Genomic DNA, 56,575 nt, shown 5'->3' with positions numbered 1-56,575 from the left:
CGATCACCCTGGTCGACGAGCGGTTCGTGCCGGCTGACAATCCGCGCTCGAACCACCTGCTCGTCCAGGAAAACCTGCTGAAGGACAAGGCGGCCGCCGCCAGGTTCCTTCCGCTCTATCAGGCCGCGGCTTCCGTCGAGGAGGCCGCTGCCATCGCCACGGAAAAGACCAAGGCTGTTGGCCATCCCTTCGATGTCGCCATCCTCGGCATGGGCAATGACGGCCACACGGCTTCCTTCTTTCCGGGCGGCAGCAATCTCCAGACCGCACTTGATCCGAACACCCCGCGCGGCATCATCACGATGGAAGCGGAAGGTGCCGGCGAGCCGCGACTGACATTCACCTTCTCCAGTCTTCAGGATGCCCGATTGCTGGTGCTCCATATCGAGGGAGAAGGCAAGAAGGATGTCCTCGCCAAGGCCGAAGCGGCCGGCGAGGAGACCGAGATGCCGATCCGCGCCGTGCTGCGCCGGGCCGCTTCTCCGGTCGAGATTTATTGGGCTCCGTGACACGGCCGGCAGGCCTCGTCATCGAACCCTGAAAGACACAGCAACATGTGCTGCGCCATGCGCCCTCACGGGCGCAACGGCATCGCATTGACGTTTTAACCCCGCGCCGGGTCCCCGACCAAGCCAGATCGAAGCCGATCTTCCGGGACATCGCGCAAAACAGACGGAGGCAGATCGACCATGGCCGCTGACGCCCGCATTTCCGCGATTACCGCACGCATCGTCGAGCGCTCGAAGCCGACGCGCGAACGCTACCTGGACCGCCTGCGCAACGCCGCGACAAAGGGAGCCCAACGCTCCGTACTCGGCTGCGCCAACCTTGCGCACGGCTTCGCCATCTGTTCCCCCTCCGAGAAAGAGGCGCTGGCGGGAGACCGCGTGCCCAATCTCGGAATCATCACGTCCTATAACGACATGCTCTCGGCGCACCAGCCCTTCGAGACCTATCCTGCGATCATTCGCGAAGCGGCGGCGCAGGCCGGCGGCATCGCCCAGGTCGCCGGCGGCGTTCCGGCCATGTGCGATGGCGTCACGCAGGGTCAGGCGGGCATGGAGCTCTCGCTCTTCTCGCGCGATCTGATCGCCATGTCGGCGGCCGTGGGCCTGTCGCACAACATGTTCGATGCCGCCGTCTTCCTCGGCGTCTGCGACAAGATCGTCCCCGGCCTCGTCATCGCCGCCCTCTCCTTCGGCCATCTGCCAGCCGTCTTCATTCCGGCCGGGCCGATGACGTCGGGCCTGCCGAACGATGAGAAGTCACGCGTGCGCCAGCTCTATGCCGAGGGCAAGGTCGGCCGCGCAGAACTTCTCGAGGCGGAATCGAAATCCTACCACGGCCCCGGCACCTGCACTTTCTACGGCACGGCCAATTCGAACCAGATGCTGATGGAAATCATGGGCTTCCATATGCCCGGCGCCTCCTTCGTCAATCCCGGCACGCCGCTGCGCGAAGCCCTGACCCGCGAGGCCACGAAGCGGGCGCTCGCCATCACCGCCATGGGCAACGAGTTCACGCCGGCCGGCGAGATGATCGACGAGCGTTCGATCGTCAACGGCGTCGTCGGCCTGCATGCTACAGGCGGCTCGACGAACCACACGATGCACATCGTCGCCATGGCGCGCGCCGCCGGCATCGTTCTCACCTGGCAGGATATTTCCGAACTGTCCGACATCATCCCGCTGCTTGCCCGCGTCTATCCGAACGGGCTTGCCGACGTGAACCATTTCCACGCGGCCGGCGGCATGGGCTTCCTCATCAAGGAACTTTTGAAGAAGGGGCTGCTGCACGACGACGTGCGCACCGTCTATGGCCAGGGTCTCGACCGCTATTGCGTCGACATCAAGCTTGGCGCCGACGGCAACGTCGTGCGCGAGCCGGCGCCGGACAAGAGCCATGACCCGAAGGTGCTCGCGGGTGTCGACAAGCCGTTCCAGGCCAATGGCGGCCTGAAGATGCTGCGCGGCAATATCGGCAAGGCAGTCATCAAGATTTCCGCGGTCAAGGCAGAGCGCCATATCGTCGAGGCGCCGGCCGTGATCTTCCACGACCAGTTGGAGATGCAGCAGGCCTTCAAGGACGGGAAGCTGAACCGCGACTTCGTCGCCGTCGTCCGCTTCCAGGGGCCGAAGGCCAACGGTATGCCCGAGCTGCACAAGCTGACGCCGGCGCTCGGCGTGCTGCAGGATCGCGGCTTCCGCGTGGCGCTTCTGACCGACGGGCGCATGTCCGGCGCGTCAGGCAAGGTTCCCGCCGCCATCCATGTGACGCCGGAAGCCGTCGACGGCGGCCCGATCGCCCGCATCAAGGAGGGTGACATCATCCGCATCGATGCGATCGCCGGCACGCTGGAAGTGCTTGTCGATGCTGCCGACATGGCAGAACGCGAGCCTGTCGTCGCCGATCTCTCGGACAACGAGTTCGGCATGGGCCGCGAGCTCTTCGCCCCCTTCCGCCACGCCGCCGGACCCGCCGACCAAGGCGCAAGCGTTCTGTTCCGCCATTAAGACGAGATCGGACAAACGAAAAGGCCCGCGCGGTTTCGATCGCGCGGGCCTTTTCGTTCTTGTTTGATCAGGCGCGGATGTCGAGCACGCGGTTTCTATGGGCCGGGTGCGTGCTGTAGACGAAGATCTTGTTCATTTCCTTCTCCGTGAGGAGGCGCAGGAAACGAACTTCCACCGTGTTGTTGGGATATACCTTCATGAGCACGCAGCCGACCTTGCTGATGCGGGCATCCGGGATATCCAGATAGAATTGCTTGGGCAGATTGTACTGGGTGAGGATTGCGAGAACCGCGCTGCTCTGCGAGATGCGGATAATGTCGCAGCGGCGCGACGCCAGGTTCATGACACCCTTTTCGGTGTATTCGAGGCGTGCCGCGTTCATCGTGTCTTCCATGCGGAACCGCACTTCGCGGTCATACATGAAGGATTCTTCTTTGTTAAGGAAATGCTGACCTGAATTAGCCCTGCCGAACGCAGCCATCTTAGTAGACCCCTGGGGTATATTACGAAGATGAGACTAGCATCGGGTCTTTAACAGAAGGTTTGAGCGCGCCGGCTCAAGATGAATTTTGTTCTTCGTTCTTGTTTGAGCCGGCGTCGCCCGCAAGCGGTATTATATTACTACTTGCGATAGGAATGGCCGCTGGCGTCGAAGAGATGCAGCTTCTGCCGGTCGGCAGCAAAGCGCATCTTCTGACCGCGTTGGATGTCGGTAATGCCGGGGATCTTGACGATGATCGGCTCGCCATCGACCAGACCCTCGATATAGAGCTGCGTCACCTCGCCCAGCGCTTCGACGATGGAAACTTCCCCTTCGAAAAGATAGTCGTCGCTCGTCGCAATACGCAGATCTTCCGGACGCACGCCGAAGCTTGCCGTCTTGCCTTTCTCCGAGGCCTCGGTCGGCACGTCGATCGTCACGGACTTGCCGCCCGTCAGCGTCACGGTCGTCGTCGCGCCCGTCTCCGTCACCGTTGCCGGGATGATATTCATGGCCGGCGAGCCGATGAACTTTGCCACGAACAGGTTCGCCGGCCGTTCATAGAGTTCGAGCGGTGCGCCGACCTGCTCGACGCGACCGGCCGACAGCACGACGATGCGGTCGGCAAGCGTCATGGCTTCCACCTGGTCGTGGGTGACGTAGATCATCGTCGTTTCCGGCATGGAGTCGCTGAGCTTGGCGATCTCGATGCGGGTCGCGACGCGCAGGGCGGCGTCGAGGTTCGAAAGCGGCTCGTCGAACAGGAAGACCTTCGGATTGCGGCAGATGGCGCGGCCGATGGCGACGCGCTGGCGCTGACCGCCCGAAAGCGCCTTCGGCAGGCGCTCGAGATACTGGGTGAGCTGCAGGCTGGCGGCGGCGGCGCGGACGCGACGGTCGATCTCCTGCTTGTTCTCCCCGGCAATGCGCATGCCGAAAGCCATGTTGTCATAGACGGTCATATGCGGATAAAGCGCGTAGGACTGGAAGACCATGGCGATGCCGCGCCTGGAGGGCGGCACCTCGTTCACCTTCTGCCCGGCAATCATCATGTCGCCCGACGTGATGCTCTCCAGCCCGGCAATCATGCGCAGCAAGGTGGACTTGCCGCAACCGGATGGGCCGACGAAGACGATGAATTCGCCCTCGTTGATCTGCAGATCGATGCCGTGCAACACATGCACGCTGCCATAGGATTTCTTGATATCCTTCAGAACAAGTCCCGTCATTTTGCTCCCTCCTCCCAAAGGTTCAGGCAAGACGCGCGAAATAAGCGCCCCAGGCCGGAATATCGATCTTGTTGCCGTAGTTGTTGCTGGTAAAGCCATGACCCGTCAATGCCTGCCAGTTGCCCTCAGGCAGGGCGGCCAGCGTTTCGACGGGGCTCATGTTGAAGACGCAGAGAATGGTCTCGCCGGCGTAGCTGCGGGTGTAGACGAGCACATCGCCCTGCGGCTCCGAAAACGCGATCTCGCCCTTGGCGAACGCCGGATGCTGCTTGCGGAAGGCGAGGAAGCGGCGGTACTGCTCCAGCACCGAATTCTCATCGCCCTGCTGGACATTGACGGCGCGCAGGATGTGCTCGACAGGCACCGGCAGCCAGGGCTTCACGGTGGAAAAGCCGCCCTGGGCAACCTGGCTGTCCCAGACCATGGGCGTGCGGCAGCCGTCACGGCCCTTAAACTCCGGCCAGAACTGGATGCCGTAGGGGTCCTGCAGATCCTGATAGGCGAGATCGGCTTCCGTCAACGCCAGTTCCTCGCCCTGATACATGCAGACGGAACCGCGCAAGGTTAGCAGCAGCGCCGCATAGAGCTTGGCGAAGGCATCGCGATCGGCGACCAGATTGCCCCAGCGGCTGACATGGCGCACGACGTCGTGGTTGGAGAAGGCCCAGCAGGCCCAGCCCTCGGGGGCGGCGGCGGCGAAATCCTTCATGACTTCCTCGACGCGATCCGGCGACAAGGCATCGGGCGCCAGGAATTCGAAAGCGTAGCACATGTGCATCTTGTCGCCGCCGGAGGTGTACTCGCCGACGATTTCGAGGCCGCGCTGGCTGTCTCCCACTTCGCCGACGGCGGCAATGGCCGGATATTCGTCGAGCACGGCGCGGAAGCGCTTCAGGAATTCCAGGTTCTCGGGGCGGTTCTTGTCGTAGATGTGCTCCTGGAAATTATAGGGATTGACCGCCGGCGCGGTGGACGCGTTGCGACGGGCCGGCTCCAGCGCCGGATTGTCGCGCAGTTCCTTGTCGTGGAAATAGAAGTTGATGGTATCGAGGCGGAAGCCGTCGACGCCACGGTCGAGCCAGAAGCGCACGACATCCAGCAGCCGGTCCTGCACTTCCGGATTGTGCAGGTTCAGATCCGGCTGCGACGTCAGGAAGTTGTGCATGTAATATTGCATGCGGGTCGGATCCCAGGCCCAGGCCGAACCGCCGAAGATCGACAGCCAGTTGTTGGGCGGCGTGCCGTCCGGCTTGGCATCGGCCCAGACATACCAGTCGGCCTTCGGATTGTTCTTGCTCGAGCGGCTTTCGACGAACCAGGGATGGCGGTCCGAGCTGTGCGACATCACCAGGTCGATCATCACCTTGATGCCGAGGCGATGGGCTTCGGTCATCATCGCATCGAAATCGGCCAACGTGCCGAAGATCGGATCGACGTCCTCGTAGTTGGAGACGTCGTAGCCGAAATCGCGCATCGGCGACGTGAAGAAGGGCGAAATCCAGATGGCATCGACGCCGAGTGCGGCGACATGCGGCAGGCGAACGGCGATGCCCTTGAGATCGCCGATGCCGTCGCCGTTGGAGTCCTGATAGGAGCGCGGATAGATCTGATAGATCACGGCGCCGCGCCACCAGTCCTTATCAACTGCCGAAGTTGCTTGAGGAGCGATGCTCATCTGAATAGGTCCTGTCTCGATGGAATAATCTTGGATCAGCCCCCCTTCACCGACCCGGCGAGCAGACCGCGCACGAGATAGCGCTGCAGACCGAAGAAGACGAGGAGCGGAATAATGATGGTGACGAAGGCCGAGGCCGTCAGGATCTCCCAGTTGCCGCCACGAGAGCCCAACAGCGCGTTCAGGGCGGCCGTCAGAACCAGGTGATCTTTGTCCGTACCGAGGAACACCATCGCGATCAAGAGGTCGTTCCACACCCAGAGGAACTGGAAGATCGCGAAGGAGGCCAGCGCCGGGAAGGACAGCGGCAGGATGATCTTGACGAAGATATCGAAATCGCTGGCGCCATCGACGCGGGCGGACTCGATGATCTCCCTGGGGAGGCCGGCAATGTAATTGCGCAGCAGATAGATGGCGAGCGGCAGGCCGAAAGCCGTATGCGCCATCCAGATGCCAGGATAGGTCTTCGACGGCACGCCGAAGAGCTGACCGATCTCGTTATAGATACGCAGAAGCGGGATCAGCGACATCTGCAGCGGCACGACGATCAGCCCGACGACGAGCGCGATCAGGATCGCGCGGCCGGGAAATTCCATCCAGGCCAGCGCATAGGCGGCAAAGGCGGCGATCAGGATCGGAATGACGGTCGCGGGGATCGTCACCGTCAGCGAATTGATGAAGGACTGGCCGATGCCCTCGCCGCCCAGCACGCTGCGATAATTGTCGAAGGTGAATTGCGGCGGCGTGGCGATCGTCAGGTAGACGCGCTTGCTGCGCGCATCCGCTTCGAAGGGACCGGTCTTCTGATAGCGATAGCTGCCGTCCGCATTGACGGTAAGGGTTTCGCCATTGCCGAGATCGGCGGATGAACCGACCTTGTAGGCTGCCGGCTCCTGCACGCGCAGGCCGAAGGACTGGATCCTGCCGGCGCCGCTGTTGCCTTCTCCGGCAACCGTACCGGCGATGACGTAATTGGGGCCATCCTGCTTTGCCTTGTCGGGGCCGTCGAGACGGACGGCTGCCGTTTGCGATGAGCCGGCAAACGCCGTCCACCAGCCCGAGGCGACGATCTGATCCTTGTCGCGCAGCGCGGTGACGAAGATGCCAAGCGTCGGCAGCAGCCAGAGGAGAACGATGAGCAGCACCGCGGCATGAACGAAGATGCGGGCGGGACCGATGCGACCGAGATTTCCAATCATGTCAGCGCCCCTTCGTTTCAGCGTTTGCACGGCGGATGTTCCAGATCATGATCGGCGTGACCGCGACCATGATGATGAGCGCGATAACAGCGCTTCGGCCGGAATCGCCGCCCCCGCGGAACATCCAGTTGAACATCAGGTTGGCAAGCACCATCGTGTTCCACTGGCCGTTGGTCATGGTCAGCACGATGTCGAACACCTTGAGGACGAGGATGGTGATGGTGGTCCAGACCGTGGCGATCGTGCCCCAGACCTGCGGCACCATGATCTTCCAGAAGATCTGCCAGCCGTTGGCGCCATCGATGACGGCGGCCTCGATGGTTTCCTCCGGAATGCCGCGCAGCGCCGCCGAGAGGATGACCATGGCAAAACCGGTCTGGATCCAGATCAGCATGACCATGAGGAAGAAGTTGTTCCAGAAGGGAATGGTTATCCAGACTTCCGGCGTGCCGCCGAAGAGCTGGACGATCGCGTTGAGCAGGCCGATCTGCGCGTCGGTGCCGCCGCGATATTCGTAGATGAACTTCCAGATGACCGAGGCGCCGACGAAGGAGATGGCCATCGGCATGAAGATGACGGCCTTGGCGATGTTACCCCACCAGATGCGGTCGGTCATGACGGCGATGACGAGGCCGAAGAAGGTGCAGGCGGCCGGCACCACGGCGAGCCAGAGGATGTTGTTGAAGATGGACTGGCGGAATTCGGTGTCGTTGACGGCCCAGATATAGTTGGCGCCGCCGACGAACTTGCTGCCGTCCGGCCCGTAGAAGGACAGGATGAAGGTCGCCACGACGGGATAGACCAGATAAACGACGAGCAGGATCAGCGCCGGCCCCAGGAACAGCCAGGGGCGGATGAGGCCGCGGCGCCGGAGGTTGACGGCGGCCTGATGAACGTCGTCCCCCTCCCGGGCCGGAAAAATCAAATCCAAGAACTTGTTGGAGAACCAGAAATAGGCGGCGCAAACGGCAACGCCGAATATCATGGCGCCAATCGCCGATACGATCTGCGAAAACATTCATCCCTCCCCGAATTTGCCTGATTTAGGCCACCCGTCCGACATCGGCTGCGCATGAAGGCGCGCCGTTGAATGCTGATGACGCCGCCGGTTTTTTACCGGCGGCGCTTGGGTCACGATGTCTTACTTGATGGCATCCCAGGACTTCTGGATCCCGTCGGCAACATCCTGTGCGGACTTGCCGCCGACGAAATCCACCATGCCCGTCCAGAACGAGCCTGCGCCGATCTTGCCGGGCATCAGGTCGGAACCGTCGAAGCGGAAGGTGGTGGCCGAGGTCAGGATCTCGCCTTCCTTGCGGAGGGTGTCGTTGGCATAAGCGGCGGTATTCACACCCTTGTACGGCGTCAGGAAGCCAGACTGAGCCATCCAGATTTCCTGGGCGATCGGAGTCTGCAGGAACTGGATGAAGGCGCGGGCGGCCTTGGAATCCTTGGTGATGGCTGCCAGCGTGCCGGCACCTTCGACCGGCTTGCCAAGCTCGGGATGCGCGGCGTAGGGCGGGAAGTAGAAGAAGTCCGCGTCCTGGCCGAGCTTCGTGCCATCCGGGAAGAAGGACGGAATGAAGGATGCCTGCTTGTGCAGGTAGCACTTCGGCGGAACGGTGAAGAGACCCTTCGGGCTGTCGCGGAAGTCGGTCGAGGCCACGGCCGCGACGCCACCGGCGACATATTTCGGGTTCTTCGCAAACTTGCCGAATTCCTCGATCGCGGCGACGACCTTCGGGTCGTTGAACTTCAGCGAGTTATCGACCCAGTGATCGTAGTCCTGCGGCGCGTTCAGGCGCAGCATCAGGTCTTCGACCCAGTCGGTTGCCGGCCAGCCGGTCGCGCCGCCCGAACCGAGGCCGATGCACCAGGGCGTGCCGCCGTCCTTGACGATCTGGTCCGAAAGCTTGAGCAGATCCTCCATCGTGGTCGGGACCTTGTAGCCGGCTTCTTCGAAGTTTTCCGGAACGTACCAGACCAGCGACTTCAGGTCGGCCTTGTAGGGGAAGGCATAGAAGGCACTCTTGCCGTCCTTGCCCTGGTAGGTGCCGTAGCCGACCCAGCTGTCGCCGGCGCCGTAGTTGGTCTTGACCCAGCCAGCCAGATCATCGCCGAGCGGCGTCAGATAGCCCTTGCTGGCGAGATTGGCGAAAAGGCCCGGCTGCGGCAGGATGGCGACGTTCGGCGGCGAGCCGGCCTGCGTGTCGATGACAATCTGCTGCTCGTAGTTTTCAGAGGACGAATATTTGGCGTCCACGCCGGTCGCTTCGGTGAAATAATTCAGGACGCTGGTAAAGAGCGCCTCGTCCTCGCCGCGCCAGGGGCCGAAGATGGTGAGCGTTTCGCCCTTGAGGTCGGCATGGCCGGCCTTGAAATCGTCGTAGCTCTTCCAGTTGAATTTGGAGTCCTGGCCAGGCTGGAACTTCAGATCGGCCGCCATCGCCGAACCGGCCATCAGAGCGGCGGCGGCGACGGTCATCAAAAACATTTTTTTCATGCGGTTGTCCTCCCAAATAACAAGACCCATGAGCCCAAACACTGTTTTGTGCTGCGCGCTCCATTCCTCAAAGCGCTTTGGCTACCTCTGTCATCCATTGCGCGAGGGATAAAGTCAAGCGATTTTCAGATTTCGGCTATTAATCACACTATTCCACCGCGCCGCAGCATAAAATAGGAGCGAATATTTCGCTATTCGTCTTGTCTCGCGGGCACCTCTTGCTACATACTTGAAAGCGCTTTGAAAGCCTGAGACTTTTCGGGAGGCAGGTCTCGGCTCTGAGCGGCAGGCAGTTGGAGGAGCCGAAATACCGTGAATCTGAAACAGCTATCGCAAATGCTCGGGCTGTCGCAGACGACAGTCAGCCGAGCTTTGAACGGATATCCCGAAGTCAATCACGAGACTCGCGAACGCGTTCTCAAAGCGGTTCGAGAAACCGGCTATCGCCCCAACAAAGCGGCGCAGAGGCTTGCGACCGGCAAGGCCGGCTCGATCGGCCTGGTGATGCCGACGTCGCCCGGCAACTCCTCCGACGCGCATTTCAGCGAATTCCTGACGGGGCTCGGCGAAGAGGCCTTGCGCCACGATTTTCATTTCGTGCTGACCCCTGCCGATCCGAACGACGAAGTCGGCGCTCTGAAACGGCTGGCGGCCAGCGGCAATGTCGATGCCCTGTTCGTCAACTATATGCGCGGACACGATCCGCGGCTGGAAATGCTGAAAACGCTGTCCACTCCCTTCCTCGTGCATGGACGGTCGATCGGTTCCGAGCCCGACTACCCCTTCCTCGACCTCGACAACGAAGCCGCCTTCTATGATGCCACGAAGCTGCTTCTGCAGCTCGGGCATCGGCGCTTTGCCCTGATCAATGGCCCGATCTTTCTCGATTTTGCCATTCGCCGAATGAACGGCATGGAAGCCGCTCTCGCGGAACGAGGCCTGACGCTGGACGAGGCCTGCGTCAGCCACACGCCGATGACCGACGAACAGGGTTTGCTTGCGATGGAGCGCATCCTGCAACTGGAGAAACGCCCGACAGCCGTGCTCTGCTCCAGTACCGTGCTGGCGCTCGGCGCCGTTCGCGCCATCAACCAGGCGAAGCTCAGGCTGGGCGAAGACATTTCGATGATCGCCCACGACGACGTATTGACCTTGCTCAAGCCGGAAAACTTCACCGTGCCGCTGACGACCACCCGCTCGTCGCTGCGGGCCGCAGGCGTGCGCATCGCCGAGCGGCTGATCGGCGAAATCAAGCACACGGAGACGTTCCCCGCGCAGGAGCTATGGAAAGCGGAATTGATCGTTCGCGCCTCGACCGGCGTCGCGCCGCCCGATTGACGACGGCTTAAAACTTCGGCGGCGTCTTACCCGCGACGCGATGGGCCGCGATGACGGTATTGGCCATCAGCATGGCGATCGTCATCGGCCCGACACCACCCGGAACCGGCGTGATGGCTGCAGCGACTTCGGATGCTTCGGCATAGGCGACATCGCCGACCAGACGGCTCTTGCCCTCGCCACGCTCCGGCGCATCGATACGGTTGATGCCGACATCGATGACTGTCGCGCCCGGCTTCACCCAGTCCGCCTTCACCATCTCCGGCCGGCCGACGGCCGCCACCAGAATATCGGCACCCCGCGCCACGGACGCCAGGTCCTTCGTGCGCGAATGCGCCGTCGTCACCGTCGCGTTGGCGTTGAGCAGCAATTGCGCCATCGGCTTGCCGAACAGGTTGGAGCGGCCGATCACGACGGCATTCAAACCGGACAGGTCCTCGCCATGAATGGAGCGCACCAGCAGCATGGCGCCGGCCGGCGTGCATGAGATCAGGCCGGTTGCCAGATCGCCGGTCGCAAGCTTGCCGGCATTGACGACATGCAGGCCGTCGACATCCTTCTCCGGCCGGATCGACTGGATGATCGCATCCGAATCCAGATGCTTCGGCAGCGGCAGCTGCACCAGAATGCCGTGGATGGAGGGATCTTCGTTCAGCGACTGCACCAGGTTCGCGACCTCGCCTTGCGTCGTTTCGGCGGGCAGCGTGTGCTGGATGGAATTGAAGCCGCATTCCTTGGCCATCCGGCCCTTGGCGCCGACATAGGTATGGCTGGCCGGATCGTCACCGACGATGACGACCGCAAGCCCCGTCTTCACACCGGCTTCCTTCTCAAGCCCTGCCGCCGCAGCCTTTACAGCCTCGATCACCGAAGCAGCCGCTTTCTTCCCGTCGATCACTGTCGTCACGCTCGTCTCCCGATCATGAATTCGGAGGCAATCTACAAGCCATCGGCCCGGCGGATTTGCCCGCTAACGCCCTATGGTGTCTGAAAGCGGTAATTGCAAGGGAAAACAATGAGGCAATCAGCCGCGTTCCTGATGCCTGCGTGCGGCATAGGTTTCGACCTTGGCGCGCAGGAACGCGAGCTCCTGCTGGATACGGACCCACTCATCCGCGACATCGGGCCGGTTTTCAGTCTCCGGAGCGAGGAGGAGCGATGGTTCGGACGCGGTGTCGGAAAATGGCGAAAGTTCCACGCCCTGGTCGTGATGCAAAGCAGGAGACGGCGGCATGAGGTTTTCATCGGCCGCATGGTCCGGCGCGGGCTCGGCGCCGGCAAAGGCCTTGCGCAGGAACACGGCGCAAAGCGCCAGGCCGAGACCTGCAAGGAAACCGATTGCCTGATTGCTGGCGAGATGATCGTCCAGCGGCGCGGCGGATGCGACCGCTTGAGACAGGACCGTCAGTGGCGGCCTGACGTCGGGCGCCGTCAGGACTGCACTCTGCTGGTCGGCCTCATAGCGGCCCTGCGCGGCGGCAACCGCATCCTGCAGCTGCGCAAGGCGGCCAAGATCGATATCGCCGCTTTTCTGAACGGCGGCGGTCATTTGCGCCGAGAGAGCCGCCTGCTTTTCCAGCGCCGCCTTCACATCGGCTTCGCTGCTGACGGCGAGCCGCTGCAACTGGCTGCGGATATTGGCGGCAAGATCATCGACGGTTGCCTGCTGCGCAAGCAGACGCGGATGGCGCGGACCGAGCTGCACCGAAAGCTGGGAAAGCTGCGCCCTGGCGGCACTGTAACGGCTCCGCAGATCGTCAAGTCCAGCGGAGGAGAGATCGCTCGACAGAGCGCCGCTTAGCACGGATGCCGGCGTGGCCGATTTCGCCGCCATGAGGCGGGCTCTGGCGGAGCGCACGGCCAGATCGGCCGCCTTGATATCGCCATCCAATTGCTGGCGCTGCTGCTGCAGTGCGAGTGCGGCGGCAATCTTGTCCTCACCGTAGCGCGCCTTGAATTCGGCAAGGGCGGCCGAGGCGCTGTCGAATTCCTTGCGGCTGCGGTCGACCGCCGTTTCGACGCCGAGCGAGGTGCCGGCGGCCTTCAAGACAGCGGCGTCGTTGAGAGTGGCGGCAGCCAGCCGATTGGCGATATCGGCCGACCCGGCAGGATCGCCGCTGGTGACGATCAATCGCATGAGGCCGGTCTGGCCATCCGTGCCGACGGCAATAGCTTTGCGCAGAGCCGCCTGCGCGCGGGAGGGCGCATCGGACGCGCCGCCGCTGCCGGACAGGAGCTCGGCAGCAACCCCGAGAGCGCCGGCGCGTGCGCCGGTGAACTCCGGATCGCGATCGAGCTTCATCCTGGCGACGACGTCGGACAGAACGGACGGAGCGACGGCGCGCTTCGCCGCGACGGCAAGCAATGCCTGGCGCGCGGCTCCCTCGCCTTCCGCATGCAGAACGGCCTGCGAGACATAGAGCGGCGGCGAGGCGAGCAGAGTGGGGATGGCAGCTCCCGCCAATGCGGTTACGGCGACGAAGCCGAGCGCGCGGATGCTGAGAGACCAATGCCCAGCGCGGGATACTTGTTCGGCGGCGACGGGGATGGCGGCTGCCTGTTGCGGGGGCTCTGTCACGCCTTCGAGCAGATCGGGCACGAACTCAAGCAGGTCCGGCACGGGCTCGGATAGCTGTTCACCCGCCTGTTCGTATTCCGCGAAGCGGGAGGGCCGAATGTCATCGATGTGTTCGGCGCCGGGCTGCGCCTGCTTTGGCCCGGTCGCTACCCGCACTCTCCGGCCCGACACTGGATAGGGATCGCCATCCAGCATTCTGCGCAGGATTGCACGCAGCTCCGCATCGCGCGGATCGTCCGAATTGGCAGCATGCAGACCGGCAGGACCATCGAAACCATCATCGTCGCGCCCGGAGGCAAGCGCACGCCGATCCGATCGGCGCGAAACCTCGAAGCTTTCGGCATCGTCTGGGTAGAATCCGGTTCTGGCTTTGCTTTCAAACATGGCGGGTCATCTCGCGCACATGGTCCGGGACCAATGCAAATGGTTAACCCACTCTAAAGTTTCATGCCGAATAAAGGGTTAACGCGGCACCCGCAAATACTAACTCGCTAATTTATCTCGAGAGGTGATGCGCCGCTGCGGCAGCTGCTGCGGCTCTGCGCGAAGGACGCGCTCCTTGCGGCCGAACTGATGCCGCGCAACCTGGTAGAGGAAGAGCGGCACGCCCAGCATGTAACGCCGCCATAGCCTGCTCGGCTCAAGCACCAGACGGAACAGCCACTCGCTGCGCAAGGCGCGCACGAGCGCCGGAGCCCTCGGCACCGTTCCGGAAACGAAATCGAACAAAGCGCCGACGGTCAATACCAGCCGGGCATGTTGCGGTCCGATATGTTCGGCAACCCATTTTTCCTGCAGCGGCGTTCCCATGCCGACAATCAGTACGTCGATCTTCTGGCGGGCGATTTCCGCCGCAACGGCATTGCTTCTCGCGGGATTGAAGAAGCCATCGGAAACGACGACGAACTGGTGCCACGGCGCATGCTGGCGAAATTTCTCCGCCGCCTTTTCGACCACGGAGCGTTTGCCGCCGATGAGGCCGATCCGCTTCGGCCGCTCCATGAAGGTCAGCAGCGCGGGCACGAAATCCGTGCCGTTCAGATTGGCGGGAAAGGGTTCGCCGTGAGCGAAGCGCGAGGCGATATCCAGACCGACGCCATCCGGGAGCACCAGATTGCGTTCAAGGACGTTGCGATAGCTTTCGTCGCGCAGCATCACCAGCATGTTGTGGGCATTGACGAAGGAGATCGAGGTCTGCCCGACCGGCAGGGATGCAAGCTCGCTGACGAAGGTCAGCGCATTGTCCCAATCGAGATCGCAGACCGGCAGATCAAAGATCATGCGGCGGGATGCGACGACGGCAAAATCGGCAACCTGGTTCAATCCAACAACCTCCAGCCCGACATCGCTGATGCGCCTGACATCGGTGGCAATGGGGCCATACCCCATCCACCGTTCATCGGCAAGACGACAGCGAGACATCGCTAGGAGGTGTTTATAGCAAGACAAATCCAACTTTCCGTTAGGAAGGAAGATCGGATTTGCTGACGGCTGGTAAGGATTTGTTAATCGCGGCGCTGCTTGTGAGCCATGGCCGGCCATGTTTTGGTCGCAGGGACGATGGCGTTGCCGGGGCGATACTACTCGGCCGGCACCTTATCCTTTGCCGCATCCTGCACGATCTTTACCGGCTTGACCGTTCTCTTGCCGATGCTTTCCCCGCCATGGGTCTCTTCCTTGGAGAGGTAGTCGAGCTGTTCGATCAGCACGTCGGCGACATAGTCGCCCCCGAGCCGTTCGTTCATCCGCTTCTTCAGATCGGTGCGAAAGGCGGCGACGTCGAAATTCTGCGCGTTGGCGATGTCGATCGTCTTGTTGCCGACCAGCAGCGAGAAGAGTTCGTCCGTCGTCAGCTCCGGCAGGGGTATCTGAAGCGCAGCCGCCTTGCCCTTCTCCATCATGAAGGAAATGCGCGTCAGGAAGTAGCCGGTCACCTGGCCGTTGGCTATGACGGGAACGTTGATCGATTCGCCCTTGACAAGCACCTGCTGCGCCTTCTTGGCGTCGTCAGGGCTGATCGCGGGCGCCGTCGCCACCTGCACCGAAAAATAGACCGAGGCCAATGTTACGGCGCAGACCCACAGGCCGGTGAGAACGAGCTTGATCATCCGGCCTCACGGACGCGGAATTGCTCCTGCGAATAGGTGCCGTCCGCATCGGCGTTCTGCACGGCATTCTTGAGGATATCGGCGACGGCGCGCACGGCCTCGAGATGAGCTTCGACACGGCGGGCGTTCAAAACCAGCTTCTTCTTCAGATCGTGCAGCTGCTCGATATGGGCGGAAGCGAGATCGGCCGGATCCGTATCGCGGAACAGCATCGACAATTCGTAGAGGCAACGGCTCTTGTGGGCGTTCGATACCTTGAGATCGAATTCCGGGTCGGTGCCGATCCGGTTGTTCTCATTGTCGATAATCATCTCAAGGCGGCCAAGCACAGACTTGATCCGATAGTCCTGCGACATCATTTCCATGTTTGCTACCTCGCTCATACTTTCTGGGACGTCAACGGATTCTGATTGGTGATGCTGGTGTTGCCGTCGTTGTCGGCATCACTGGCGGCCAGCGTCTTGCGCTGAAAATCGGTGATCGCGCTGAGCGCCATCTTCTTGTCGTTCTCATCGGTCGCGGTGTGGATGGCGCCGGTATTGCGCATCTTGTCGACCTGTTCCTTGTACATCTTCTCGGCGATGCCCACGCCGCCGTTCTTGGCAAGCGTGTTGCCCATCTGCTCGGCCATCATGCCTTTCCAGATCTCGCCGGCCGAACCCTTGCCGTAGAGGGTCTCGCTGCTCGGCAGCATGTTCTTCACGAAATTCTGCAGCACCATGGCTTCGAACTTGCGGTAGACCTGCGGCACCTTTCCGCCCGCTGCATGCGTGTTGGCGTTGGCGAGGCCGGCCTGGGTGGCGGCGCTGTTCATCGCATCCACGGCCGCGCCGAAGCCGTTGCCGTTTTCGGCGAGGCTGGTGGCCGCAAAGGCGGCCCGGTTGGCGGCAAGCTTGGCCTGCGCAGCCTCGACATCGGCGGGATTTGCCGCCTTGACGACATCGAGGACCAAATCACTCGGAGGCGAAATAGCCACGTCACGTCTCCTTCTGCTATCGCACGCCCTGAAACGGGCGCCACGGCGCTCACTTCAGGACGTATCGAATCAAAATGTCAGAGCAGGCCGGCAACCCAACGATGCGCATCCTGCCCCATGATCGCGGCGATTATGGTTTTTGAACCTTGCTGGAGGCTGGCGTCTCGCCGGCGAAGCGCTGATCGATGATGTCGTAGACCGCATTGTCGTCAGCTTCCCGCGTTTCGAGCTCGCGGGCGTCCTTCATGTGCTCTTCCAGCCGGTCTGCCTTGGTGCGCTCCTGCTGGACTTTCATCTGGATCAGCGTCTGGATGCTTTCGAGCTGCTGGTCCCGGATCATCAGGCGGCCATAGCGTTCGGCATAATGGATCGAGAAAGCCATGTGCACGGGATCGACCGAGCCGATGGCGACCATGACACGCTCCATCGACTCCGTAACCTCCAGGCGCTGGCGCGTCGTATCGGCAAGCTCGTTTTCCGCGATCCGCTCCAGATGGCGCTGCACCGCGACCAGCCGCTTCAGTTTTTCAGAACGGTTTTTTTCCGCCATCGCCTATCTACCTGCCGGCTGCGCCCGAATCGGGCTTCGCCCTCTTTCCGCTCGCGGGCTAATGCCCGTTGAAGACGGTAAGGAACGAATTGGAAAACTGACTGACCAACGCCGCGATGCTGAGATAGAGCATGAACAGCCCTCCCATCAGGAGATACGGCGTGGAGATGAAATAGATCGGGATCTGCGGCGCGAGCTTGTTGATGAAGCCGATCGAAATCTGGAACATCAGGCCATAGAGAAGGAAGGGGCTCGCCAGCCGCAGCATGATGAAAAAGGTGGTCTCCAGCGTATCCGTGATGGAGATCAGCGCGGCGCGCGGCTCGATGTGGCCGCCCAGGGGAATGATCGAATAGGAATCGACCAGCGCCTGCAGGACATAGTGATGGAAATCGAGGATGAAGAGGATCATGAGCCCGCAAAAGCTGATGAGGCTCGTGAGCGACGTCTCGCTCGAATCTTCGATGATATCGGCGCCGGCCGGCGCGTTGAAGCCGATCAGCATCGATATGATCGTGCCGGCGAACTGCAGGCCCAGCGTGTAGATCCGGGCCATGATCCCGTACATCAATCCGATGACGGCTTCGGTGAAGATGAGACCGATAAAGTTCGCGTCGCCCTTCGATACCTCGGGGTAGATCGTATTCCAGAGCAGCGGCAAGATCGCCAGCGACAGCGCCACCGAAAGCAGCAGCCTGATCTGCGCCGGGACGCGGCCCGAAGAAAACCCCGGCAGGACCATCATGCAGCCGCCGATGCGGCAGAAGGCGACGAACAGCGCCAGAACGGTCCCCTGGGGGTCGGTTATCATGAAATCGAACCTAGAATCTTGATCTCGATCCCCTTGGCCAATTCCACATGCGACAAGACCGGAAGGGTCGCGAACAGGCGTTCGATGATCATGCGCACATAGGAGCGTGTTTCCGGCGACGTGACAAGAACGAAGGGCATGCCGCGATCCATATATTCACGGATAACTTTGCCCGCCTGCTCGCTGAACTCCTCAAGACTGCGCGGATCGATGTCGAATTCGACGATTTCGCCCTTCTGGTCGCGCTTCAGCGCCTGGTGGAAGATCAGATCCCATTTGCTGCCGAGTCGCAGCACGCGCAGCACGCCATTGTCGGCCAGATCGCCGCAGAGCTGCTGCGCCATGCGCACGCGGACGTGCTCGACGATCTGCTCGGTCTTGCGGACATGCGGCGCCAGCTCGGCGACGGCTTCGAGGATGAGATGCAGGTTGCGGATCGAGACACGCTCGGCGAGCAGCAGCTTGAGCACGGCCTGCAGGCCCGAATAGGACATGTGCGACGAGCAGATTTCGTCAGCAAGCTTCTTGTATTCGGGGTCGAGACGCTCGATCAGGATCTTCACGTCCTTATAGGAGAGAAGCGCCGGCAGGTTGTTGCGAATGACTTCGCTCATATGGGTGAGGACGACGGACACGTTGTCGATCGGCTGGAAGCCTTCGCGCTTCAGATCCTCGGTGAAAGCTTCGAGAACGGAGACGGCAGGCATGCCAAAAGCGGGTTCGCGGATCTCGTCGCCCGGAACGGTCGGCTTGCGGCCGGAGCCGGTGACGACGAGCACTTCGCCGACGCGCAGCATGTTGGAGGCGATCGTCGTGCCATGGATGCGGATCTGATACGACTTGTCGGCGATGGCCATGTCGTCGATCACCTTGATCTCCGGCACGACGAAGCCGTACTGCGTTGCGAACTTCTTGCGCATCTTGCCGACGCGGAACGCCAGTTCCTGATGGGCGCCGAGCAGGCGGGTGGAGACGATCTTGCCGAGGGCGAGCTCGATCTCGGCGGTCTTCAGAACCGACTTGACCGAATCCTTTTCCATCTCCTTCGTCTGCATCACCTTCTGCTCTTCGGCATCGCGGCGCAGCTTGTTCTCGGCTTCGATCTGGCGCGGGATGAACCAGGCGCCGGCCGCCATCAGGCCGCCGAGGAAGACGAAGGGCAGGAAAGGCATGCCGGGCATGACGGCCAGGATGCCCATCAGCACCGCCGAGACGGCAAGCGCACGCGGATAGCCGCTCAACTGGTTGAGGACGGCCTGGTCGGTGGAGCCGGAGGTGCCGCCGCGCGAAACGAGAAGGCCGGCGGCGAGGGAGACGATAAGCGCCGGCATCTGCGACACCAGACCGTCGCCGACGGAGAGCTTCACGAAGACGTCGGCGGCCTGGCCGATCTGCATACCATGACGGAAATAGCCGATGATGATGCCGCCGAAAACGTTGATGCAGGTGATCAACAGGCCGGCAACCGCGTCACCGCGCACGAACTTCGAGGCACCGTCCATCGCGCCGAAGAAGGAGCTCTCTTCCTCGAGCTCGCGGCGGCGGCGCTGCGCCTCCTTTTCATCGATCAGGCCGGCAGAAAGGTCGGCGTCGATCGCCATCTGCTTGCCCGGAATGGCATCCAGGGTGAAACGGGCGCCGACTTCGGCGATACGCGTCGCACCCTTGGTAATGACGATGAAGTTGATGGTGATGAGGATCAGGAAGACGATCAGACCGATGACGAAGTCGCCCGACATCACAAGGCTGGAAAAGCCCGCGATGACGCCGCCCGCCGCATCATGCCCTTCATAACCGTGCGAAAGGATGACGCGCGTCGTGGCGATGTTCAGCGCCAGACGCGTCATGGTGGCGATGAGCAGAATCGTCGGAAAGGACGAGAATTCCAGCGGCTTCTTGATCCAGAGCGCCACCATGAGGATCAACACGGAAAATGCGATCGAGAAGGCCAGCCCAAGGTCGATCAGAAACGGCGGAATCGGCAGAAACAGCACGCACAGGATGACCATGATGCCGAGTGCGAACCCGATATCACGTACACTGGGATTGGCTTTGGGAAGTGCTATTGCGGGTGGTTGTGCCATCGACCGGTTCCGTCTCTTCATGAGAGGAGGCAAACGGCTGACCCGCCTGCCCTATTGGAACCGACCTTTAAAAGTCGAAGCTTGCGCGAGCATGGCCTGCGGCCTTCGATGCGCCCGATCCGAAAGCCGGACCGGCCTTCGGATTGACGCTAGAAGCCCGACTGGATTCGCGAGAAGACGAGATTGGTAAAGATCGAAATCTGCGCGCCGACGAACGGAGCCGAAATGCCGATGGTGACCATGACCGCCACGATTTTCGGCACGAAGGTCAAAGTCGCCTCCTGCACCTGGGTCAGCGCCTGGATCAAGGCGATCACCAGACCGACGACCATGGCGGCAGCGACAGCCGGCCCGGAAGCCACAAGCACGGTCCAGATCGCCGCCTGGAAGATATCCAATGCATCGGCTTCATTCATGACATTTTCACTCCCGGTTCAGCGGCTCCTCATGAGCCGCTGGTCGGATCCGTGCCCGACGAATCACTGCCGCTACTATCGCTTGACGCCGGCGGAGTATCAATGGTCGTGCCGGCCGGGGCAATCGTCACGCCGGCCTGGATCAGGATCTTGTCACCGGCATCGGTCTGGGCGATGATGCCGTCCGTATAGACTGTGACTTCCTTGATCGTGCCCGTGGTCTTGCCGTCGGCACTCATGATCTGCTTGCCGATATAGTCCGACGCCTGCGAGATCCACTGGTTCTGCAGCACGGTTTCCAGATGCGAGTTCGTCTGGATCTGCTGCTCGACCTGGGAGAAGCTCGCCAGCTGCGAAATCTGCTGGCTGGCGTCCATAGGATCGGTCGGATCCTGATTCTGCATCTGCGCGATGAGAAGCTGCAGGAAGTCGTTGTAGTTCAGGCTGGCGCTCGCGGATGCGGCGGCAGCACTTTGCGAGGAACCGCTGGAAGAACTGCCGCTGCTGCTGTTGACGGCGTCTACCGCTGCCATGGAGCGATCTCCCGACGAATATGCTCGATCGTCGCGGCCGGCATTTCCTGATTGTTCAGAATATTGTCCTCGATCGGGTAGAGCCCGCGGATCGCCTTCAGCGCATCGAAGGCGCGGCCGGTGGCAACCAGGCCGTCGATACGTTTCAGTTCGGCCAGCACTTCCTCGTTGTGGAAGCAGGACAGCAGCATAACGATCGACTTCCGGAACATGGCCGTCGACTGCTCCTTGCCCTCGGGATTGACGAGGATCATCTGCGCGATGAAGTAGAGCTGGCGCAGCGGAGTCGTCGCGTCTTCGGGTTGAAGTACATGGTTCTCAAGCAGGAACGTCACATCATTCAGGAATTCCAGAGCAACCTTGCGATCGACACGCAGGACGGCCCCGTTGATAAAGATCTTTTCCCCGGCTTTGAGCGATATGCGAAGCGTACTTTTCATTTAAGTCCATCCCTGATGATGGTGGTGACATCGATGATGCCTTGATAATTTTCCGACTGGCGCCGCCGGATTCGATCGCATTCCTTCAAAATCCAGATTGCGATCGAGATTAGGTTGGCACGTAATTCGACATTGAGCTGGTTCTCCGGACTTTTCAGGTCCTCGACGAAGCTCACCCATACGCGTCGCGTATAGAAGAGAGCCTCGATCGCTTCGCGGCCGTATTTCCCCGCATCACGGGCCGCAGAGAGAAGAGCTACCGACCGGTCCAGAACTTGCCGTTCTCTTTCCTTGGCGTCGGCCACGGCATCTTGCATGACTTCCGCATATGAGAACTGATACATTCACGCATCCTTCCTGGTCATTCCTTCCTTTGATCATCAAAGGTAATTTACAAGGCTTAACTGCTGGATCTTGGAGACAATGGTATAAGCGGTTTCGAGCTGTGTCTCGAGGCTGTTGACCTTGGTCGAAGCCTCGTAAGGGTCCACGCCGGTCAAGTCGCCGACACTGGTATTGAGAATGGTCTTCTGCGCGTTCAGCGTCGTGTTCGCATCCGACAGACGCGACTGCGACAGGCCGAGCTGGCTTGCCTGGCTGTTCAAACCGTCCACCGCCTGGCGCGCATAGCTGATGGCCTGGTCGGTCACCGCATTCAGTGCGTCCGAGCTCAAGGCCGGCGTCGTGCCCATCAGCGCATTGGTCACGCTGGTCGCAAGCGCCAGATAGCGCATACCGGAGGCATTCGAGTTCGTCGAGGTTTCCACGACTTCCGAGTTGCTGATGCGGCTCGTCATGTTCTGATCCGACGCGCTCGACCAGCTTGCCCAGCCGCTGTCGGACGTGAACATCGGCTCGACCTTGGTGGTGATGAAGTCCTTCATCTGGTCGCCCGTCAGATCGCTCGCCGAGGTGACGGGCGGGGTCTGGGCGGCCATGTAGGAGGTGAGCGCATTCTGGATTGCCGTGTTCGTCGCGGCGGAATTATCCGTCATCGGCTGGACATCGGTGTTGGTGCCGGCAAAGAGATATTCGCCGTTGACCATGGTGTTGGCGGACGCGATGACACTCGACAGGGTGGAGGTTGCCGTCGATTGCGTCAGCGCCACGCTGCTGCCGTCCGTGTTGCCGCGCAACGCCACCAGCTGATCCATCAGCTTCTGCGCCTGCGTTCCCATATCGCTCAACGCGGTTTGCGAGGAGGTCATTCGCTGGTTCGCGATGGAATTGCTGCTGAGGATGGAGTCGATGCGCGACACCTCCCGCGTCAGGTTCACGCTGAGCGACGTGCTGCTGCCCAGTGCAACGCCGATATCGGCGTAGACACCCGTGGTTGCCTCGGTCGAGGCACTCGTCATCTCGTTCTGCGCCTGACGGATCGTCTGGCGCATGGCGTTCTGAATGGCTGTGCTCGAAATGAAAGAAAGTTTCATAGCTTAGCTCGCAATATCCAGTACCGATTGAAGCATCTCATTGACAGCGTTCAATATCTTCGTTCCAGCCTTGTAAGACTGCTCGATATCCATCATCAGCGTCAATTCTTCGTCGAGATTGACGCCGGTCGCATTCGAATAGGCGCCCGAGGAGCGCGAAAGGGCCGCCGAGGTATTTTCGGCCGCGGTCGTTGCCGTGCTGCGCTGCCCTTCGAGCCAGCCGATGGAACTCGATGCGTAATCCATGAGGCTGGCCTTGGTATCGGAGCCGGCCGACGCATCGAAGTCCATTTTCGTGTTCATGGCCGTGATGTAGGCATCCAGCTGGGTCGAGTAGCCGCTGTCGCCATTTGTATTCACGACGTAGTTGGCGCCGTTGATGCCGCCGTCACGCAGCAGGTTCGGATTGCCGCCCTGTGACGTCACCACGGCCGGATTGACCGTGATCGAGCCGGCAAGGCCGGTGACGACCGTCGCGCTGCTCGGCACCGTGCCGCCGGTCCAGGTGAAGAGGCCCGGCGCCTTTGTCGAGTTGGTGCTGTTGGTTTCCGCAAACGTCGTCACCAGGCCGCGAGCGATCTCGTCGAGCTGCTTCTGGTAGGTCGGCGCCACGTCGTCGCGAACCTGCAAGGCCGCCTGGAGGCTGCCCTGCGCCGTCGTATTGGCGCCCTGGCCGGGAGTGAGGGCAACGCCGTCGATATAGACGCTGTTGCCGACCGTGCTGGCCGTATAGGAATTCGTCGGCTGAAACGTCACCGTACGAGGAATGGTCTCGAACAGGGTCGTGCCGCTCGACGTATAGAGCGCCATGTCGTTGTTGCCGCGTGTCACCGTGGTCACGCCGACAATCTGCGAGATCTGGTTCAGGACCGAATCACGCTGATCGAGCGCATCGGCAAGGGCGCTCGAGGTCGGGCCGGCCGTGGTCGTGGCCGACTTCACCGCGTCATTCGCCGTCTGGAACTGCTTCAGCAGGCTGTTCAGCGTGCTGACGTCCGAGCTGATCTGCTTGTCCGCATCGGTGCGGGCGTCCTGTACGGCCGAGGTCGCGTTGTTGAGCGAGGTGGCCAGGCTCTGCGCGGCATTGATCGCAGACTGGGCGGCGGTCGTGCTGGACGGCGAGCCGGAGAAGGTCTGCATCGCGGTCTGGAATGCGGAAAGATAGGTCGCCGGCGAAATCTCGTTGTCGTTGCCGCCGAGCGTTGCCGACTGAAGGTTGCCGTAGGCATTCAAAAGCAGCTGCTGCGCCGAGTCCGACGACGAGGAGCTGAGATAGGCCTTCTGCAGTGCCGGCTCGCTGCTGCGGTCGATCTTCACGACCTGAGCGCCGGCCATGTCGGTGGTCAGCATCGCCTGGCGACGCGAATAGTTCGAGTTGCTGGCGTTTGCGATATTGTTCGACACGACACTGCTCTGCGTGCCGGTATTGTTGAATATCGCCTGCGCGTTATTGAGAGCTGTTGTGAGCGACATGACTGACTCGATACCCTATTCGTTTTAGCGCCGCAGAATGGCCGATGGCGCGCCGGAATTGTCAGAATAGCCTGTCAGAGTGAGGCCGGCGAAGTTGGCCGTATTGTCGTTGGCACCCGATGGAAGACCACTGGAACGAACCAAAGACGACCGTCTGCAAGCATACTGGAAGACGAGAATGCCATTGTGCAGGGAATCGAATCCGGCGGTCGCAAGATGCGCAACGCCCTTCCCCGCCAACACGGCGCGACGAACCGGCATCGCCTTGGCGACGTTGCCAAAAGCGGCACCCAGGCAAATCGCCTGTGCGTTCGCTTCCGCAAATCCAGTCCTCATCCTGCCGAAATTCCTCATCTGGAATCCTCGTTATCCTTCATACGACTGAGAGTAGGTGGCGGGCCTTGCGTGAAGCTGTCTGAGAGGGCGAAAAGCCGATCATCGTGAAAATGCCCTTCGCGGGAGCCGCATCGCAGCCATGGCATCGACTGTCGTTAACGTAAGAAACGACGCACCTTCGGGGCAATGCCGATGCGCATGGAGCAAAAGAACAGGCCCGAGAATCATGTGATTCTCGGGCCTGTTCATGAATTCAGCATCCTGAATGCCAGACTGGAGATATCAGCTCCAGTCGATGCAGTAGCCGAGGAAGCGTTTGGAATCGACCGGGTCGAAACCGAGCTTCTTGCGCAGCTTCTTGCGCAGCTTCGAAATATGGCTTTCAACCACGTTTTCTTCGACTTCCTCGTCGAAGATGCCGTAGATGGCGTTGAAGATCTGCGTCTTCGTCACCCGGCGACCGCGATTGGCGATCAGATATTCGAGGATGCGGCGCTCGCGGCGCGGCAAGGCAAAAACGGATCCGTTGATTTCCGGATCACGACCATCCGCAAAGACGCGAATCGGTCCGATATCGGTATAGTTGCTGATCGCCTTCAGCCTACGGCGGATCGCCGCGGCCCTGGCCAGGATTTCCCGGGGATGAACGGGCTTGCGCACGACATCGTCCACGCCGCAATCGAAGAGTGCAAGCGTGGCTTCCAGCGAAGGTTGATCGCTGACCGCGATCACGGGTGCTGCCGTCCTGTCACGAATTGCTCTGGGGAGCTCGTGCACCTGCTGGCCCTGGCCGATCAGGAAGGCCTCAACAGCAGCAATATCGCCCTCTGCCGCCGTCGTAACCCATTCGCCGAACTCGCGTGGATCAAACCCCGTGGAAGGGATGCCCTCGCGCCCAAACAGTGATGTATATCCGTCCTTAACGAGCTGTCGCTCATCAACCACTACGATCATTCGTCCGCCTCCGAATCAGTGTGGTGTTTCGATGGACTATGGGTACGAATCGGGCGAATCACGAACAACTGTCGGAAATGAGTGACGGAAATTAATAATTGATTAACTTTAGAGGCGCGATTTGCACTAGATGTAGTGGGTGCATCGCATTTCACACCGATAAAAAAGTTGTTAGTTAGCGTATTATTAACACGCGCATTTTGGGCAGTTCCATGGCAGTCAACAGTCTCGATTGAGTTAGCGGCGGCTAACAAGAGGCCGAATACAACCTATGAGTTGTCTAATTCTGACAGAAGGTGGCCGCGTTGGGCGTCCATTTCCCGTAGCCGGTGGCAACCAGATTGGCGATCACGCGGCAGACATAGACCTTCTGTGCGGGATCGTTGTTCGGGCCTGCATGGTATCTGGCTACCGCCATCGTCCAGGTCTCATGCCTGTCATGCAGATTGCGAAGAAACTTCGCGGCATACTCGACGTTACTGCGCGGATCGAACATTGCGTCGACGGATGCAAAGTTTTCACCATGGAAATACTGATTGATCTGCATGCAGCCGACATCGATAAGCTTTGCGCCGTTCTGCCTGGCTGCGGCGAACACCTGCAGGGCGGCACTTTCCGATGGCGGGAAGATCGGCCGGCCCTCGACATTGAGGGCGTAGGGGTAAAGCGATCCTTTACGGCCTGTTTCCGTCAAGCCGACCGAGTAGAGGATCCCTTCCGGTATTCCATATTTCGCGGCGGCTGACTGTATTTCGCGTTCGCAAAGGCCAGCGGCACCATTGTCGGGCGGTGCCGGGTTTCCGGAAGCATGCGCCTCAGAGGTAAACCGCGCCAGAGCGAGGACGCTGAGCGCTACCGGCAGCACCGTCTTCAACGCCGCGCTCACCCGAGCTGCGATTGCCATCGTTTCCATTTGCCTGCTGCCCCGAATAGTTCTGACCCTTGGGACGCGCATCGCCCCCCTGCCCCTGGTTCAACAAGGATTGCTGCTGCTGATTCGATCCCGAGCGACTGCTATCCGACTGCTGATCCGCATTGGACGCCATGGAGACGGTGATGTTGTCGACCTGGTAGCCTTGGGCTCGCAGCGCCTCGACCATGCGGCTCTGGTCGGCATGAAGCTGCCTGTAGGCCTCGCTCGTCTGAACCTTGAGATCGACGCTCAGCTGATCGCCTGACAGCCGCATGGTGGCCGTGACATCGCCGAGATTGTCCGGCCGCAGCTGGATCTTCAGGGTGTTGACGACCTTGCCCGTGCTTGTCAGGTTCGCGGCATTCGACAGCGCCGAGCCCGGCTGCATCGCCGCCGACCATTCGCGGTCGCCCGCCATCGTTCCGGCAACTAGCGACGAGTTGGAGGCGAGTCCCAAATAGCGGCGGGAATCCAGCACCGTGACGGTCGGCATGTCGCCGCCTGCGGGCGCCGCCACCTTGACATCCGCCGTGTCATCCGCGGTCTTGCTGATCGAAAGATCGAGCGCGCCGCCACGGCCATCCGCCCGCGTCAGACGGAAGGTCTGTGATGCGTCTGATCCCTTGGCGTCGTCCGGCACCGCCAACGTCGCGTCCACCGTATCGTCCGACAGGGCCGCATTGCCGAGCGACATGCCCTGAACCTTCGCATCGTCAGCGGCCTTGCCGGTCGGCATCGCGCCCGCCTGCGCCGCAACCACCGGCTGGGGAACGTTCAGCAGGGACAAGGTATCCGAGATCGTATTGGCTACCTGGCCGTCTTGCGTCGGCGTCGACTTACCATCGTCAGCAGACTGCGCATTCTTCCCGCCTTTCACGACAGGCGTTTTGTCGTTGCCCTTCACCGGGGCAATCTGACCGTCCGTCGTAGCTATGTCGGCCAGTTGCTGCGCCATCCCGGCGAGCTGATCGACCGCGGTCGATTGTGTCGGCATCTTGTCAGCGCCGGCCGCCGGCATGGCAGGATCGGCTGTTACGGCCGGCTGATCGCCATCGGCTGGTTGCGCAGTGCTGCCTTCGGCCGCAGCCGAGGCCGCCTTCTGCAACTCTATGAGAGATTTCGAGAGCGCCGCGGCGGTCGTGCCCTGTGGGGGCTTCGCGCCCTTGGTCAGGCCAGCGAGGGCGGCGAGATTGGCTCCGGACGTGTCGATCATACCAACTCCGGCATTGGCGCTGTCATCAATGGCAAGAGCTATCGCCGCGGAATTGCCCGCCGCCGTCTTGGCCGTATCGGTATCCGCATCCGCATTGTCATCGGCTGTCGTGCCCGTGGCCGTCGCGTCCTGACCGGCATTCACGCCGGAGGACTTCCGTCCGTTGCCGAGCGAGCTGGTCAGCGCATCGATAAAGCCTTTGCCGTCGTCCTGTTTCGAGGAGCGCGCACCCTTGACGGCAGCAAGAACATCCGCCCCGGATGAGGCGCCGGATACACCGATGTCGTTCATGATCAATGACTTTCCTGCTTCAACAGGCCGTCGATGGCATCCAGCTTCGAGCGGCTCGTCGTGACGAATGCGTTGAACGAAGAGTCGACCTCCTGCCGCCCTCCTTCCGGTGCGGGAGCCGCGCTCGGCGTGGCTCCCTGCTCAACACCCGCCGTGCCGGGAGATTGGCCTCCCGCTTGATTCGTCACAGCAGCATCGTGTTCAGTATTCTGTTGGTTGGACAGGTTAGGAACGTTGCCTTGCCCGAGGCTTGCAGGGTCGGGCGTGCGCATGATCTCCTGTGCCACGGCCTTCGCCGCATCACGCAGGGCACGATCCCGCGCGTTCAGCTCTCCCGCCGGCATCTGGTCGACATCGTTGATCGCCGACTTCAGTTCCGGTGTCGATATGCCCGCCACGCCGCCATAGAAGTTCGCCAGCGCGCCGAAGGCGTCGCCGCCGTCCGTGGTGGGGATCGCCTGGGCGCGGCCGGCCGCCAGTGCGGCGAGATCGGACTTGCCGGCGATCGCGGCACGGCGCGCCATGCGCAGATAGATCTCCCGTTGTCTGGGCGGGTCCATGAAGGACAGGATATCGATGATGTCCTGCTGCTTGATATCCGAATCGTGATCGACCACGAGCTGCACGAAAAGATCGGCGAACTGGCTGGCATAGGGCGAATGCAGGAAGCGCCTCGTATAGCGCTGCGCATAGTCGAGCCCCGTCGGCACCATTCCCGCGTCGGCACACAGGGCAAGCGAGCGACGGAGCGCCGATTCCTCGATGATCGTGCCGGGGGCCATCAAACGAGCCCAGTCGTAGAGTTTCAGGGCCGCCTTGGCATTTTTGCCGGACATGACATTGCCGGCAACCAGCGAAAGATAGGGGCCGATCGGCTTGTCGCGATATTCCTTGGCGATGTCGGCAAGCGTGTTGACGACCAGCAGTCCCTTGCCGTTCAGATATTTCCTGAGAACGTCGGCAACGCGATTGTCGAAATTGCCGTTGACGTCGCGCGACATCAGATATTCGAGCGTCTCGGGGTTGCCGCCGCTCATGGCGTAGATCAGCGCTGCATCGACGTTGCGTCCGTCGTCGAAAACGGATTTGTCCGCGTTGCGCAGGCGTTCGTCGATGGTTGCGAGCAGGAAGCGCTGCATTTCTCCGGCGGAACTGTCGCCCGCGACCACGGAATCCTGCACGAATTCGAGCGAGTGCATCATCTTGTAGAGCGGCAGGTTGTCCTGCCCCTCGGCGTTCACAGCCCCCGGCACCAACATGCCGAGGGTGAGCGTAAGCGCAAGGTGATGACGATGCTGTTTGCGCACCATGAACTATCCTTGCTTGCCTTGGCCGGACTTGCCTTTGCCCGAAGCGGGCTTGGCGGGTGTCTGCGTGCCCGAAGCCGCAGGATCCGTCGCTGCCTGGTTCGAAGGATTGGCGATGAGAATCTCGATGCGCCGATTGGCATCGTTGAACGGATCGGCCGGCAATTTGAGGCGCCGGTCCGCAAAGCCCGAAACCTGCACGATCCGCTTCTCGTCCAGCCCGCCGCTGGTCAGCATGTAATAGGCGCTTTGCGCGCGATCGAGGGAGAGGCGCCAGTTGTCGTTGCGGCCGTCGACCATATAGGGACGCCCGTCCGTGTGGCCGCGGACCAGGATCGATCCCTTGCGCTCGGCGAGCAGCTTGCCGATCTTTTCCATCGCCAGCACCATCTCGCGGCGCGGAACCGCCGAACCGATGTTGAACATCGGGTCGTTGCTCTGATCGGAGATCGTCACCAGCACTCCGCCTTCCGCCGCTGTAACCTGCAGCCCCTCGGCCAGCTGACCGGCGACACCCTTGATCTCGGCCTGGATTGCCTGTTGCAGATCCTTGGCGTCCTGCTGCTCCGCCTTTGTCGGCGCGGCGTCCTTGCTCTGCGGCAAAATGGCATTGTCCTCGGGCGTGGATGCATCGCTCTGCCCGGAGGCCTTGGCGACCTGCTGGGGCTGCGTCTGCTTTCCCTGCGCCTTGCCGGTCGATTGCTGCTCGCTCACAGTCGGCTGCTGCTCCGGCGTCTGCGGCTGGTCGGCAGGCTGTCCCGTGTCCGCAGCCGTCGCCTTCGACAAGGCGACGACTTCACCCTTGGGCGATTGATCCGACTTCGCGGACTGTTCCTCGTTCGCCTTCTTGGAGGCGCTGGAAACCTGAACCTGCTTGGTCCAGAAATCCGGATCGAAAGGATCGCGATAGGCCTGACCGCCGTCTGCGCCCGTCGCCGGACCCGACTGCGCGGCGCCGCCCTCGCCCTTGGCGCTGACGTTCGCCTGCTGGCCGACTTCCTGGGCGATTTCAGCCAGGACCGAATAGGGATTCTCGAAGAAATCAGCCTCGGAGTAGTTCGTCTGATCGCCCGACGTCGATGTCAGGTCTTCGCCGGTCTTGGCCGACTTGCCGTCGTTCGGCTTGTCCTGCGGCTTGTCCGATTTCTGCTGGTTCTTTTCGCCCTGAGCCTGATCGACAGGCTTCTTGAGACCCTTCTCCGTCGGCTTTTCGTCAGCCAGCTTGATCGGATTGAAATAGGATGCGACCGAGGCCTTCGTCTCCTCGTTGGCGGCATTCACCAGCCACATGACAAGAAAGAAGGCCATCATGGCGGTCATGAAGTCGGCGTAGGCGATCTTCCATGCGCCGCCATGTCCGCCTTCATGATCGCCGCCGCCGTGGCGCTTGACGATGATGATCTCGTGCTTGCCGTGATTTTGATCGCCGTCGCTCATTTCAGAATCTCTTTCAGACTAGCGGCCCAGGCCGACATCCGGGTCACGAGAACGCTCTCGCCGATCGTGACCGTGAGATCGACGTCCGGCGCTTCGACATGGCGCAACAGCGCGCCGTCATCGCCGAGATGCGTGTGAAGAGCCTCGAAGAGATGACGCGGGCCGCTGACGGATATCGGACCCACGCTGCCGTCGAGGATTGCAGCCTTCACCAGATCGGCCAGCTCGGCGACGGCCTTGGTCGTCAGCGTCTCGGTCATCACCGGCGCGAGGATGGCCGCCGCTTCTACGCTGATCGCCTGCCCCAGCAAGGTGGCGATGCGCGTCATGTCAGCCGCGATCTTCTCCGCCGCCTGTTCCTCGTAGCGTATCCGCAAGGCATCCGTTTCGGCACGAAACGATTCGGCCATGGCGTCGAGTTCGGCCTGGTGTTTCTGCGACAATTCCTGCGTTGCCGCGTCGTGCCCTTCCGCATAGGCGGCCCGACGCTCGGCTTCGATATCGACGGGCGGCTCCGCCGGGCTTTCGGGAAAATCCGCCGGCTCCGCAAACGCCATGTCCTCGACCTGGGGCGGCGGGATCTGTTCGGCGCTGAAATCCTTGAGATATCGGGACAGTGTCAAGCTCACGCGCGCATCTCCCCATTCGCGCCACAGGGGCGCTGCAAGTCGATGCTGCCAAGGGGCCGATCCATTGCCATTCTCAAAACGTCGATCATCACGCTTCCGGTTTCCGTCCTCTGGCTGCGCCCTCCGGAAATGACTGATGTCACCGGCACATTGCGCAACCATGCCATTGCGAAGGACCGTAGGCAGTCAAACTTGTGCGAGGATGAATGCGGGCGGCCCGGCTCGATCGGACGCCGATCGAGCCGGGCCGCCGAATCCTTATTTCGACTGAAGGAGAATAAGCACCTTGTTCGCCATGCTGTTGGCGATCGACAATGCCTGGATACCCATCTGCTGTGCGGTCTGCAGGGCGTTCTGCCGTACGGACGCCTCTTCCATATTCGTATCGACGAGATCGCCGACGCTGCTCTTGATGGCGTCGCTGAGCTTGGAAATATAGTCCGATTGATCGTCGATGTTCGACTTCATCAGGCCCAACGTCGAATCCGCCGAAGTCGCCGACTTGAGCAGCGAGTTGGTGACATTGATCATGTCGGTCAGCTGGTCGTCCGTCGTGCTGCTCGATATGGCGATTTCCGTTCCGCCTGCCGGGGTCGTTCCCGTATCGGCCGCCAAGAGATAGTAATTGCGGGCCGTGGTGCTGCCGCCGGTGCCCGAGCTGTCGAACGTGCTTGCATCGACATTCTTGGTCAGCAACCCGCGGCTTGGATCCGCCGTGTCGATCATCAGTGTCTGGGAGCTGTCGTAGCCGATGGTCGTAAGGCTGACCTGCCCGCCCGCGCCTCGCGTGAAGTTGCTGATCACCGACTGCTGCGTGCTCGGATGCTGGCTGGTGTTGTAGAGCCAGTTCTCGCCGGAAAAGGAAGCCGACTGCGTGACCGATTGCAACTGATTCTTGAGCTGCTGAATATCGGCGTTAACGGCATCCTTGTCGGTGCCCGGCTCCTTTGCCGATACCAGCTTCGACTGGATCTGGGTCAGAAGGCTGACGACGGTATCCATCGCGGTGGATGCGGTGTCGACCTTGGACGAACCGAGGCCGAGCGCGTCCGTGATCGTGGAAAGGCTGCTCTGGTCGGAGCGCATGGTGGTTGCCATCGACCAATAGGTCGGATCGTCACTCGCCGTCGCGATACGGAAGCCGGACGAGACCTGCTGCTGCACGACACCGAGATCTGTATTGATTCCGCGCAACACGGTCAGCGCCGCTGACGCGGCAGGATTCGTCGTCACATTGCTCATCAGAAAATCCGTAGTTCCATTGGGACTGGCAAACCGGGTCTATCCGGCAGCAACGATTGGCCTCATGCCCACCAGCGGGGGGAACTCCCAGCGCGGCCCGTCGCTAAGGCAAGATCCGACGACCGCTGTAAAGAACGAAGGCCGGATCCTGCGCAAAGACTGCAAATCAATTACCGGCAACGTTAACAAAAGCTTATGCGCGGCGACAAGAGAGAAATGCCGCCGCGCCATTTCAACGCAAGCTCCAGTCAAGGCTCACTTGAAGAGAGCGAGGACATTCTGGGCGCTGGTGTTGGCGATCTGCAGCGACTGGATCGCCAGCTGCTGCTGTGTCTGCAGGGCCGAAAGCCTGCTCGATTCCTCTTCCATATCCGCGTCGACGAGCTTGCCGACACCGGAATCGATCGTATCGCTCAAGGTGGAGACGAAGCTGGTCTGCAGGTCGATGCGGGTGGAAAGCGAACCGAGCTGCGAGGCCGTGCTGGTCATCGCGTTAAGGGCGCCCTGAACGAGGTTCATCGCTTTGCCGATGTCTCCGCTCGTCATGTTGGTGATATCGAGGCTGAAGACGGAGTAGGATTTGCCGCTGATATTCTGCGTGCTGCCGAGAATACCGGAATTGGTATCGATCGAGCCGCTGGGCTTGGCGCCGAACAGGACGTTGCCCTGCGACCCGGTGTCGAAGCTGTAGCTCGTGCTGTTGACGGCAACCGTGCCGTTGTTGTTGCGCACGAAAGAGGAGACCACGGATGCCGAGGCGCCGTTGGCCGCATACATCCAGTTCTGTCCGGAGAAGGATGCGGATTGGGCGATGCTCTCCAGCTGCTGCTGCAGCTGCGTGATTTCTTCCTGAACGTCCGCCTTCGACACGCTGTTTTCGGTTGCCGCGACGAGCTTGTCCTTGATCTGCTGGACGACGGTGATGGCGTTGTCCATCGCGGTATAGGCGGTATCGACCTTGGCGGCGCCCAGGCCCAGAGCGTCGGAGACCGCGGACAGCGCGCTGTTGTCGGAGCGCATGGTGGTGGCGATCGACCAATAGGCGGCGTTATCGGCGGCCTTGGCGACCTTGTAGCCCGAGGAAACACGGCTTTGCGTATCCTGCAGGCTGGAGTTGATCGTGCGCAGGGTCTGGAGAGCGGACATCGCCGCGTCGTTGGTGAGGATGCTTGTCATGGAAGGGTGCCCCTTGTGGCTGAATTTGGAAGGGACATTCCGGTCTGCGGCCGGGAACGGCAATCAGCCTCATGCTTGTTAACCGCCTGTTAGGAGAGGTTAACCAACCGTTGCGTTAGCCGCAACTGACAACAATACGGTTAATAAATGGTTAACGCCGTCGGCGAAAGTTAACGAAATCATACGCTCCGCCGATCAGACCACCCGATTTGGCAAGCGCCGTTTCCGCTACCTTTCATTGAAGCCGAAGGGGCCTCATCCGCGCAGCGTGCGCGCATGGCCGGATTTCCGTCCAAACTTCGTCATTTGGCGTGCTTCACCAACGGCAAGTCAGCCTCGCGCCATCTTGAGCGTCGTAGCATAGCGGCGATCCGCCCAATGTCGGGCGGGAAGCGGCCGGCGCCTTCGCCGGGCGTTCCGACGACACCGTCGCCACGCCCGGTCATGTACGAGGTTGAGATGTTCAGTTTGCAGGACGCCGGGCGAGCGGCGGTTGATCGCCATGAGCGAACGAGCCTCGACCCCGACGACTGGCAGGCCCTGCGCAAGCAGGGTCACCAGATGCTTGACGACATGCTCGATCACCTCCAGGCGCTCGGCACGAAGCCGGTCTGGCAACATGCGCCCTCTTCGGCCCGCGCCCTGTTCGATACGCCCCTACCCATCGAGGCCAGCGACCTGGCGGATGTCCATGCGATTTTTCGCGAGAATATTCTGCCCTATGGCAGCGGCAACATCCACCCCGGCTTCATGGGCTGGGTCCAGGGCGGCGGCACGGTCGCCGGCATGCTGGCCGAAATGCTGGCGGGCGGCCTGAACGCCAATCTCGGCGGACGCGACCACATGCCGATCGAAGTCGAGCGCCAGATCATCCGCTGGACGCGCCAGATCTTCTCCTTCCCGGAAACGGCGGGCGGCATATTCCTGACCGGCGCATCGCAGGCCAATTTCGTCGCGGTGCAGATCGCCCGATGCCGCAAGCTCGGCCGCGACGTGCGCGCGGCCGGCCTGTCCGACGAATCCCGCCTCGTCGCCTACGCGTCGAGCGAAGTGCATGGATGCGTTCCGCGCGCCTTCGAAATGTCCGGCATCGGCAGCGACCAGTTGCGGCGCATTCCGGTCAACGCGCTCGGGCAGATCGACATCGATGCGCTGCAGCAGACGATCCAGCGCGACAGACGAGAAGGCTTCCTGCCGTTCCTCGTCATCGGCAGCGCGGGGACGGTCAACACCGGCGCCGTCGACGATCTCGCCGGTTTGCGGCATGTCGCCGATACCCATGGTCTTCATTTTCACGTCGATGGCGCGCTGGGCGCGCTCGGCATCTTGAGCCCGGACCTGGCGCCCTTGTTCGCCGGGATCGACAGCTGCGATTCGCTCGCCTTCGATTTCCACAAATGGGGCCAGGTGCCCTACGATGCCGGCTTCCTGCTGGTGCGGGACAGCGAGTGGCAACGGCAAACCTTTGCTTCGGATGCCGCCTATCTCAGCCGCGCGGCCACCGGCCTTGCCGGCGGGGACTGGTGGCCCTGCGACTACGGCCCGGACCTGTCGCGCGGGTTCCGGGCGCTGAAGACCTGGTTCACCCTGAAGACCTACGGCGTCAAGGTATTGGGGGACGCCATGAGCGCCAACTGCATGCTGGCGCGCAAGCTGGCGCAGCGAATCGAGCAGGAGCCGGCGCTGAAGCTGCTTGCACCCGTTGCCCTCAATATCGTCTGCTTCGCCTATGTGGGAGCGGACGGCACGGCAGCACCATCCATCAACTCCCATATCGTCGAGCGTCTCCATGCCGAAGGCCGCGTCGCCCCGTCTCTCACCCATCTGAACGGACAGCCGGCCATCCGGGCCGCGATCGTGAACCATCGGACACGGCAGACGGATATCGACGCGCTCGTTCATAGCGTTTTGACAATCGGTTCCCGACAGGATTTCCCCCAATGCTGACGACCAAAGCACCAATCGCCGGTTCGGCTTCCCAGAACGTGCCGGATACCTCCCGAATTCTCGGCATGCAGAGAATCGTCTCGCTCGTCTATGCCGGCCATGACGTGACGCCGCTGTGGAACGAGCTCATGCAACGCGTGACGGCGGATCCGACCGACGCGGCCGCGCTTCTGGACATGGCGATCATCCTGCAAACGCTCGGCCGCAGCGACGAGGCCCGCCAGATCCTGAAGAATGCCGTGCAGCTGCGCCGCGACTTCTGCGTCGTCCATGGCAACGGCGCCGGACCGCGGCTGCTGGCCTTCGTCACGGAAGGCGATTTCATGGCCAATACGCCGCTGGATTTCCTGTTGGCGGGGAGCGACTGCGTGCTGTTGCTGCATTACGTCGGCCTGGAAACTACTGTTCTTGCCGATCTGCCGGACCATGACGTCGCCTTTATGGCGATCGGGGAATCGACCGAGAACGCTCCCCTCCTCGCGCATATGCAAGGGCTGCTTGCCGGATTCGACGGCGTGGTCATGAACCGCAATCCGGCATTGATCGCAGGGCTCACGCGCGACGGCGTGAGCGCGATGCTGGCCAACGAGCCGTCCATCCTGTCGCCCATCACCCATCGCGTGCCGCGCGCCGATCTTGCCGCTGTCGGCGCAGGCACCAGACAGCTCGAGCATTGTGCCCCCGGCCTTTCGTTCCCGCTCGTCGTTCGCCCCATCAGCACGCATGCGGGCAACGGGATGGAGCGCATCGCCGATCCGGCCGGACTGGCGGCATTTCTTGAGGCGCAGCCTGCCCACGAGCTCTATGTCGCGCCATTCATCGATTTTCGCGGCCCCGACGGCCTCTACAACAAGCAACGCGTCGTCTTCATCAACGGCAGGGCCTTCGCCAGCCATATGGCGCTCTCGGAACACTGGATCGTGCACTATCTGAGCGCCGGCATGGGACAGAGCGCCGAAAAACGCGCCGTCGAACAGGCGTGGATGGAAGATTTCGATCACGATTTCGCGGTTCGCCACAAGGAAAGCTTCGCAGCCCTTTGCCACCATATCGGGCTCGATTATTTCGGCATCGATTGCGCCGAGCTTCCCGACGGCCGCCTGCTGGTGTTCGAGCTCGACGTTGCGATGGTGGTCCACAATATGGACGATCCCATCGTCTATCCCTACAAGCAAGTTGCCATGCGCAAGCTGTTCGACGGTTTCGTCGATGCCATCCGCGACCGGGCCGGCGCCGAGCTCGCAATTGCGTCCTAAAGCATGTCGCGCAAAAGTGTGCAGCGGTTTTGCGATAACGACATGCGCAAAATGAAAGACCTGAAGCGCGAGAAGCGAATCCGAAGGATAGCCCTGCGCTTTAGAGCAACCCCAGGAAAAAGCGCGCGGCGGTTTTTCGTGCGGGATCGCGTGAGAACAAAGAGTTGAAGCGATCGCGTATCGGATCAAAAGAAAACCGCGCCTTCCGGAGAAGGCGCGGCGAAGTGTTGTCTCTTGCTATCGACCGGCGCGTTGCGCCGGTTCTTCCTATTAACGGAAGAGCGACAGGATCGACTGGGTCGAGGAGTTGGCGATCGACAGGGACTGAACGGCCAGCTGCTGCTGCGTCTGCAGAGCGGAAAGCTTGCTGGATTCCTGTTCCATGTCGGCGTCAACCAGCTTGCCAACGCCCGATTCGATCGAGTCGGAGAGCGAGGAAGCGAAGCTCGTCTGCAGGTCGATACGAGCGGAGATCGAGCCGAGGCGCGAGTTCATGCTGGTCATGGCGTTCAGAGCGGTCTGAACCATGTTGAGCGCGCTGGAGATCTGGCCGCCGGTCATGCCCGTGATGTCGAGGCTGAATACCGAAGCGCCAACCGTGGAGTCCTGCGTGCCGAGGATACCCGAAGACGTGTCGATCGTGCCGTTGTTCGCACCGAAGAGAACGTTGCCGGTTGCGCCGGAGTTGAACTCGTAAGAGGTCGTGCTGACGGAAACGGTGCCGTTGGTGCCGCGGATGAAGGACGAAACAACCGAAGCGGAGTCGCCGCTCTGAGCCATGACCCAGTTTTCGCCGTTGAACGAAGCCGACTGGGCAACGCTCTGCAGCTGCTGCTGCAGCTGGCCGATTTCTTCCTGGATGGACTTCTTGTCAACCGAACCTTCCATGGCGGTGACGAGCTTGTCCTTGATCTGGCCGACGACGTCGAGGGCGCTGGTGACTGCGGTGGTTGCGGTATCGACCTTGGCGGCACCGAGGCCGAGAGCGTCGGAAACGGCGCCGATGGCGCTGTTGTCGGACTTCATGCTGGTGGCGATCGACCAGTAAGCTGCGTTGTCGGAAGCCTTGGAGATGCGCAGGCCGGAAGATACGGCGTTCTGCGTCTGCTGCAGATCCGAGCCGATGGAGCGCAGCGTCTGGAGGGCTGCCATTGCGGCGTTATTGGTAAGAATGCTCGTCATGATATTTGCCCCTTTTGGCAGTGGTTAAATAAGGGACATTCCGGACCTAAAACCGGTAACGGCATTCAGCATCATGCCTGTTAACCAAATCCGTTAAGGTTAACTCGCCGCTTCGATGGTCCTAAGAAACAGCAATATGGTTAAGAAAACCTGAACTGGTTTTAGCCAAAAAATATAAAAAAAACCGCGCCTTAGATAGGCGCGGTTAACTTGTTGTTTAGGATTGTCGTCCAACGCGCTGCGTTGGCGCTTCCTATTAACGGAAGAGCGACAGGATCGACTGGGTCGAGGAGTTGGCGATCGACAGGGACTGGATGGCCAGCTGCTGCTGCGTCTGCAGAGCGGAGAGCTTGCTGGATTCCTGTTCCATGTCGGCGTCAACCAGCTTGCCAACGCCCGACTGGATCGAGTCGGAGAGCGAGGAAGCGAAGCTCGTCTGCAGGTCGATACGGCTGGAGATGGAGCCCAGCTTCGAACCCAGGCTGGTCATGGAGTTCAGAGCGGTCTGAACCATGTTGAGCGCGCTGGAGATCTGGCCGCCGGTCATGTTGCTGATGTCGAGGCTGAAGACCGAAGCGTTGGCCGTGGAGTTCGTGGTACCGAGGATACCCGAAGACGTGTTGATCGTGCCGTCTGCATTCGCGCCGAACAGAACGTTGCCGGTTGCGCCGGTGTCGAAGGCGTAGGCCGACGTGCTGACGGAAACGGTGCCGTTGGTGCCGCGGATGAAGGACGAAACAACCGAAGCGGAGTCGCCGCTCTTGGCCATGACCCAGTTTTCGCCGTTGAACGAAGCCGACTGGGCAACGCTCTGCAGCTGCTGCTGCAGCTGGCCGATTTCTTCCTGAACGGACTTCTTGTCGACCGAACCTTCCATGGCGGTGACGAGCTTGTCCTTGATCTGGCCGACGATGTCGATGGCGCTGGAAACGGCCGTCGAAGCAGTGTCAACCTTGGCAGCGCCGAGGCCGAGAGCGTCGGAAACGGCGCCCATGGCGCTGTCGTCGGACTTCATGCTGGTGGCGATCGACCAGTAAGCTGCGTTGTCGGAAGCCTTGGAGATGCGCAGGCCGGAAGAAACGGCGTTCTGCGTGTCCTGCAGGTTGCTGCTGATGCCACGCAGCGTCTGGAGGGCGGCCATTGCGGAATTGTTAGTGATAATGCTGGTCATAGGTGTCCCCTGGAAACTGGATACAAAAGGAGGACATACCGGACTGGGTATACCGGCGATGACGGAGCAGCTTCATGCCCCTCGATCCATTTTCCTAGAGGACCAAACCCGTCATGTCGCGAGAAAGTTCGCACCCATTGCTTGCGAATTTCTTAATCCGGGGCGGCGGCAAACTTTCTCTCCGGAACGTGGCTAAGAATGCGTAAAGACGCTTTCAACCGTTGCTTCGGTTTCAGGCAAGCTACGTGGGAGATCATAGGGCGAATCCATGATGCCGGCCCTCGACCTTCGGCGGGGAGCCGATCAAACATATCGCTCGGAGTTCTCGCTCGTGAATACAAAAAACGCCTTTGTGACAGCGTCCAGCTTCTATCAGAAGGGGCAATATACGCGCGCGCTCGAAACGCTGAACGAGCTGCTGAACGTCGACCGGTCCCCCAAGACCTATGTATTGCTGGCAAAGACGCTGCTCAAACTCGGCTTCAGGTCGGATGCGGCGAGCGCCTACGAGCTGGCCGGCCGGCAGAAGCCCCAGCGCGAGGACTATCTTCGCGAAGCCCTGCTGCTCCACGGCGACTGCGGCAACGACGACCAGGCCCTTGCAGTCGGAAGCCTGATCCTGCCGCTGGCTTTCAAGGATCCCGATCTTGCCTTCGTCCTCAGCCGCATCTTCCTGAGCCGCCAGCAGAAGGAACTGCTGACCGGCTTCAAGACGGTGCTCGTGGAGGGGCCGGAAATCAAGCATCGCCAGATGGCCGCAAATCTGCTGACCGACGATCTCTATGACGAGAGCAACCGGCACATCGTCACGACCCTGTTCAAGAAGCATCCCGACAACATCATCTTCCGCGCGCTCTATCTGATCTTTGCGCGCGAGGTGTCCGATCTGGCGGCCGTCGACAAGCATATGGCGCCCGTCACGACGTCGCTGGCGCAGGGCAAACTCGACCACATCATCCCCGACAACCCCTTCTTCCACCTTCACTGGTGCGGAGACGAGACGATCAACAAGCTCGCCATCCACGACACCGTCGCGCTGCCGGAAGGCCACGCAGAGGCCCGCCGCAAGATGCCGCACAACTGGGGCAGCAAGATCCGCATCGGCTATCTCTCGTCCGACTTCTGGCCGGGCCATGCGACGATGAAGCTGATGCAGCGCGTTCTGGAGCTGCACGACAAGGACCGGTTCGAAATCACGCTCTTCGACCACTCCGACCTGGCTCACCAGAAGGAAGAGACGTTCGACTACTCAAAGCTGGGGACGACGGTCGATATACGCGGCCTTTCCAACCAGGGGGCGGCTGAGGCCATTCGCAGCCGCGGGATCGACATCCTCGTCGACCTCAAGGGTCACACCAAGGGAAGCCGCGCCTTCATCCTCAACCACATGGGAGCTCCGATCCAGGTCGCGTGGCTGGGTTTCCCCGGCACGACCGTCAACATCGACCTCGACTACATCATCGGCGATCATCTTGTGCTGCCGGACCGCTCGAAAGAGCACTTCCACGAGAAATTCTGCCGCCTGCCCGAGTGCTATCAGCCGAACGACCCGCTCAACCGTCCGAAGCCGCGGCCGACAACCCGTGCGCAGCACGGGCTGCCCGAGGACGCCTTCGTCTTCGCGTCCTTCAACGGCAACCGCAAGATCACCTCGCAGATGGTCGACGTGTGGTGCAACATCCTCAAGCGCAGCAAGAACAGCGTGCTCTGGCTGCTGTGCAACGGCCCCCGGGCCGAAGCCAACATCTGGTCGCGCATGGAAGCGCGCGGCATCAACCGCAAGCGCGTCGTCTTCACCACCCGCATTCGCTACGAGGATCATATCGATCGTCAGCAGCTTGCCGATCTCGGCCTCGACACCTTCCCCGTCAACGGTCACACGACGACGTCCGAGCAGCTGTGGGGCGGCCTGCCGGTCCTCACCACGAAGGGCACCAACTTCGCCTCGCGCGTCAGCGAAAGCCTGCTGAACGCCATCGGCCTGCCCGAACTGGTGGCCGAGGACATCAAGGCCTATGAGGACATGGCAGTGCAGCTCGCCGGCCAGCCGGAGCGTATCGCGCAGTTCAAGGAAACGCTGGCGACCAATCGCTACATCAAGCCGCTTTTCGATGCCGAGCGCTTCACGCACCATCTGGAAACGGCCTTCGAGATGATGGCGGACCGGGCCAGGCAGGGCCTCGCGCCCGACCACATGGACGTGCCGGCGCTACCGATGCGCGCGGAGCCGTTCATGGAAGAAGACCAGAACGCGGCGGCGATCGCGGCCGAGTAAAGCTCAGCGATCGCCGGGGCCGCGGCTCCGGCGATCGTCTTGCGCTTGTCTTGTCAGTGGAAAGAGCGGACCAGACTGCCGACCAGCAGGTTCCAGCCATCGATCAGCACGAAAAACAGAATCTTGAACGGCAGCGAAATCGAGGTCGGCGGCAGCATCATCATGCCCATCGCCATGACGATGGTCGACACGATCAGGTCGATAACCAGAAACGGCAGGACGACCAGAAAGCCGATTTCGAAGCCGCGACGGATTTCCGAGATCATGAAAGCCGGGATCAGGACGCGATAGTCGATCTTGTTGTCGACGACGGTCGTCTGGCCGCGTTCGCGGGCCAGATCGACGAACAGCTTCAGATCCTTGTCACGCGTGTTGTTCGACATGAAGGTCCGGAACGGCTCGGCAATGCGCTGCACGGCGTCCGCCTCCGAAATCTGATTGGCAAGCAGGGGCTGCACGCCGTCCTTCCACGCCTGATCGAAGGTCGGCGACATGACGTAGAAGGTCATGAACAGGGCCAGGCTGAGCAGGATCATGTTCGACGGCGTCGTCGCCAGCCCCATGCCGCTGCGCAGGATCGAAAACGCGATGATGAAGCGCGGAAAGCTCGTCACCATGATCAGGATGCCGGGCGCAATCGACAGGATCGTCAAAAGCCCGAACGTGCGAATGATCCAGGCGGCGACCGAGCCGTTCACGGGCACATTCAGAAGATCGGTGGGGAGCTGTTGCGACAATTGCTGCGCCATCGCCATTTCGGGCGACAATGCAGCAATGACTAATATTGACAAGGCAAGTGCTAATCGACTCATTCGATCACGAAAGTTCTGAACATAACTTTCGATACTCGTCCTTCCGAGCGCAGGTCAACACGCTCTTGAATGTCATCCCGAAGATATTGCAGGCCCCGGGCACCTTCGATCTGCTGCAGCGAGACCGTACGGATGTAAGCGAGGATATCCTGGTGGATCGCCTGGGCGAGCTGAGTGTCCGGCGGCCCCTTGAATACCAGGGCAAGTTCGAGCCGGACCCAGCTCTGCGAGGGATAGGCAAGATTGGTCGTGATCGGATCGAGCGCGACGATGCCATTCGCCTGCGCGGCCGCGGCAGCCTGCTTGCCCTCGCCCGTCGCCTTCTCGGTCGCCTGGATCGCCGCGGTGGCGGCCTTGATCTTCGGCGCAACGACGGTCCCGAGCACCCAGCCGCCGCCGCCGCCGAGGACGGTCAGCACCAGTAGCCCGACGATCATCATGATGAGCGCCGATCCCTTGCTCTTTGCCGGTTCGTCTGCGGCTGCTGCCATGTCCCTATCCGTTCGTTGTCAAACTAGCCGATACCATCGGATCAGAGCGGCGAGAGCAGGTCGACGGCCTGCTGCCCCCTCGGCGGCTGCTGTATTTCCGTCAGACGGCCACGCCCGCCATAGGAGATGCGCGCCTCGGCGATCTTGTCGTAGGAAATGGTGTTCTCCGAGGTGACGTCCTGCGGCCGCACGATGCCGGCGACGTTGAGAATGCGGATTTCCTGGTTCATGCGGACTTCCTGCGAGCCGCTGATCATCAGGTTTCCGTTTTCGAGAATGCCGGTGACGACAACGGCGACCAGCAGGTTGATCTGCTCGGAACGCTGCATCTTGCCCTTGGCGTCCGTGCTCGTGTCGGAGCCCGAGGTTGCGTCGGCATTGGTGCTGGGCTGCCAGCCGAAGATCTTGGCGGCAATGTTCCAGTTCATATCGCTCTTGTTCGTGCGGTTGCGATTGGTCTCGTTGTCCCAGTTCGCCTTGTCGTTGATCTGGATCGTGACGGTCAGGATGTCGCCGACGTTGAGCGCGCGCGAGTCCTTGAACAGAGCCGCCTGCGAATCGTTCCAGAGCGAATAGCCCTGCGCGACCTGATGCGGCCGCTTCGGATACTGCAGCATTTGCGGCGTCTGCGCATATTGCAGGCCGCTGCCGATCGGACTCATGGCAGGCGCCCTGCCGATTTCCTTAAGGGCCTGCGACTGGCAACCGGCGAGAAAGACGACGATCGTGCAGGCGGCCGTAAGACGCGTGTTCATGAGGGGTCCTTCGACTTCGATGTATTCGGGTCGGATGCGCTGGCGATGATGTTTGTGATGACCGCCGCCTTGTGCGCATCCATTTCCGCGAGGATCAGGCTCGACTGACGCGACGAAAGCTTCATGATGATCGCGGCGGCAACCGTGATCTTGACATCGTTGAGGCTCGCCGCAGCGGCATCCGGTTTCATGTTCTTGTAGATATCGACCAGGCCGAGATCCGCGGTCTTGAGGAAATCGTCGCGGCGTTTCAGCCAATCCTCATATTCCGCCTTGCGCTTGTCCATGGTGGCGACGCGCTGATCGACGTCGGCACGAAGCTGTTCCAGTTCCTGCTTCTGCAGCAGATAGCGCTGGTCGCGCGCCGGATCGGCGATGTTGGTGCAGAACTGCCGGATCTCATCCTGGCTGGTGGCCGGATCGGCGACCGGCTTCGGCGCCTCCTGCGCGGCCGCCAGGCCGAACGACAGCAGCGTGGCGCCGGTTGCGAGAGCGCAGGTGATCAGCATTCTTCTGGCGATGGCGGTCGATATCATTGCAGCACGAGCTCCGCTTGCAGGGCGCCGGCAGATTTGATGCCTTGCAGGATGGCGATGATGCCGTCCGGCTTGACGCCGATGTTATTGAGGCCTGCAACCAGCGTCTTCAGGTCAGGCCCTTCCAGCACCGCAACACGGCCGCCGCTCTTGGTGGCGGTGATGTCGGTCTGGTCCTGAATGGCGGTCTGACCATCCGAGAAGGGTTCGGGCTGGATGACCTGCGGGTTTTCACTGACCTGGACAGTCAGCGTTCCATAGCTGACGGCGACAGGCGAGACACGGACGTCCGCGCCGATGACGATCGTTCCGGTGCGTTCATTGATGACGACCTTGGCCGGCGTATCGGTCTGGACGTTGAGGTTTTCGATATCGGCCATCAGCCGCGTGAGGTCGGCCATCTTCGGCTTGGCGATCGTCACTTCCTGCGAATCCTTGGCCTCCGCGATCGGGGCGCCGTAGCGCGACGTCGCCCATGTATTGACCGTGTCGGCAATGCGGATCGAGGTGGAAAAGTCGGGATTGCGCAGCTGCAGGACCAGATTGACCGAATCCTTGAAACGAGACGGCAGCTCGCGCTCGATGATGGCGCCGCCGGGCACGCGGCCCGCCGTCGTCACACCCTCGGTCACCGTCGCCGCGGCACCCTGCGCCTGAAAGCCGGAGACGATGACGGAACCCTGCGCGACCGCATAGATCTGCCCGTCCGCGCCGGTCAGCGACGTCATGATCAGCGTGCCGCCGCGCAGCGACGTCGCGTCGCCGAGCGAGCTGACCGTGACGTCGATGCGGCTGCCGGGGCTTGCGAAGGGCGGCAGGTTCGCGGTCACCATGACGGCGGCGGTATTCTTGGCCGCGGATTGACCGCCCTGTGTCGAGATGCCGAGGTTCTGCAGCATCGCGCGCAAGGATTGCTCGGTGAAGGGCGAGGAACGCAAGCCGTCGCCGGTGCCCTGCAGACCGACGATCAGACCGTAGCCGATAAGCTGGTTGTCGCGGCCGGATTGCAGCGACGCGATATCCTTGATGCGCGATTGCATGGCCGCCGCCGGTTCGGCGACGATCAGGCTCGGCAATGCAAGCAGGACTGCTAGAAGTTGACGAAGTCGTTTCATTTCGCGACCACTCGGATCGTACCGTTTTCGAGAACCGTGCCGTTGACGATGATGCCCGAGTCCATGTTGCGGGCGCGCACATTGTCGCCGACGGCGCCATCGTCAAGCGGCGTGCCCGCCGCCGTGATCGTCATGCTGCCCATGCTCATTACCAGACGGACGTTGGAGCCCCGCGTCACGGCATAGGGCTGGCGCAAAGCGGAAATGGAAATCGTGCGGCCGGGAAGAAGCGTCCGCTTCGATACCAGGCCGGTGACGTCGCGGAGCCGCTTGGCATAGTCGCCGCTGAGGTTGGGGTTGGTAACCTCCACCTCTTCGAGCTGGCCGCTGCTGATGATGTCGCCCGGATAGATCGTCTCGGTCGGCACCACGGCAGTACCGAGGCCAGGCCCGTCGGCGCCTACAGCCCCGGCAGGCGCGGCCGAAGCGAACAGGACGGAGAGGCTCGCCGCGGCGAACCAGGCCATTGCTAAGCTTTTCATCCGGCGAAACCTCATGTTCGGCCCGTCCTTCCCACTACTTCAGGTTCTTGCTGACGATCTGCGCCATTTCGTCGGCCGTCGTGATGACCTTTGAATTCATCTCGTAGGCGCGCTGAGCGGTGATCAGGTCGGTGATTTCCTTGACCGGATCGACATTCGACGATTCCAGGTAGTTTTGCTTCAGGTAGGCAAAGCCGTTCTCGTTCGGATCGGAAACGACCGGATCGCCGGAAGCCGGCGTCTGGGTAAAGAGGTTGCTGCCCATCGGCTGCAGGCCGGCTTCGTTGACGAAGTTGGCGATCTGCAGCTGGCCGAGCACCGTCGGCGTCGTCGCCGTGCCGATGATCGCCGACACTTCGCCGGACTGGCTGATGGCAAGGCTGCTGGCGTTGTTCGGGATGGTGATTCCCGGCTCCAGCACGTTGCCGTCGGGCGTAACGATCTGGCCGGTATCGCTCTTGTTGAAGGAGCCGGCGCGCGTATAGGCCGTCGTGCCGTCCGGCATCTGGATCTGGAACCAGCCGCGGCCGACGAGCGCGACGTCGAGCTCGTTCTGGGTCTGCGACAGTTCGCCCTGGACCTGAATGTTGCGAACGGCCACGGTCTGTACGCCGAGACCGATATTGGCGCCTTCCGGCACCACCGCCTGGTTCGGCCTGTTGGCGATGCCCTTGGCGCGCTCGGTCTGATAGAGAAGGTCGGAGAACTCGGCGCGAGAGCGCTTGTAGCCCGTCGTATTGATGTTCGCGATGTTGTTCGCGATCACTTCGAGGTTGGTCTGCTGGGCGTCCATGCCCGTCGCGGCAATTGCGAGCGCTCTCATGCTTTCGTCCTTGCATCTGGGGCGGAGCCTTCGCAGCCGTGGAAAGGCTTGCGAGCAGCTTTCGCCAAATCAGGTAGGTAAAGCGGGGAATCCCGCTCTAGATCTGCATCTTTGTAATATCGAGAAATGCGGACACGACCTTGTCGCGCAGCGCAATCGCGGTCTGCAGGGTCTGATCGGCCTGCATGACCTTGTCGACGACTTCGCGGGTGCTCATCGTGCCCTTCATGCCGGCGAAGGAGGCGCTTTCGGCTTCCTTCAGCGTGTTGACGGAATCCTTCGCGACATTCGACATGACCGACGCAAAGCTCATTCCGGCGTCCGCGCCCATGGCAACGGCCGGCGAAGCGTTCATCGCGCTGGAAGCGGCGGAGGTCAGATCCGTGGCGATGCTGCCGAGGCCGCGGGTCGCCGAGAGGGAGGCTACATTCTTAACCGTGTCGATCATTGGTTCTTCAGCAAATCAATAGTGGAGGAGATGAGATCGCGCGCCTGACGGACCGTCTGCAGATTGGCCTCGTAGGAACGATTGGCTTCTCGCATGTCGGCCATCTCGACGAGGACGTTGACGTTGGGCATCTTGACATAGCCCTTCTGATCCGCCGCCGGATTGTCGGGATCGTATTCTTCGACGAACTTGCCCGTGTCCTGGCCGAGCTTCTTGACGCCGACCATGGTGACGCCATTGGCGCGATCCATTTCGGCTCCGAAGGTCACGGTCTTGCGCCGGTAGGGATCGGCGCCGGGCGTGTCACCCGTCGAACGGGCGTTGGCAATGTTTTCGGAAACGACTCGCAGACGAGTTGATTGCGCCTCCAGGCCGGAGCCTGCAATCTTCAATGCGGCTGATAAGGGGTCCATGACATCTTCACTTCATCTATTGTTTTACGGTCATCAACATCATGCGATGAAAGGAGCCTACGAGTGCGGTGTTCAAGCTGTACTGGCGCTTGATGTCACCGGCCTTGGCGAGCTCGTCCTCCAGGCCGACGGTATTACCCGACTCCTGAACGCCAATTTCCTGGTTGAGCGGCGCTTCCTCGACGTTGACGTCGCCGCTCGTGCTGAATTCGCTGCCCGAAAGATGCGCTGGATTGGTGCGAACCATGTTGACGTTCTGGTTGTCCAGAACGGCCTGGAACGGTGTCACGTCCTTGGCGCGATACTTCGGCGTATTGGCATTGGCGATATTGCCTGCAACAACCTCCTGACGCACCTGGAGCCACTCGGCTTGCCGCGAGGCCAGGTCAAAGAGCTGAATGGGTTGCATGGGCTTCTCTCCGTTCTTACACTAGGAATCTAGCGGGATAATCTTGCGTGGGACTTGCGGGAAATGCGTTCCTGTGAAGGTCTTCGAAATGCTTGAAATCCAGGCGTTTGCGCGATTTTCAATTGTTGCCGTAGACATCGCCCGCCGACGTGACGATGACCCACTTTCCGTCTCTCTGTTCGATCGAAGCCAGCCGGCTGTTGTCGGGCAGAACCGATCCGATGCGCACGACATACATGCCGGTATCGTCCTCGATCAGGGCACGGCCGTTTGCGACATGCAGCAGGTGGAACGAGGACTTGCCGGGGAACGGCTGCTGGTCGGCCGGCGCGCCCTTGTCATCCTCGCGACCGGTATTGCTGACCGTCGCCGTCGTCAAAGGATCGGGAATGAGATCCTTCGGCGCGCTCGGATTCTTGTTGACCATGGCGAGCGGCGACACGCTGACGATCGCGCGGCCGGGCCAATTCGGCAGATCGCGCGTGCGGTCGCCTTCGGCCACCTGGATGCCGAACTTTTCCGGGTTCAGAAAGACGTACCAGGGAAAGAAGGCCGAGGCGCCGGCGAGCGCCAGTCCCGCAAAGGCCAGAGCCTTGTCGGTAACGGTTCTCCTTCTCGCCAGTTTCGGCGGAGCGACCGGTTCGTCTGCGTCGGTTTCTCTCACTTTTGATCCCTCTTTGGGCATGAAATCCGGCGATATCCGGCCGGCTGCGGACAAGACAAAATCGAGGCGATGCTCCGGACAACCATCACTTGCCTCTGACCGGGGCACCGCCCGAAGCGTTTCTGAGGGCATTCGCAAGATCGGTGAAGGCATCGGCGGATGGCTCTTCGCCCGGAGTTTGCTTCAGGATGTCGTAGATGATCGGCACCTGGCGCACGGCGATATCGAGATCGGCGTCGCTGCCCTGGCGATAACCGCCGATCAAGCGCAGATCGCGCGTCTCCTCGTAGCGATGCACCAGCGCTTTCAGCCGCGAAACCAGCTTTTCCTGATCCGGCGTCCAGGCCTTTCGCGCCAGACGCGAAACGGACGCCAGCGGATCGACGGGCGGATAGCGCCCTTCTTCGGCAAGACTGCGCTGCAGAACGATGTGGCCGTCGAGAATGCCGCGGGTGGAATCGGCGATCGGATCGTTGTGATTGTCGCCATCGACGAGGATGGAGATGATGGCGGTGATCGTGCCGGTGCCTTCCGGTCCCGGACCGGCGCGCTCGAGAAGACGCGGCAGTTCGGTGAAGACCGAGGCCGGATATCCACGCGCGATCGGCGGCTCGCCGGACGCGGTCGCCACCTCGCGGATGGCATGGGCGAAGCGGGTGACGCTATCGACGATCAGCAGGACGTTGTCGCCCTTGTCGCGAAAATGTTCGGCGATGGTGATGGCCGAGAGCGGCGCCATCTTGCGCAGCATCGGGCTCTCGTCGCTGGTCGCGACGACGGCCACCGATTTCTGCATGTGCGAGCCCAACGTATCCTCGATGAATTCGCGCACTTCGCGGCCGCGTTCGCCGACGAGCGCGATCACCACCTTGTCGAAGGCTTCGGCTCTCGCCAGCATCGACAGCAGCGTCGATTTGCCGACGCCGGAGCCTGCAAAGATACCCAGGCGCTGGCCGAGGCAGAGCGGCGAGAAGATATCGATGGCGCGGACGCCGGTCTTGAAGCCGGTCTCGACGCGCTTGCGCGTCATAGACGGCGGGGCCGTATTGGAGATCGAGCGCGATTCCAGGCCGGATGTCAGCGGCCCGAGCCCGTCGATCGGCTCGCCCAGCGAATTGATCGTACGGCCGCACCAGCTGTCATCGGGCGCGATGCGAAAGGCACCCTTGCGGATGATGGTATCCTGGATGCCGATCGGCTCGCCCGGCTCGATGGGACACACATAGGTAAGCTCCGGCTCGACGCGGACAACCTCGCCGAGATGAACGCCCGTCTGGGAACGATGCGCGACGAAATCGCCAAGGCGCACCTGCCTCGAGAGGCCGGCGACGGTATAGTGCCCGGCGGCGATGGTGCGCACATGGCCGCCATGAGCCACGGCATTCTCCGCCATCGCATATTGGCCCGCCAGGACGGCCATATGCGAAAGCTTTGGCGACAAGGCGCCCTCCGGCAACCGATCCTCGAGCATCATCCGCCTCTTTACTGGCTGCCGCCAAGGGTTTTGATGGCGTCGGTGAGCGTGCCTTCACTGCTGCTGGTGAGCGTGCTGATGTTGTCGAAGGCGCGGCTGACCTCGATCAGGTTGGTCATTTCCCGCATGCCGTTGACGTTGGAATTTTCGAGATAGCCCTGGGCGATGCCGATATTCGAACGGTCGACCACTGCTTGCGGCGTATCGGTCGGCAGGATGCCGCTGTTCTCGTAGCGCAGGAACCCCTTGCCGACATCGGCGCTGTAAAGGCCGATCTGCCCCATCCGCCGGCCGCTCTGCGTGATGGTGCCGTCGGACGAGACGGTCGGCGCACCGCCGGCCGGATCGAGCTGGATCGGCGCGCCGCCGGGGTCGAGCACGGGGAAGCCCCGTACCGAGACCAGGGCGCCGTTGTCCGTCATGGTGAAACGGCCGTCGCGCGTCAGCACCAGGCCGGCCGGCGTGTTGATGCCGAAATAGGCGTCGCCCTTGACGGAGAAATCGAACAGATTGCCGGTATTCTGAAGTTCGCCGTTGTCCGTGGAGAGATAGTCGTTGCCTTGCGAGACGAAGGCGACCTTGGCGTTGAGCTTGTTTTCGGTATTGCTGAGGACCTGATCGAACTTGACTTCGGTGCCACGGAATCCGGTCGTATTCACGTTGGCCAAGTTATCGGCGATTGTCGTCAGACGCCGCTCGAGCGCCATCTGCGACGACAGCGCGACATAGATACCAGACTGCATTTTCAACGCCCTCCGGACATTGGAGAATAACGGGAAAGGAAACGCCGCGGCGCTCCTACATTTCGTTAGCGGGGCATGGATGCCCTTACCCGCTATCCTGCAGGTCTATGCTTGTGCGAAGCTGACAAGGCAAAAAGGGCGGGCGAGGCCCTATCGAACAGCCTCACGCAAGGCAGGTCCCCTAGTTCATCATATGAAGCAACGTTCAGGTGTGGACCGACGATGAATATTATTATCGGATTTGTAGTGACCTGCGGCTGCATCATAGGCAGCTTCATGGCTATGGGCGGAGACGTAGGCGCGCTGTTCCAGCCCTTCGAGTTTGTCATTATCGCGGGCGCCGGCATCGGCGGCTTCATCATGGCCAACCCGATGAAAGTCGTGAAGGATTCGGGCAAGGCGCTCGGGGAAGCCTTCAGCCACAAGGTGCCGAAGGAGCGCGACTATCTCGATACGCTCGGCGTGCTCTATGCCCTGATGCGCGACCTGCGCACCAAGTCGCGCAACGAGATCGAAGCTCATATCGACAATCCCGACGAATCGACGATCTTCAAGGCCGCTCCGACGGTTCTGAAGAACAAGGACCTGACGGCCTTCATCTGCGACTACGTCCGTCTCATCATCATCGGCAACGCCCGCTCGCACGAGATCGAGGCGCTGATGGACGAAGAGCTCGACACCATGCTGCACGATAAGATGAAGCCCTATCACTCGATCACGATCATGGGCGATTCCTTCCCCGCCATCGGTATCGTCGCGGCCGTTCTCGGCGTCATCAAGGCGATGAGCCACATCAACGAATCACCCGAAGTGCTCGGCCACCTCATCGGCTCGGCGCTGGTCGGCACCTTCCTCGGCATCATCCTGTCCTACTCGGTCTGCGCACCGCTGGTCTCCCAGATCAAGGTCGTGCGCAACAAGCAGCACCGCCTCTACGTGATCGTGAAGCAGACGCTGCTTGCCTACATGAACGGATCGGTGCCGCAGGTCGCACTCGAATACGGCCGCAAGACCATCTCCTCCTACGAGCGTCCCTCGATCGACGCCGTCGAGCAGGAAATGATGAACCCCGGCGGTGAAAGCAAGGCAGCCTGACGATCATGAGCCAGCAATACGCGTACAAGGCACAGACGATGGACCGCACCCTCTTTGCCAAGCTCACCGGCAATCTCGGGGATCAGGCGACGCTTGCAAAACTGGGCACCGCCTTTGCCCAGGTCTATGCGGAATTCCTGCCTGATATCATCAAGAGCGAGACCGGGCTGGACATCAACATCGCCTATGCCGGCTGTCAGTCCGGCCTCGTGAACGACCTTGTCGCCGGGCTCGGCGGCAGCCATGCCCTCGTCAACGGCTCGCTGCGCAACTGGGCGCCCAACTTCATGCTCGGCTGCGGCTCCGGCCTCATCATGACGCTGATGGAACATATGCTCGGCGCCCGCCCGGAAGACATCGAAGCAGCCGTTGCCCGGCCGCTTTCCGTGATCGAGCTCGACCTTTCCGTCATGGTGTTCGAAAAGATCGCCAACGTGCTGCGCTCGGCCGTCAACGCATCCGGCGGCTTCGAGCCGTACCTCGATCCGCCCTATAACATCGAAGACCGCCCGGCAGCCGTCGGCGACGACGGCAACTACTTCGCAGCCGCGATCACGATGACGATCGCGCTCGGCAAATCGATTTCCCAGATCGTCATCATCGTGCCCCAACGCGATCTGCTTCGCACCGTCGTCAGCGCGCCCCGCGCCAAGAACCCGACGGCGGCCTCCCAGTCGTGGTCGGATCAGCTCAGCGAGCAGGTGCGCCGCTCGCAGGTGACCCTCGAGGCGCGGATCCGGCTGGAATCGCTGACGCTCGACACGATCTCCAGGCTCGCGGTCGGCGATGTCATCCCCTTCATGGATAATGGCGACGTCCGGGTCGAGGTCAGCGCCAACAGCAAGGATCTCTACATCTGCGAATTCGGCCGCTCTGGCGAAAATTATACGGTGCGCGTCAAGGACAACGTAAATTCCGACGACGAGCTTCTTCGGCACCTGATGAATTGACCAGCCGGCGGGTGAGCGCACCCACGGCAGCTTGAGGCAAGTTTCAACTGGAATAGTGATTTCATGGCTACGAAGACGACACAGCAAAGCAGCGACGAATCGCTGGACATTTCAAGCAGCGACGCCGCATTGGACGAAGCCATCGACGGGCTGCGCGGCGTCCTGAAGAAGGATAGCGACGGCGGTCTGCCGGAGTTCGAAGCTGATGGATTCGGCGCGGAAGCGGGCACTGGCCTGTCTACCTTTGGCGATTTCGGCGACGACAATGCCGGCCCGGCCTTCGACGGCGGCGATTTCGGCGACGTTTCGGCGGCGCCCGCGGCTCCCGGCAGCGCGCTGACCGCCAATCTCGACCTGATCATGGATATCCCGATCGACGTCCAGATCATGCTCGGCAGCAGTCGCATGCAGGTCTCCGGCCTGATGAACCTGACCGAGGGCGCGATCATCGCGCTCGACAAGAAGATCGGCGAACCCGTCGAGATTACCGTGAACGGCCGCAAGATCGGCCGGGGCGAGATTACCGTTCTGGAACATGACGACACCAGATTCGGCATCAAGCTCACTGAAATCTACAACACGAAGAAAAGCTGAACCGGCTCATGAAGAGCCCACTCCCCCTTGCGGGATGGAGACGAAGACCATGATGGACTTTGACGATTTCAGCGGCGCGATTGCCGAGAAACCGTTGACTCAGACTGAAAAAGCAGCCGCCGTCCTTCTCGCCATGGGAAAACAGGTCGCAGGACGGCTGCTGAAGTATTTTACGCAGAACGAGTTGCAGATGATCATTGCCTCGGCCCAATCGCTGAGGCTCATTCCGCCGGACGAACTGGCGCAACTCGTGGCGGAGTTCGAGGATCTCTTCACCGAGGGCGCCGGTCTCATGGACAACGCCAAGGCCATCGAGAGCATTCTCGAGGAAGGCCTGACGCCCGATGAGGTCGACAGCCTGCTCGGTCGCCGCACCGCCTTCCAGGCCTACGAGACGTCCATATGGGACCGTCTGGGCGAAGCCGATCCGGTCTTCGTCGCCAAGTTCTTCCTGCGCGAACATCCGCAAACCCTCGCCTACGTGCTCTCCATGATGCCTTCGGCCTTCGGCGCGAAGATCCTGCTGCAGCTCCCCGAAGCGCAGCGCGCCGACATCATGAACCGGACCGTCAACATCAAGGACGTCAGCCCCAAGGCAGCACAGATCATCGAGAACCGCGTGCTGGGACTGATGGCGGAGATCGACGCCGAACGCAACGCTTCCGGCTCGACGAAGGTCGCCGACCTGATGAACGAGCTCGACAAGCCGCAGGTCGATACCCTGCTGAGCTCGCTCGAATCGCTCAACAAGGAATCGGTCGAGAAGGTTCGCCCGAAGATCTTCCTCTTCGACGATCTCACGCGCATGCCGCAGCCGAGCCGCGTTCTGCTGCTCAACGACATCGCCGCCGACATCCTCACGATGGCGCTCCGCGGTTCGAGCAACGAAATCCGCGAGGTCGTGCTTTCCTCGATCAGCCCGCGCCAGCGCCGCATGATCGAATCCGATCTGCAGATGGGCAATACCGGCATCAATCCGCGCGAAATCGCCATCGCCCGGCGCGCTATCGCCCAGGAAGCGATCCGGCTTGCCAATTCCGGTCAGATCGAGCTCAAGGCCAAGGAAAACACGCCTGTGGAAGAAGCGGCGTAAACTCGCCGCGACTCAGCTAAAACGTCATAGACTGACAAGCGACGGGCCGCGCACGATGCGCGGCCTCTTTCCGTTTCGCAAAGGGCGGCTGCTTTGGCTGACGAAGACAAGGACAGTAAAACAGAAAAACCGACGGAGAAAAAACTCCGCGATACGATCGACAAGGGCAACGTCCCTCACTCCAGGGAAGCAACCCTCTTTGCCTCCATGCTGGCAACGGTCATCTACGTCACTTTCTTCCTGCCGACGCGAATCGGCCGCATGGGCGAAGTTCTGCGCGATCTCTTCGAAAAGCCGGATCAATGGCAGCTCGAGACCGGCCCGGACGCCATAGCGCTGTTTACGCGTATCGGCTGGGAGGTCGGCAACCTGATACTGCCGGCCGTGGTGCTCTTCTTCGTCTTCGGCATCGGCTCCTCGATGTTCCAGAACCTGCCAACGCCCGTTCTGGAGCGAATCAGGCCGCAGTTTTCGCGCATATCGCCGATGTCGGGCTTCAAGCGCATCTTCAGCGCGACCGGCATGGTGGAATTCGGCAAATCGCTCGCAAAAATCCTGCTCGTCGGCATCATCATGTTTTTCGTGCTGCGCAGCCAGTTCTTCCACGCGATCGATTCCATGGTGTCCGATCCGCAAACCATCTTCGTGCGCCTTTCGACGATCATCCAGCGCATCCTGATCATCGTGCTGATGGCGGCGGCCGTGGTCGGCATTGCCGACCTGCTGTGGAGCAGGCACCACTGGTTCGACCAGTTGAAGATGACCAAGCAGGAAATCAAGGACGAACACAAGCAGTCGCAGGGCGACCCGATCGTCAAATCGCGCCAGCGCTCGATCGCACGCGATCGCGCGCGCCGCCGCATGATGAAGCAGGTGCCGCGCGCCACGCTCGTCATCGCCAACCCGACTCACTTTGCCGTGGCGCTGCGCTATGTGCGCGAGGAAAACGACGCGCCGGTGGTCGTCGCCAAGGGCCAGGACCTGATTGCCTTGAAGATCAGGGAGATAGCCGAGGCCAACAATATTCCCGTTTTCGAAGATCCGCCGCTCGCGCGCTCCATGTTTGCGCAAGTCTCGGTTGATAGCGTCATACCGTCAGTATTTTACAAGGCTGTCGCCGAGCTCATCCATAGGATCTATGCCGGGCAGTCTAATAGAAAACGGGTAAGATAAACCATATGAAAAAATGCCCCTACTCTGCCCAACGTGAACAAATACTAGCCGAAGCCATCAGCCCCGTCGCAAGCGAGCTGCGCCTCCTCGACGCGGCCGACCTGATCTCGCTGCTGCGCTTCGAACGATATGGTAATCTGGCTGACCTCGTCGCCTCGGCGGCCGAGCTCTATTTCCTTCCCGGCACGGTCAATTTCGGACTGGGCGGCGACTATAAGCTTGATTGGGGTGGACCGGCGGAAGTGACGCTCGATCTGGAGATCAAGCCCCGCGGCGTCACCATCTATGCCAAGCTTGCGCTGGCGGAACACTATGCCGGCATCGAGATCAACCACATCGCCTTCGACAAGGCTTCGGGCGATCCGGACGAGAACACGGCCCTGCTCGCACGCAGCCTGCGGGACGCGCGCTACCTTGTCCGCGGCGAAACGGCATACGCAACCTGAACAGATTCCAATTCTGAAAATTCTGAAAGCGTCTTACGTCCGGCTGAAGCGGGACTTAAGACGCTCTTTCCGTTTGCCTCTGCCGCGTTGCGCTGCTCGAGACGCTTTCATCTGCCGCAAATGCCGCGAGTGAGGCAGCGTCAGCTTATGTACCCGAAGCGGATCGCCTTTGCGATTGCCTGGATACGATTGACGCTATCGAGCTTGATCGTCGCCGATCCGAGATAGGCGTTGACGGTATGCACAGACAGACCCAGCTTTTCGGCGATTTCCTCGCTGATTCGCCCGTCGCCGGCAAGCTGCAGGCAGGCGATCTCACGCTCGCTCAACGCTTCGGCCGCCTGTGAGCGGCGTTCGTCCAGCGACAGAAGCTCCATCATGATCTGGCAG

Annotated in this window: 58 protein-coding genes (2 of these 58 only partly in view); 12 read left to right on the top strand and 46 right to left on the bottom strand. The window is 61.3% G+C overall.

Features of this window, described 5'->3' with window-relative positions:
• Both pgl and edd read left to right on the top strand, forming a co-directional pair.
• On the top strand, positions 1-509 hold the 3' portion of the coding sequence (gene pgl / locus ACQZ6J_RS09175; protein WP_449083507.1) for a 6-phosphogluconolactonase. 190 nt of this gene lie to the left of the window's left edge; only the last 509 of its 699 coding nucleotides appear in the window; the start codon falls outside the window, past its left edge; the stop codon is at positions 507-509.
• Positions 510-689: 180 nt separating this feature from the next.
• The gene (gene edd, locus ACQZ6J_RS09170; RefSeq protein WP_449083505.1) at positions 690-2,513 is read left to right on the top strand and encodes a phosphogluconate dehydratase; all 1,824 of its coding nucleotides are present in this window, start codon (positions 690-692) and stop codon (positions 2,511-2,513) included.
• Positions 2,514-2,580: 67 nt separating this feature from the next.
• Here edd and ACQZ6J_RS09165 read toward each other — a convergent pair whose 3' ends face one another.
• The 6 genes from ACQZ6J_RS09165 to ACQZ6J_RS09140 form a co-directional block, all read right to left on the bottom strand.
• On the bottom strand, positions 2,581-2,934 hold the full coding sequence (locus tag ACQZ6J_RS09165) for a hypothetical protein (RefSeq protein WP_163984665.1): 354 nt from the start codon (positions 2,932-2,934) through the stop codon (positions 2,581-2,583).
• A gap of 200 nt (positions 2,935-3,134) precedes the next feature.
• Positions 3,135-4,223, bottom strand: coding sequence for an ABC transporter ATP-binding protein (locus ACQZ6J_RS09160; protein WP_163984666.1), 1,089 nt, complete (start codon positions 4,221-4,223; stop codon positions 3,135-3,137).
• Between the two features lie 22 nt (positions 4,224-4,245).
• Positions 4,246-5,898 carry a beta-galactosidase BglA gene (gene bglA, locus ACQZ6J_RS09155; protein WP_449083502.1) on the bottom strand — a complete coding sequence of 551 codons (1,653 nt, stop codon included), beginning with the start codon at positions 5,896-5,898 and terminating at the stop codon, positions 4,246-4,248.
• A 35-nt stretch (positions 5,899-5,933) separates the two neighbouring features.
• Positions 5,934-7,097, bottom strand: a complete 1,164-nt coding sequence (locus ACQZ6J_RS09150; RefSeq protein WP_163984668.1) for a carbohydrate ABC transporter permease — start codon at positions 7,095-7,097, stop codon at positions 5,934-5,936.
• Position 7,098: 1 nt separating this feature from the next.
• Positions 7,099-8,115, bottom strand: coding sequence for a carbohydrate ABC transporter permease (locus ACQZ6J_RS09145; protein WP_163984669.1), 1,017 nt, complete (start codon positions 8,113-8,115; stop codon positions 7,099-7,101).
• Positions 8,116-8,238: 123 nt separating this feature from the next.
• Positions 8,239-9,600: an ABC transporter substrate-binding protein gene (locus tag ACQZ6J_RS09140; protein WP_163984670.1), complete on the bottom strand. Its 1,362-nt coding sequence runs from the start codon at positions 9,598-9,600 to the stop codon at positions 8,239-8,241.
• A gap of 312 nt (positions 9,601-9,912) precedes the next feature.
• Between ACQZ6J_RS09140 and ACQZ6J_RS09135 the strand changes: the two genes are divergently transcribed.
• Positions 9,913-10,938 (top strand): LacI family DNA-binding transcriptional regulator, encoded by a 1,026-nt coding sequence (locus ACQZ6J_RS09135; protein WP_449083499.1) that lies wholly within the window; start codon positions 9,913-9,915, stop codon positions 10,936-10,938.
• A gap of 7 nt (positions 10,939-10,945) precedes the next feature.
• Here ACQZ6J_RS09135 and folD read toward each other — a convergent pair whose 3' ends face one another.
• The 24 genes from folD to ACQZ6J_RS09015 form a co-directional block, all read right to left on the bottom strand.
• Positions 10,946-11,845, bottom strand: coding sequence for a bifunctional methylenetetrahydrofolate dehydrogenase/methenyltetrahydrofolate cyclohydrolase FolD (folD, locus tag ACQZ6J_RS09130; RefSeq protein ID WP_449083497.1), 900 nt, complete (start codon positions 11,843-11,845; stop codon positions 10,946-10,948).
• A 117-nt stretch (positions 11,846-11,962) separates the two neighbouring features.
• Entirely contained in the window at positions 11,963-13,900 is a 1,938-nt protein-coding gene (locus ACQZ6J_RS09125; RefSeq protein ID WP_449083495.1) for a succinoglycan biosynthesis transport protein, read from the bottom strand.
• A gap of 99 nt (positions 13,901-13,999) precedes the next feature.
• The gene (locus tag ACQZ6J_RS09120; protein WP_163985152.1) at positions 14,000-14,839 is read right to left on the bottom strand and encodes a WecB/TagA/CpsF family glycosyltransferase; all 840 of its coding nucleotides are present in this window, start codon (positions 14,837-14,839) and stop codon (positions 14,000-14,002) included.
• A gap of 257 nt (positions 14,840-15,096) precedes the next feature.
• The gene (locus tag ACQZ6J_RS09115) at positions 15,097-15,624 is read right to left on the bottom strand and encodes a hypothetical protein (protein WP_163984674.1); all 528 of its coding nucleotides are present in this window, start codon (positions 15,622-15,624) and stop codon (positions 15,097-15,099) included.
• The gene (locus ACQZ6J_RS09110) at positions 15,621-15,989 is read right to left on the bottom strand and encodes a hypothetical protein (protein WP_163985153.1); all 369 of its coding nucleotides are present in this window, start codon (positions 15,987-15,989) and stop codon (positions 15,621-15,623) included. Before ACQZ6J_RS09110 ends, ACQZ6J_RS09115 begins: the two co-directional genes overlap by 4 nt.
• A 14-nt stretch (positions 15,990-16,003) precedes the next feature.
• Positions 16,004-16,600, bottom strand: coding sequence for a rod-binding protein (locus ACQZ6J_RS09105; protein ID WP_449083493.1), 597 nt, complete (start codon positions 16,598-16,600; stop codon positions 16,004-16,006).
• A 130-nt stretch (positions 16,601-16,730) separates the two neighbouring features.
• Positions 16,731-17,150 carry a hypothetical protein gene (locus ACQZ6J_RS09100; protein WP_163984676.1) on the bottom strand — a complete coding sequence of 140 codons (420 nt, stop codon included), beginning with the start codon at positions 17,148-17,150 and terminating at the stop codon, positions 16,731-16,733.
• A gap of 58 nt (positions 17,151-17,208) precedes the next feature.
• A complete protein-coding gene (gene fliR / locus ACQZ6J_RS09095) occupies positions 17,209-17,961 on the bottom strand; it encodes a flagellar biosynthetic protein FliR (protein WP_163984677.1) in 753 nt (250 codons plus the stop codon).
• Positions 17,958-20,045, bottom strand: coding sequence for a flagellar biosynthesis protein FlhA (gene flhA / locus ACQZ6J_RS09090; protein WP_163984678.1), 2,088 nt, complete (start codon positions 20,043-20,045; stop codon positions 17,958-17,960). Before flhA ends, fliR begins: the two co-directional genes overlap by 4 nt.
• 149 nt (positions 20,046-20,194) lie before the next feature.
• Complete coding sequence (gene fliQ, locus ACQZ6J_RS09085) at positions 20,195-20,461, bottom strand: flagellar biosynthesis protein FliQ (protein ID WP_106996636.1); 267 nt, start codon at positions 20,459-20,461, stop codon at positions 20,195-20,197.
• Positions 20,462-20,490: 29 nt separating this feature from the next.
• Positions 20,491-20,994 carry a flagellar hook assembly protein FlgD gene (gene flgD / locus ACQZ6J_RS09080; protein ID WP_163984679.1) on the bottom strand — a complete coding sequence of 168 codons (504 nt, stop codon included), beginning with the start codon at positions 20,992-20,994 and terminating at the stop codon, positions 20,491-20,493.
• Positions 20,982-21,434 (bottom strand): flagellar biosynthesis repressor FlbT, encoded by a 453-nt coding sequence (flbT, locus tag ACQZ6J_RS09075; protein ID WP_163984680.1) that lies wholly within the window; start codon positions 21,432-21,434, stop codon positions 20,982-20,984. Before flbT ends, flgD begins: the two co-directional genes overlap by 13 nt.
• Positions 21,431-21,778 carry a flagellar biosynthesis regulator FlaF gene (gene flaF / locus ACQZ6J_RS09070; RefSeq protein WP_034513663.1) on the bottom strand — a complete coding sequence of 116 codons (348 nt, stop codon included), beginning with the start codon at positions 21,776-21,778 and terminating at the stop codon, positions 21,431-21,433. Before flaF ends, flbT begins: the two co-directional genes overlap by 4 nt.
• A 36-nt stretch (positions 21,779-21,814) precedes the next feature.
• Complete coding sequence (locus ACQZ6J_RS09065) at positions 21,815-22,867, bottom strand: flagellar hook-associated family protein (protein ID WP_449083489.1); 1,053 nt, start codon at positions 22,865-22,867, stop codon at positions 21,815-21,817.
• A 3-nt stretch (positions 22,868-22,870) separates the two neighbouring features.
• On the bottom strand, positions 22,871-24,340 hold the full coding sequence (flgK, locus tag ACQZ6J_RS09060; RefSeq protein ID WP_163984682.1) for a flagellar hook-associated protein FlgK: 1,470 nt from the start codon (positions 24,338-24,340) through the stop codon (positions 22,871-22,873).
• A 24-nt stretch (positions 24,341-24,364) separates the two neighbouring features.
• Positions 24,365-24,676, bottom strand: coding sequence for a hypothetical protein (locus tag ACQZ6J_RS09055; protein ID WP_449083487.1), 312 nt, complete (start codon positions 24,674-24,676; stop codon positions 24,365-24,367).
• 282 nt (positions 24,677-24,958) lie between these two features.
• Entirely contained in the window at positions 24,959-25,630 is a 672-nt protein-coding gene (gene rem / locus ACQZ6J_RS09050) for a transcriptional activator Rem (RefSeq protein WP_163984684.1), read from the bottom strand.
• 280 nt (positions 25,631-25,910) lie between these two features.
• A complete protein-coding gene (locus tag ACQZ6J_RS09045; RefSeq protein WP_163985154.1) occupies positions 25,911-26,504 on the bottom strand; it encodes a lytic transglycosylase domain-containing protein in 594 nt (197 codons plus the stop codon).
• Positions 26,446-28,047, bottom strand: a complete 1,602-nt coding sequence (fliK, locus tag ACQZ6J_RS09040; RefSeq protein ID WP_449083485.1) for a flagellar hook-length control protein FliK — start codon at positions 28,045-28,047, stop codon at positions 26,446-26,448. The genes ACQZ6J_RS09045 and fliK overlap by 59 nt, the downstream gene beginning before the upstream one ends.
• A 2-nt stretch (positions 28,048-28,049) precedes the next feature.
• Positions 28,050-29,357: a chemotaxis protein MotC gene (gene motC, locus ACQZ6J_RS09035; protein WP_449083483.1), complete on the bottom strand. Its 1,308-nt coding sequence runs from the start codon at positions 29,355-29,357 to the stop codon at positions 28,050-28,052.
• A gap of 3 nt (positions 29,358-29,360) precedes the next feature.
• Positions 29,361-30,791 carry a MotB family protein gene (locus ACQZ6J_RS09030; protein WP_449083481.1) on the bottom strand — a complete coding sequence of 477 codons (1,431 nt, stop codon included), beginning with the start codon at positions 30,789-30,791 and terminating at the stop codon, positions 29,361-29,363.
• Entirely contained in the window at positions 30,788-31,420 is a 633-nt protein-coding gene (locus ACQZ6J_RS09025; RefSeq protein ID WP_449083479.1) for a hypothetical protein, read from the bottom strand. Before ACQZ6J_RS09025 ends, ACQZ6J_RS09030 begins: the two co-directional genes overlap by 4 nt.
• A gap of 258 nt (positions 31,421-31,678) precedes the next feature.
• Positions 31,679-32,662, bottom strand: a complete 984-nt coding sequence (locus tag ACQZ6J_RS09020) for a flagellin N-terminal helical domain-containing protein (protein ID WP_449083477.1) — start codon at positions 32,660-32,662, stop codon at positions 31,679-31,681.
• A gap of 255 nt (positions 32,663-32,917) precedes the next feature.
• Positions 32,918-33,838: a flagellin N-terminal helical domain-containing protein gene (locus tag ACQZ6J_RS09015; protein WP_163984690.1), complete on the bottom strand. Its 921-nt coding sequence runs from the start codon at positions 33,836-33,838 to the stop codon at positions 32,918-32,920.
• 459 nt (positions 33,839-34,297) lie between these two features.
• Between ACQZ6J_RS09015 and ACQZ6J_RS09010 the strand changes: the two genes are divergently transcribed.
• Both ACQZ6J_RS09010 and ACQZ6J_RS09005 read left to right on the top strand, forming a co-directional pair.
• Complete coding sequence (locus ACQZ6J_RS09010) at positions 34,298-35,785, top strand: pyridoxal phosphate-dependent decarboxylase family protein (protein WP_449083475.1); 1,488 nt, start codon at positions 34,298-34,300, stop codon at positions 35,783-35,785.
• A complete protein-coding gene (locus ACQZ6J_RS09005) occupies positions 35,779-37,041 on the top strand; it encodes a tetratricopeptide repeat-containing protein (RefSeq protein WP_449083473.1) in 1,263 nt (420 codons plus the stop codon). The genes ACQZ6J_RS09010 and ACQZ6J_RS09005 overlap by 7 nt, the downstream gene beginning before the upstream one ends.
• A 270-nt stretch (positions 37,042-37,311) precedes the next feature.
• Here ACQZ6J_RS09005 and ACQZ6J_RS09000 read toward each other — a convergent pair whose 3' ends face one another.
• Together ACQZ6J_RS09000 and ACQZ6J_RS08995 are read right to left on the bottom strand one after the other, a co-directional pair.
• Positions 37,312-38,223, bottom strand: a complete 912-nt coding sequence (locus ACQZ6J_RS09000) for a flagellin N-terminal helical domain-containing protein (protein WP_163984693.1) — start codon at positions 38,221-38,223, stop codon at positions 37,312-37,314.
• 256 nt (positions 38,224-38,479) lie between these two features.
• Entirely contained in the window at positions 38,480-39,394 is a 915-nt protein-coding gene (locus ACQZ6J_RS08995; RefSeq protein WP_163984694.1) for a flagellin N-terminal helical domain-containing protein, read from the bottom strand.
• A 331-nt stretch (positions 39,395-39,725) separates the two neighbouring features.
• Between ACQZ6J_RS08995 and ACQZ6J_RS08990 the strand changes: the two genes are divergently transcribed.
• Positions 39,726-41,669: an O-linked N-acetylglucosamine transferase, SPINDLY family protein gene (locus ACQZ6J_RS08990; RefSeq protein ID WP_449083470.1), complete on the top strand. Its 1,944-nt coding sequence runs from the start codon at positions 39,726-39,728 to the stop codon at positions 41,667-41,669.
• A gap of 53 nt (positions 41,670-41,722) precedes the next feature.
• Here ACQZ6J_RS08990 and fliP read toward each other — a convergent pair whose 3' ends face one another.
• The 13 genes from fliP to flgF all read right to left on the bottom strand — a co-directional run bounded on the left by fliP (position 41,723) and on the right by flgF (position 50,834).
• Complete coding sequence (gene fliP, locus ACQZ6J_RS08985) at positions 41,723-42,481, bottom strand: flagellar type III secretion system pore protein FliP (protein ID WP_449083468.1); 759 nt, start codon at positions 42,479-42,481, stop codon at positions 41,723-41,725.
• Entirely contained in the window at positions 42,478-42,972 is a 495-nt protein-coding gene (locus ACQZ6J_RS08980) for a flagellar basal body-associated FliL family protein (protein ID WP_449083466.1), read from the bottom strand. The genes fliP and ACQZ6J_RS08980 overlap by 4 nt, the downstream gene beginning before the upstream one ends.
• Positions 42,973-43,013: 41 nt before the next feature.
• A complete protein-coding gene (gene flgH, locus ACQZ6J_RS08975; protein ID WP_163984698.1) occupies positions 43,014-43,727 on the bottom strand; it encodes a flagellar basal body L-ring protein FlgH in 714 nt (237 codons plus the stop codon).
• Positions 43,724-44,263, bottom strand: coding sequence for a MotE family protein (locus ACQZ6J_RS08970; RefSeq protein ID WP_163984699.1), 540 nt, complete (start codon positions 44,261-44,263; stop codon positions 43,724-43,726). The genes flgH and ACQZ6J_RS08970 overlap by 4 nt, the downstream gene beginning before the upstream one ends.
• Complete coding sequence (locus tag ACQZ6J_RS08965) at positions 44,260-45,378, bottom strand: flagellar basal body P-ring protein FlgI (RefSeq protein WP_163984700.1); 1,119 nt, start codon at positions 45,376-45,378, stop codon at positions 44,260-44,262. The genes ACQZ6J_RS08970 and ACQZ6J_RS08965 overlap by 4 nt, the downstream gene beginning before the upstream one ends.
• Positions 45,375-45,860, bottom strand: a complete 486-nt coding sequence (gene flgA, locus ACQZ6J_RS08960; protein ID WP_432444348.1) for a flagellar basal body P-ring formation chaperone FlgA — start codon at positions 45,858-45,860, stop codon at positions 45,375-45,377. The genes ACQZ6J_RS08965 and flgA overlap by 4 nt, the downstream gene beginning before the upstream one ends.
• Positions 45,861-45,894: 34 nt before the next feature.
• Positions 45,895-46,683 carry a flagellar basal-body rod protein FlgG gene (gene flgG, locus ACQZ6J_RS08955; RefSeq protein WP_163984702.1) on the bottom strand — a complete coding sequence of 263 codons (789 nt, stop codon included), beginning with the start codon at positions 46,681-46,683 and terminating at the stop codon, positions 45,895-45,897.
• 97 nt (positions 46,684-46,780) lie between these two features.
• On the bottom strand, positions 46,781-47,131 hold the full coding sequence (locus ACQZ6J_RS08950) for a flagellar hook-basal body complex protein FliE (protein WP_163984703.1): 351 nt from the start codon (positions 47,129-47,131) through the stop codon (positions 46,781-46,783).
• Positions 47,128-47,544, bottom strand: coding sequence for a flagellar basal body rod protein FlgC (flgC, locus tag ACQZ6J_RS08945; protein ID WP_163984704.1), 417 nt, complete (start codon positions 47,542-47,544; stop codon positions 47,128-47,130). Before flgC ends, ACQZ6J_RS08950 begins: the two co-directional genes overlap by 4 nt.
• 16 nt (positions 47,545-47,560) lie before the next feature.
• Positions 47,561-47,953, bottom strand: coding sequence for a flagellar basal body rod protein FlgB (flgB, locus tag ACQZ6J_RS08940; RefSeq protein WP_163984705.1), 393 nt, complete (start codon positions 47,951-47,953; stop codon positions 47,561-47,563).
• A gap of 118 nt (positions 47,954-48,071) precedes the next feature.
• A complete protein-coding gene (locus tag ACQZ6J_RS08935; RefSeq protein WP_449083461.1) occupies positions 48,072-48,638 on the bottom strand; it encodes a flagellar protein in 567 nt (188 codons plus the stop codon).
• Between the two features lie 64 nt (positions 48,639-48,702).
• Complete coding sequence (fliI, locus tag ACQZ6J_RS08930; protein ID WP_163985155.1) at positions 48,703-50,088, bottom strand: flagellar protein export ATPase FliI; 1,386 nt, start codon at positions 50,086-50,088, stop codon at positions 48,703-48,705.
• Positions 50,089-50,099: 11 nt separating this feature from the next.
• Positions 50,100-50,834 (bottom strand): flagellar basal-body rod protein FlgF, encoded by a 735-nt coding sequence (flgF, locus tag ACQZ6J_RS08925; RefSeq protein ID WP_449083459.1) that lies wholly within the window; start codon positions 50,832-50,834, stop codon positions 50,100-50,102.
• A 222-nt stretch (positions 50,835-51,056) separates the two neighbouring features.
• Here flgF and motA point away from each other — a divergent pair, with 222 nt between their 5' ends.
• The 6 genes from motA to ACQZ6J_RS08895 all read left to right on the top strand — a co-directional run bounded on the left by motA (position 51,057) and on the right by ACQZ6J_RS08895 (position 56,185).
• The gene (gene motA, locus ACQZ6J_RS08920; protein WP_113436507.1) at positions 51,057-51,929 is read left to right on the top strand and encodes a flagellar motor stator protein MotA; all 873 of its coding nucleotides are present in this window, start codon (positions 51,057-51,059) and stop codon (positions 51,927-51,929) included.
• 5 nt (positions 51,930-51,934) lie between these two features.
• Entirely contained in the window at positions 51,935-52,879 is a 945-nt protein-coding gene (locus tag ACQZ6J_RS08915) for a FliM/FliN family flagellar motor switch protein (protein WP_449083457.1), read from the top strand.
• 63 nt (positions 52,880-52,942) lie between these two features.
• Positions 52,943-53,473 carry a flagellar motor switch protein FliN gene (fliN, locus tag ACQZ6J_RS08910; RefSeq protein WP_163984709.1) on the top strand — a complete coding sequence of 177 codons (531 nt, stop codon included), beginning with the start codon at positions 52,943-52,945 and terminating at the stop codon, positions 53,471-53,473.
• A 49-nt stretch (positions 53,474-53,522) separates the two neighbouring features.
• On the top strand, positions 53,523-54,566 hold the full coding sequence (gene fliG, locus ACQZ6J_RS08905) for a flagellar motor switch protein FliG (protein WP_163984710.1): 1,044 nt from the start codon (positions 53,523-53,525) through the stop codon (positions 54,564-54,566).
• 93 nt (positions 54,567-54,659) lie between these two features.
• Positions 54,660-55,739, top strand: coding sequence for a flagellar biosynthesis protein FlhB (flhB, locus tag ACQZ6J_RS08900; RefSeq protein ID WP_163984711.1), 1,080 nt, complete (start codon positions 54,660-54,662; stop codon positions 55,737-55,739).
• 5 nt (positions 55,740-55,744) lie between these two features.
• Positions 55,745-56,185 carry a hypothetical protein gene (locus ACQZ6J_RS08895; RefSeq protein ID WP_163984712.1) on the top strand — a complete coding sequence of 147 codons (441 nt, stop codon included), beginning with the start codon at positions 55,745-55,747 and terminating at the stop codon, positions 56,183-56,185.
• A gap of 140 nt (positions 56,186-56,325) precedes the next feature.
• Here ACQZ6J_RS08895 and visR read toward each other — a convergent pair whose 3' ends face one another.
• Positions 56,326-56,575: the 3' end of a transcriptional regulator VisR gene (visR, locus tag ACQZ6J_RS08890; protein WP_163984713.1), read on the bottom strand. 497 nt of this gene lie beyond the right edge of the window; only the last 250 of its 747 coding nucleotides appear in the window; its start codon lies off the right edge, out of view; it ends in the stop codon at positions 56,326-56,328.

Source organism: Rhizobium sp. A37_96 (genome assembly GCF_053521765.1).
This window is presented reverse-complemented; position numbering and strand designations above follow the sequence as displayed.

Bases quoted from the DNA above. Each gene is read 5' to 3' on its own strand.
- edd (WP_449083505.1), top strand. From the start codon at position 690: ATGGCCGCTGACGCCCGCATTTCCGCGATTACCGCACGCATCGTCGAG.
- ACQZ6J_RS09165 (WP_163984665.1), bottom strand. From the start codon at position 2,934: ATGTATGACCGCGAAGTGCGGTTCCGCATGGAAGACACGATGAACGCG.
- ACQZ6J_RS09160 (WP_163984666.1), bottom strand. From the start codon at position 4,223: ATGACGGGACTTGTTCTGAAGGATATCAAGAAATCCTATGGCAGCGTG.
- bglA (WP_449083502.1), bottom strand. From the start codon at position 5,898: ATGAGCATCGCTCCTCAAGCAACTTCGGCAGTTGATAAGGACTGGTGG.
- ACQZ6J_RS09150 (WP_163984668.1), bottom strand. From the start codon at position 7,097: ATGATTGGAAATCTCGGTCGCATCGGTCCCGCCCGCATCTTCGTTCAT.
- ACQZ6J_RS09145 (WP_163984669.1), bottom strand. From the start codon at position 8,115: ATGTTTTCGCAGATCGTATCGGCGATTGGCGCCATGATATTCGGCGTT.
- ACQZ6J_RS09140 (WP_163984670.1), bottom strand. From the start codon at position 9,600: ATGAAAAAAATGTTTTTGATGACCGTCGCCGCCGCCGCTCTGATGGCC.
- ACQZ6J_RS09125 (WP_449083495.1), bottom strand. From the start codon at position 13,900: ATGTTTGAAAGCAAAGCCAGAACCGGATTCTACCCAGACGATGCCGAA.
- ACQZ6J_RS09115 (WP_163984674.1), bottom strand. From the start codon at position 15,624: ATGATCAAGCTCGTTCTCACCGGCCTGTGGGTCTGCGCCGTAACATTG.
- ACQZ6J_RS09110 (WP_163985153.1), bottom strand. From the start codon at position 15,989: ATGGAAATGATGTCGCAGGACTATCGGATCAAGTCTGTGCTTGGCCGC.
- ACQZ6J_RS09100 (WP_163984676.1), bottom strand. From the start codon at position 17,150: ATGGCGGAAAAAAACCGTTCTGAAAAACTGAAGCGGCTGGTCGCGGTG.
- fliR (WP_163984677.1), bottom strand. From the start codon at position 17,961: ATGATAACCGACCCCCAGGGGACCGTTCTGGCGCTGTTCGTCGCCTTC.
- flhA (WP_163984678.1), bottom strand. From the start codon at position 20,045: ATGGCACAACCACCCGCAATAGCACTTCCCAAAGCCAATCCCAGTGTA.
- fliQ (WP_106996636.1), bottom strand. From the start codon at position 20,461: ATGAATGAAGCCGATGCATTGGATATCTTCCAGGCGGCGATCTGGACC.
- flgD (WP_163984679.1), bottom strand. From the start codon at position 20,994: ATGGCAGCGGTAGACGCCGTCAACAGCAGCAGCGGCAGTTCTTCCAGC.
- flbT (WP_163984680.1), bottom strand. From the start codon at position 21,434: ATGAAAAGTACGCTTCGCATATCGCTCAAAGCCGGGGAAAAGATCTTT.
- flaF (WP_034513663.1), bottom strand. From the start codon at position 21,778: ATGTATCAGTTCTCATATGCGGAAGTCATGCAAGATGCCGTGGCCGAC.
- ACQZ6J_RS09065 (WP_449083489.1), bottom strand. From the start codon at position 22,867: ATGAAACTTTCTTTCATTTCGAGCACAGCCATTCAGAACGCCATGCGC.
- flgK (WP_163984682.1), bottom strand. From the start codon at position 24,340: ATGTCGCTCACAACAGCTCTCAATAACGCGCAGGCGATATTCAACAAT.
- ACQZ6J_RS09055 (WP_449083487.1), bottom strand. From the start codon at position 24,676: ATGAGGACTGGATTTGCGGAAGCGAACGCACAGGCGATTTGCCTGGGT.
- rem (WP_163984684.1), bottom strand. From the start codon at position 25,630: ATGATCGTAGTGGTTGATGAGCGACAGCTCGTTAAGGACGGATATACA.
- fliK (WP_449083485.1), bottom strand. From the start codon at position 28,047: ATGAACGACATCGGTGTATCCGGCGCCTCATCCGGGGCGGATGTTCTT.
- motC (WP_449083483.1), bottom strand. From the start codon at position 29,357: ATGGTGCGCAAACAGCATCGTCATCACCTTGCGCTTACGCTCACCCTC.
- ACQZ6J_RS09030 (WP_449083481.1), bottom strand. From the start codon at position 30,791: ATGAGCGACGGCGATCAAAATCACGGCAAGCACGAGATCATCATCGTC.
- ACQZ6J_RS09020 (WP_449083477.1), bottom strand. From the start codon at position 32,662: ATGAGCAATGTGACGACGAATCCTGCCGCGTCAGCGGCGCTGACCGTG.
- ACQZ6J_RS09015 (WP_163984690.1), bottom strand. From the start codon at position 33,838: ATGACAAGCATCCTCACCAACGACGCGGCGATGTCCGCTCTCCAGACC.
- ACQZ6J_RS09010 (WP_449083475.1), top strand. From the start codon at position 34,298: ATGTTCAGTTTGCAGGACGCCGGGCGAGCGGCGGTTGATCGCCATGAG.
- ACQZ6J_RS09005 (WP_449083473.1), top strand. From the start codon at position 35,779: ATGCTGACGACCAAAGCACCAATCGCCGGTTCGGCTTCCCAGAACGTG.
- ACQZ6J_RS09000 (WP_163984693.1), bottom strand. From the start codon at position 38,223: ATGACGAGCATTCTTACCAATAACGCCGCAATGGCAGCCCTCCAGACG.
- ACQZ6J_RS08995 (WP_163984694.1), bottom strand. From the start codon at position 39,394: ATGACCAGCATTATCACTAACAATTCCGCAATGGCCGCCCTCCAGACG.
- fliP (WP_449083468.1), bottom strand. From the start codon at position 42,481: ATGAGTCGATTAGCACTTGCCTTGTCAATATTAGTCATTGCTGCATTG.
- ACQZ6J_RS08980 (WP_449083466.1), bottom strand. From the start codon at position 42,972: ATGGCAGCAGCCGCAGACGAACCGGCAAAGAGCAAGGGATCGGCGCTC.
- flgH (WP_163984698.1), bottom strand. From the start codon at position 43,727: ATGAACACGCGTCTTACGGCCGCCTGCACGATCGTCGTCTTTCTCGCC.
- ACQZ6J_RS08970 (WP_163984699.1), bottom strand. From the start codon at position 44,263: ATGATATCGACCGCCATCGCCAGAAGAATGCTGATCACCTGCGCTCTC.
- ACQZ6J_RS08965 (WP_163984700.1), bottom strand. From the start codon at position 45,378: ATGAAACGACTTCGTCAACTTCTAGCAGTCCTGCTTGCATTGCCGAGC.
- flgA (WP_432444348.1), bottom strand. From the start codon at position 45,860: ATGAAAAGCTTAGCAATGGCCTGGTTCGCCGCGGCGAGCCTCTCCGTC.
- flgG (WP_163984702.1), bottom strand. From the start codon at position 46,683: ATGAGAGCGCTCGCAATTGCCGCGACGGGCATGGACGCCCAGCAGACC.
- ACQZ6J_RS08950 (WP_163984703.1), bottom strand. From the start codon at position 47,131: ATGATCGACACGGTTAAGAATGTAGCCTCCCTCTCGGCGACCCGCGGC.
- flgC (WP_163984704.1), bottom strand. From the start codon at position 47,544: ATGGACCCCTTATCAGCCGCATTGAAGATTGCAGGCTCCGGCCTGGAG.
- flgB (WP_163984705.1), bottom strand. From the start codon at position 47,953: ATGCAACCCATTCAGCTCTTTGACCTGGCCTCGCGGCAAGCCGAGTGG.
- ACQZ6J_RS08935 (WP_449083461.1), bottom strand. From the start codon at position 48,638: ATGCCCAAAGAGGGATCAAAAGTGAGAGAAACCGACGCAGACGAACCG.
- fliI (WP_163985155.1), bottom strand. From the start codon at position 50,088: ATGCTCGAGGATCGGTTGCCGGAGGGCGCCTTGTCGCCAAAGCTTTCG.
- flgF (WP_449083459.1), bottom strand. From the start codon at position 50,834: ATGCAGTCTGGTATCTATGTCGCGCTGTCGTCGCAGATGGCGCTCGAG.
- motA (WP_113436507.1), top strand. From the start codon at position 51,057: ATGAATATTATTATCGGATTTGTAGTGACCTGCGGCTGCATCATAGGC.
- ACQZ6J_RS08915 (WP_449083457.1), top strand. From the start codon at position 51,935: ATGAGCCAGCAATACGCGTACAAGGCACAGACGATGGACCGCACCCTC.
- fliN (WP_163984709.1), top strand. From the start codon at position 52,943: ATGGCTACGAAGACGACACAGCAAAGCAGCGACGAATCGCTGGACATT.
- fliG (WP_163984710.1), top strand. From the start codon at position 53,523: ATGATGGACTTTGACGATTTCAGCGGCGCGATTGCCGAGAAACCGTTG.
- ACQZ6J_RS08895 (WP_163984712.1), top strand. From the start codon at position 55,745: ATGAAAAAATGCCCCTACTCTGCCCAACGTGAACAAATACTAGCCGAA.